The sequence below is a fragment of the Acinetobacter nosocomialis NIPH 2119 genome (genome assembly GCF_000368085.1).
In the GTDB taxonomy this organism is placed as follows: domain Bacteria; phylum Pseudomonadota; class Gammaproteobacteria; order Pseudomonadales; family Moraxellaceae; genus Acinetobacter; species Acinetobacter nosocomialis.
The window spans coordinates 3,230,072-3,287,742 of sequence record NZ_KB849239.1 but is presented as its reverse complement, the minus strand read 5'-3'; the positions used below and the strand labels follow the sequence as shown (position 1 = coordinate 3,287,742).

At 39.3% G+C, this 57,671-nt stretch carries 53 protein-coding genes and 1 riboswitch (2 of these 54 running past the window's edge); of the genes, 17 read left to right on the top strand and 36 right to left on the bottom strand.

Going from position 1 to position 57,671, the window contains the following annotated elements:
- The 11 genes from recJ to F984_RS19125 all read right to left on the bottom strand — a co-directional run.
- On the bottom strand, positions 1 to 1,646 hold the 5' portion of the coding sequence (gene recJ / locus F984_RS19170; RefSeq protein ID WP_004711499.1) for a single-stranded-DNA-specific exonuclease RecJ. It extends 55 nt beyond the left edge of the window; only the first 1,646 of its 1,701 coding nucleotides appear in the window; it begins with the start codon at positions 1,644 to 1,646; its stop codon lies beyond the left edge, outside the window.
- A complete protein-coding gene (gene pdxH / locus F984_RS19165) occupies positions 1,647 to 2,303 on the bottom strand; it encodes a pyridoxamine 5'-phosphate oxidase (RefSeq protein WP_001286115.1) in 657 nt (218 codons plus the stop codon).
- 10 nt (positions 2,304 to 2,313) lie between these two features.
- Positions 2,314 to 3,651: a phosphoglucosamine mutase gene (glmM, locus tag F984_RS19160; protein ID WP_002053874.1), complete on the bottom strand. Its 1,338-nt coding sequence runs from the start codon at positions 3,649 to 3,651 to the stop codon at positions 2,314 to 2,316.
- 148 nt (positions 3,652 to 3,799) lie between these two features.
- Positions 3,800 to 5,266 (bottom strand): IMP dehydrogenase, encoded by a 1,467-nt coding sequence (gene guaB / locus F984_RS19155; protein WP_002053986.1) that lies wholly within the window; start codon positions 5,264 to 5,266, stop codon positions 3,800 to 3,802.
- A 135-nt stretch (positions 5,267 to 5,401) separates the two neighbouring features.
- The gene (locus F984_RS0104090) at positions 5,402 to 5,767 is read right to left on the bottom strand and encodes a YkgJ family cysteine cluster protein (protein WP_002053785.1); all 366 of its coding nucleotides are present in this window, start codon (positions 5,765 to 5,767) and stop codon (positions 5,402 to 5,404) included.
- A gap of 92 nt (positions 5,768 to 5,859) precedes the next feature.
- The gene (locus F984_RS19150) at positions 5,860 to 6,657 is read right to left on the bottom strand and encodes an oxygen-binding di-iron domain-containing protein (protein WP_004711495.1); all 798 of its coding nucleotides are present in this window, start codon (positions 6,655 to 6,657) and stop codon (positions 5,860 to 5,862) included.
- 269 nt (positions 6,658 to 6,926) lie between these two features.
- Positions 6,927 to 7,502 carry a TMEM165/GDT1 family protein gene (locus F984_RS19145; RefSeq protein ID WP_004711493.1) on the bottom strand — a complete coding sequence of 192 codons (576 nt, stop codon included), beginning with the start codon at positions 7,500 to 7,502 and terminating at the stop codon, positions 6,927 to 6,929.
- 15 nt (positions 7,503 to 7,517) lie between these two features.
- Positions 7,518 to 7,714, bottom strand: a riboswitch (yybP-ykoY riboswitch).
- Between the two features lie 36 nt (positions 7,715 to 7,750).
- Entirely contained in the window at positions 7,751 to 8,023 is a 273-nt protein-coding gene (locus F984_RS19140) for a hypothetical protein (protein ID WP_002054071.1), read from the bottom strand.
- A gap of 149 nt (positions 8,024 to 8,172) precedes the next feature.
- Entirely contained in the window at positions 8,173 to 10,155 is a 1,983-nt protein-coding gene (locus F984_RS19135) for a 2-oxo acid dehydrogenase subunit E2 (RefSeq protein ID WP_004711491.1), read from the bottom strand.
- 2 nt (positions 10,156 to 10,157) lie between these two features.
- Positions 10,158 to 12,875: a pyruvate dehydrogenase (acetyl-transferring), homodimeric type gene (gene aceE / locus F984_RS19130; protein ID WP_002053926.1), complete on the bottom strand. Its 2,718-nt coding sequence runs from the start codon at positions 12,873 to 12,875 to the stop codon at positions 10,158 to 10,160.
- 250 nt (positions 12,876 to 13,125) lie between these two features.
- Complete coding sequence (locus tag F984_RS19125) at positions 13,126 to 13,818, bottom strand: M23 family metallopeptidase (RefSeq protein WP_002053809.1); 693 nt, start codon at positions 13,816 to 13,818, stop codon at positions 13,126 to 13,128.
- 107 nt (positions 13,819 to 13,925) lie between these two features.
- Here F984_RS19125 and F984_RS19120 point away from each other — a divergent pair, with 107 nt between their 5' ends.
- Complete coding sequence (locus F984_RS19120) at positions 13,926 to 14,366, top strand: DciA family protein (protein WP_004711488.1); 441 nt, start codon at positions 13,926 to 13,928, stop codon at positions 14,364 to 14,366.
- A 97-nt stretch (positions 14,367 to 14,463) separates the two neighbouring features.
- On the opposite strand, the gene lpxC is transcribed toward F984_RS19120, so the two are convergent.
- The 8 genes from lpxC to gshB all read right to left on the bottom strand — a co-directional run bounded on the left by lpxC (position 14,464) and on the right by gshB (position 23,700).
- Positions 14,464 to 15,366 carry a UDP-3-O-acyl-N-acetylglucosamine deacetylase gene (lpxC, locus tag F984_RS19115; protein ID WP_004711487.1) on the bottom strand — a complete coding sequence of 301 codons (903 nt, stop codon included), beginning with the start codon at positions 15,364 to 15,366 and terminating at the stop codon, positions 14,464 to 14,466.
- A 110-nt stretch (positions 15,367 to 15,476) separates the two neighbouring features.
- Positions 15,477 to 16,652: a cell division protein FtsZ gene (gene ftsZ, locus F984_RS19110; RefSeq protein WP_002053783.1), complete on the bottom strand. Its 1,176-nt coding sequence runs from the start codon at positions 16,650 to 16,652 to the stop codon at positions 15,477 to 15,479.
- 164 nt (positions 16,653 to 16,816) lie between these two features.
- Entirely contained in the window at positions 16,817 to 18,079 is a 1,263-nt protein-coding gene (gene ftsA, locus F984_RS19105; protein ID WP_002053865.1) for a cell division protein FtsA, read from the bottom strand.
- A gap of 60 nt (positions 18,080 to 18,139) precedes the next feature.
- Positions 18,140 to 18,994, bottom strand: coding sequence for a cell division protein FtsQ/DivIB (locus tag F984_RS19100; protein WP_004711484.1), 855 nt, complete (start codon positions 18,992 to 18,994; stop codon positions 18,140 to 18,142).
- Positions 18,995 to 18,996: 2 nt separating this feature from the next.
- Positions 18,997 to 19,923: a D-alanine--D-alanine ligase gene (locus F984_RS19095; RefSeq protein WP_000063661.1), complete on the bottom strand. Its 927-nt coding sequence runs from the start codon at positions 19,921 to 19,923 to the stop codon at positions 18,997 to 18,999.
- A 37-nt stretch (positions 19,924 to 19,960) separates the two neighbouring features.
- Positions 19,961 to 21,409, bottom strand: a complete 1,449-nt coding sequence (gene murC / locus F984_RS19090) for a UDP-N-acetylmuramate--L-alanine ligase (protein ID WP_004711481.1) — start codon at positions 21,407 to 21,409, stop codon at positions 19,961 to 19,963.
- 11 nt (positions 21,410 to 21,420) lie between these two features.
- Positions 21,421 to 22,518 carry an undecaprenyldiphospho-muramoylpentapeptide beta-N-acetylglucosaminyltransferase gene (murG, locus tag F984_RS19085; protein ID WP_000132437.1) on the bottom strand — a complete coding sequence of 366 codons (1,098 nt, stop codon included), beginning with the start codon at positions 22,516 to 22,518 and terminating at the stop codon, positions 21,421 to 21,423.
- Between the two features lie 234 nt (positions 22,519 to 22,752).
- Complete coding sequence (gshB, locus tag F984_RS19080; RefSeq protein WP_004711479.1) at positions 22,753 to 23,700, bottom strand: glutathione synthase; 948 nt, start codon at positions 23,698 to 23,700, stop codon at positions 22,753 to 22,755.
- Positions 23,701 to 23,861: 161 nt separating this feature from the next.
- Here gshB and F984_RS19075 point away from each other — a divergent pair, with 161 nt between their 5' ends.
- Complete coding sequence (locus tag F984_RS19075) at positions 23,862 to 24,074, top strand: DUF1737 domain-containing protein (protein WP_004711478.1); 213 nt, start codon at positions 23,862 to 23,864, stop codon at positions 24,072 to 24,074.
- Positions 24,075 to 24,300: 226 nt separating this feature from the next.
- A complete protein-coding gene (locus F984_RS19070) occupies positions 24,301 to 26,493 on the top strand; it encodes a TonB-dependent receptor (protein WP_004711475.1) in 2,193 nt (730 codons plus the stop codon).
- Between the two features lie 52 nt (positions 26,494 to 26,545).
- On the opposite strand, the gene pyrE is transcribed toward F984_RS19070, so the two are convergent.
- A complete protein-coding gene (pyrE, locus tag F984_RS19065) occupies positions 26,546 to 27,196 on the bottom strand; it encodes an orotate phosphoribosyltransferase (RefSeq protein WP_000211303.1) in 651 nt (216 codons plus the stop codon).
- A 38-nt stretch (positions 27,197 to 27,234) separates the two neighbouring features.
- Between pyrE and F984_RS19060 the strand changes: the two genes are divergently transcribed.
- Together F984_RS19060 and F984_RS19055 are read left to right on the top strand one after the other, a co-directional pair.
- Positions 27,235 to 28,059 carry an exodeoxyribonuclease III gene (locus F984_RS19060; protein WP_004711474.1) on the top strand — a complete coding sequence of 275 codons (825 nt, stop codon included), beginning with the start codon at positions 27,235 to 27,237 and terminating at the stop codon, positions 28,057 to 28,059.
- Positions 28,060 to 28,515: 456 nt separating this feature from the next.
- On the top strand, positions 28,516 to 28,866 hold the full coding sequence (locus tag F984_RS19055; protein ID WP_002053925.1) for an arsenate reductase: 351 nt from the start codon (positions 28,516 to 28,518) through the stop codon (positions 28,864 to 28,866).
- 38 nt (positions 28,867 to 28,904) lie between these two features.
- On the opposite strand, the gene F984_RS19050 is transcribed toward F984_RS19055, so the two are convergent.
- Positions 28,905 to 29,342, bottom strand: coding sequence for a DUF2147 domain-containing protein (locus F984_RS19050; RefSeq protein WP_002053814.1), 438 nt, complete (start codon positions 29,340 to 29,342; stop codon positions 28,905 to 28,907).
- 149 nt (positions 29,343 to 29,491) lie between these two features.
- On the opposite strand from F984_RS19050, the gene F984_RS19045 reads away from it, so the two are divergent.
- Both F984_RS19045 and F984_RS19040 read left to right on the top strand, forming a co-directional pair.
- Positions 29,492 to 30,403: an alpha/beta hydrolase gene (locus F984_RS19045; protein WP_004711471.1), complete on the top strand. Its 912-nt coding sequence runs from the start codon at positions 29,492 to 29,494 to the stop codon at positions 30,401 to 30,403.
- Positions 30,404 to 30,581: 178 nt separating this feature from the next.
- The gene (locus F984_RS19040) at positions 30,582 to 31,775 is read left to right on the top strand and encodes a GGDEF domain-containing protein (protein WP_004711470.1); all 1,194 of its coding nucleotides are present in this window, start codon (positions 30,582 to 30,584) and stop codon (positions 31,773 to 31,775) included.
- On the opposite strand, the gene dsbD is transcribed toward F984_RS19040, so the two are convergent.
- The 4 genes from dsbD to F984_RS19020 form a co-directional block, all read right to left on the bottom strand.
- A complete protein-coding gene (gene dsbD, locus F984_RS19035) occupies positions 31,776 to 33,584 on the bottom strand; it encodes a protein-disulfide reductase DsbD (protein WP_004711468.1) in 1,809 nt (602 codons plus the stop codon).
- A gap of 18 nt (positions 33,585 to 33,602) precedes the next feature.
- Positions 33,603 to 34,370 carry a transporter gene (locus F984_RS19030; protein WP_002053755.1) on the bottom strand — a complete coding sequence of 256 codons (768 nt, stop codon included), beginning with the start codon at positions 34,368 to 34,370 and terminating at the stop codon, positions 33,603 to 33,605.
- 12 nt (positions 34,371 to 34,382) lie between these two features.
- Complete coding sequence (locus tag F984_RS19025) at positions 34,383 to 34,928, bottom strand: ankyrin repeat domain-containing protein (protein WP_004711466.1); 546 nt, start codon at positions 34,926 to 34,928, stop codon at positions 34,383 to 34,385.
- A gap of 158 nt (positions 34,929 to 35,086) precedes the next feature.
- Positions 35,087 to 35,437, bottom strand: coding sequence for an HPF/RaiA family ribosome-associated protein (locus F984_RS19020; RefSeq protein WP_002053923.1), 351 nt, complete (start codon positions 35,435 to 35,437; stop codon positions 35,087 to 35,089).
- Positions 35,438 to 35,689: 252 nt separating this feature from the next.
- On the opposite strand from F984_RS19020, the gene puuE reads away from it, so the two are divergent.
- The 5 genes from puuE to F984_RS18995 all read left to right on the top strand — a co-directional run bounded on the left by puuE (position 35,690) and on the right by F984_RS18995 (position 39,816).
- Entirely contained in the window at positions 35,690 to 36,655 is a 966-nt protein-coding gene (gene puuE, locus F984_RS19015; RefSeq protein WP_004711462.1) for an allantoinase PuuE, read from the top strand.
- A 99-nt stretch (positions 36,656 to 36,754) separates the two neighbouring features.
- The gene (uraD, locus tag F984_RS19010; RefSeq protein ID WP_004711460.1) at positions 36,755 to 37,258 is read left to right on the top strand and encodes a 2-oxo-4-hydroxy-4-carboxy-5-ureidoimidazoline decarboxylase; all 504 of its coding nucleotides are present in this window, start codon (positions 36,755 to 36,757) and stop codon (positions 37,256 to 37,258) included.
- Positions 37,255 to 37,578 (top strand): hydroxyisourate hydrolase, encoded by a 324-nt coding sequence (gene uraH / locus F984_RS19005; protein ID WP_004711459.1) that lies wholly within the window; start codon positions 37,255 to 37,257, stop codon positions 37,576 to 37,578. Before uraD ends, uraH begins: the two co-directional genes overlap by 4 nt.
- A 24-nt stretch (positions 37,579 to 37,602) precedes the next feature.
- Positions 37,603 to 38,970: a nucleobase:cation symporter-2 family protein gene (locus F984_RS19000; protein WP_004711456.1), complete on the top strand. Its 1,368-nt coding sequence runs from the start codon at positions 37,603 to 37,605 to the stop codon at positions 38,968 to 38,970.
- Positions 38,971 to 39,090: 120 nt separating this feature from the next.
- Positions 39,091 to 39,816: an outer membrane protein OmpK gene (locus tag F984_RS18995; protein ID WP_002053945.1), complete on the top strand. Its 726-nt coding sequence runs from the start codon at positions 39,091 to 39,093 to the stop codon at positions 39,814 to 39,816.
- A gap of 54 nt (positions 39,817 to 39,870) precedes the next feature.
- Here the strand turns inward: F984_RS18995 and hpxO are convergent, their stop codons facing one another.
- Positions 39,871 to 41,028 carry an FAD-dependent urate hydroxylase HpxO gene (gene hpxO / locus F984_RS18990; RefSeq protein WP_004711454.1) on the bottom strand — a complete coding sequence of 386 codons (1,158 nt, stop codon included), beginning with the start codon at positions 41,026 to 41,028 and terminating at the stop codon, positions 39,871 to 39,873.
- A 199-nt stretch (positions 41,029 to 41,227) separates the two neighbouring features.
- Between hpxO and alc the strand changes: the two genes are divergently transcribed.
- Positions 41,228 to 42,238 carry an allantoicase gene (alc, locus tag F984_RS18985; protein ID WP_004711451.1) on the top strand — a complete coding sequence of 337 codons (1,011 nt, stop codon included), beginning with the start codon at positions 41,228 to 41,230 and terminating at the stop codon, positions 42,236 to 42,238.
- A complete protein-coding gene (locus tag F984_RS18980) occupies positions 42,235 to 42,738 on the top strand; it encodes an ureidoglycolate lyase (protein WP_004711450.1) in 504 nt (167 codons plus the stop codon). The genes alc and F984_RS18980 overlap by 4 nt, the downstream gene beginning before the upstream one ends.
- A gap of 122 nt (positions 42,739 to 42,860) precedes the next feature.
- Here F984_RS18980 and parE read toward each other — a convergent pair whose 3' ends face one another.
- On the bottom strand, positions 42,861 to 44,744 hold the full coding sequence (gene parE, locus F984_RS18975; protein ID WP_000195970.1) for a DNA topoisomerase IV subunit B: 1,884 nt from the start codon (positions 44,742 to 44,744) through the stop codon (positions 42,861 to 42,863).
- 14 nt (positions 44,745 to 44,758) lie between these two features.
- The gene (locus tag F984_RS18970; RefSeq protein ID WP_004711447.1) at positions 44,759 to 45,340 is read right to left on the bottom strand and encodes a YqiA/YcfP family alpha/beta fold hydrolase; all 582 of its coding nucleotides are present in this window, start codon (positions 45,338 to 45,340) and stop codon (positions 44,759 to 44,761) included.
- A 211-nt stretch (positions 45,341 to 45,551) separates the two neighbouring features.
- On the opposite strand from F984_RS18970, the gene F984_RS18965 reads away from it, so the two are divergent.
- Complete coding sequence (locus F984_RS18965; RefSeq protein WP_004711445.1) at positions 45,552 to 46,895, top strand: alpha/beta fold hydrolase; 1,344 nt, start codon at positions 45,552 to 45,554, stop codon at positions 46,893 to 46,895.
- A 63-nt stretch (positions 46,896 to 46,958) separates the two neighbouring features.
- Here F984_RS18965 and F984_RS18960 read toward each other — a convergent pair whose 3' ends face one another.
- From F984_RS18960 to gshA, 8 genes are all read right to left on the bottom strand, one after another.
- A complete protein-coding gene (locus F984_RS18960) occupies positions 46,959 to 47,684 on the bottom strand; it encodes an SH3 domain-containing protein (protein WP_004711443.1) in 726 nt (241 codons plus the stop codon).
- A gap of 405 nt (positions 47,685 to 48,089) precedes the next feature.
- On the bottom strand, positions 48,090 to 48,443 hold the full coding sequence (locus F984_RS18955; RefSeq protein ID WP_004711441.1) for a hypothetical protein: 354 nt from the start codon (positions 48,441 to 48,443) through the stop codon (positions 48,090 to 48,092).
- A gap of 140 nt (positions 48,444 to 48,583) precedes the next feature.
- On the bottom strand, positions 48,584 to 48,940 hold the full coding sequence (locus F984_RS18950) for a hypothetical protein (RefSeq protein ID WP_004711439.1): 357 nt from the start codon (positions 48,938 to 48,940) through the stop codon (positions 48,584 to 48,586).
- 1 nt (position 48,941) lies between these two features.
- Positions 48,942 to 49,400, bottom strand: coding sequence for a hypothetical protein (locus tag F984_RS18945; protein WP_004711436.1), 459 nt, complete (start codon positions 49,398 to 49,400; stop codon positions 48,942 to 48,944).
- 21 nt (positions 49,401 to 49,421) lie between these two features.
- A complete protein-coding gene (locus tag F984_RS18940) occupies positions 49,422 to 51,173 on the bottom strand; it encodes a muramidase family protein (protein ID WP_004711435.1) in 1,752 nt (583 codons plus the stop codon).
- A gap of 11 nt (positions 51,174 to 51,184) precedes the next feature.
- Positions 51,185 to 54,490, bottom strand: coding sequence for a type VI secretion system Vgr family protein (locus tag F984_RS18935; RefSeq protein ID WP_004711433.1), 3,306 nt, complete (start codon positions 54,488 to 54,490; stop codon positions 51,185 to 51,187).
- A 167-nt stretch (positions 54,491 to 54,657) separates the two neighbouring features.
- A complete protein-coding gene (locus F984_RS18930) occupies positions 54,658 to 55,173 on the bottom strand; it encodes a disulfide bond formation protein B (protein ID WP_002053747.1) in 516 nt (171 codons plus the stop codon).
- A 14-nt stretch (positions 55,174 to 55,187) separates the two neighbouring features.
- The gene (gshA, locus tag F984_RS18925; protein ID WP_004711431.1) at positions 55,188 to 56,765 is read right to left on the bottom strand and encodes a glutamate--cysteine ligase; all 1,578 of its coding nucleotides are present in this window, start codon (positions 56,763 to 56,765) and stop codon (positions 55,188 to 55,190) included.
- 168 nt (positions 56,766 to 56,933) lie between these two features.
- Here gshA and F984_RS18920 point away from each other — a divergent pair, with 168 nt between their 5' ends.
- Positions 56,934 to 57,473 carry a DUF924 family protein gene (locus F984_RS18920; RefSeq protein WP_004711430.1) on the top strand — a complete coding sequence of 180 codons (540 nt, stop codon included), beginning with the start codon at positions 56,934 to 56,936 and terminating at the stop codon, positions 57,471 to 57,473.
- A gap of 58 nt (positions 57,474 to 57,531) precedes the next feature.
- Positions 57,532 to 57,671, top strand: the start of a protein-coding gene (locus F984_RS18915) for a CC0125/CC1285 family lipoprotein (RefSeq protein ID WP_004711428.1). Its footprint extends 424 nt past the window's final position; the window shows 140 of its 564 coding nt (coding positions 1-140); its start codon is at positions 57,532 to 57,534; the stop codon falls past the right edge of the window.

Sequence of the window (57,671 nt, the reverse complement as noted above, 5' to 3'; positions counted from 1 at the left end):
TTACGGTCTATTTCATAAACTAAATGTACATAGTCACGCATTGGATCAAACTCGAAGCGGCCGGCTGCGTTAAAAGCAATCGCATCGAAAGTGTATTGATCTATCGCTAGTCTAAGTTTCAGGTGTGTCTCTTTGAGCCAACGGAAATCAATAACTTTAAAATGTCCCTCAAATTGAGGCAGTGGAAATTTTTGTCCCCATGGCCCTAACTGCTCAATCCAGTTCAAGGTATCTAACTGCAAAGCAGAGACAGGTAACTCACCATCAGTCCATAATGTCGCTTGAAAGATTGATTCATCCATCGCAGCGACACAATCATTAAATACTGTCTTAAAAGCTTCAAAGTTTTCTTTACGAATCGTAAGGCCGGCTGCCGCAGCATGTCCACCAAAATGGCTGACCAACTCAGGATATTGTTCAGCAACTTGCTCAATAGTATCTCGAATGTGAACACCATCGATTGAACGTGCTGAGCCCTTAATATGAACGCCATCCTCATCGGCTGCAAAAACAATCGTTGGCCGATGAAATTGCTCTTTCAAACGCCCCGCGACAATCCCGATGACACCTTGGTGCCAGTTTTCTTCAAATAGAACAAGCGCTGCTGGGATATCTTGCTGTGAAAGCTGCAAATTATCTAAAGCCGATAAAGCTTGTTGCTTCATCTCCCCTTCAACTTGACGGCGATCTATATTTAGTTGATTTAATTGTTGAGCAATTGGATAAGCAGTTTCCATCGAATCTGCTAATAAACACTCGATCCCAATGCGCATGCTCTCCATACGTCCAGCAGCATTAATGCGTGGTCCAAGCACAAAACCTAAGTCTTGCGCACGTATTGAAGTTGCTTCCCGACCAGCAATATCGAGTAAAGCTAAAATCCCTACTCGACACTGATATTGCTGAATACGTTTTACACCGGCATCAACCAAAATACGGTTGTTATAATCCAAAACAGCAACATCGGCATAAGTTCCCAAAGCGACTAAATCTAAATATTGAGTCACCTTACTTGTACTTTTACCCTGTCTATTGCGTAGACTCGCCAAATTGGCAAGTACATAAAAAGCAACGCCAACACCGGCAAGTGCCTTACTTGGAAACTCACATCCTAATTGGTTTGGGTTTACCACCGCCTCAGCAAGTGGGGTTTCTTTGGTCGTTAGATGATGGTCGGTAATAATCACTTGCATGCCTAAGGCATGTGCTGCATCAACACCAGCATGGCTGGAAATTCCATTATCTACTGTAATTAATAGATCGGGTTTATAAGTTTGATAAGCAAGCTCAGCAATGGCTGGAGTAAGACCATAACCATATTTGAAACGATCTGGTACCAGATAATCGACTTGTGCGCCCATATCGCGAAGCACGAGCATCATTAAAGCAGTGCTAGTTGCCCCATCAGCATCATAGTCCCCCACAATAACTATTTTTTTCTGCTCATCGATGGCTTGGTCCATTAATCCGACAGCAGCATCCAAGCCTTTGAGCTCTGGAGCAAGCAGGTTCTTAAGTTTTAGCTCTAATTCTTGTTCAGATTGCACCCCACGTCTTGCCAAAATCTCGGCAATAAACGGAGGCACGCCCTGAAACTGTTCAGGGCGCGTCAATAAAGGTCTTTGTTTAATTCGTATTTTTGTCATTTAAGGCATCAGTCGGTGCAATGTCCATTGACCGTCGATTTTTTCATAACTCAAGCGGTCATGTAAACGATTTGGTCGTCCTTGCCAGAATTCATAATAGTCCGGTTGCAGACGATATCCGCCCCAAAACTCTGGCTTATCGAGTACTTCACGGCTTTGAACTTGTTGTTGCAAGTCTTGAAAACGCTGTTGCAACAACTCTCGGCTTTCTATCTTACCGCTTTGAGGTGTACTGATATGAGCTGCAATCTGGCTATCACGTGGACGCTTATGGTAATAGTCGGTAGATTCCTGTTCAGGAATTTTGACGACATGACCACCCACTCGTACCTGACGCTCTAGACTTGGCCAATAAAATAACAGTTCAGCATATGGATTTTCTGCCAAATCTATACCTTTCTGGCTGTCATAGTTGGTATAAAAATCATAACCTGCTTCTGTCGCACCGCGTAACAATACAGTTCTAACATGCGGACGACCGCTAGCGCTCGCAGTTGCTAAAGACATCGCATATGGTTCGTGCAAGTTGGCGGCTAAGGCATGATTAAACCAACCTAAGAATTGTTCATGCGGATTACTCGCGACTTGTGTTTCGTACAATTCACCTTGTTCATAGCTTAAACGTAATTCGCTTAAGTCTTTAATGACGTCACTCATGCCATATACCTTATGCAACTTGCGCTTGTGAACGGACTGCATTTGCTAAATGTTCAGCCAAAGCATTCACTTCTTGTTCGTCATCACCTTCAACCATGACACGAATGACTGGCTCAGTTCCAGACTTACGAACTAAAATACGTCCACGTCCTTTAAGCTGTTCTTCTGCTTTATTGAACTCAGTCACTAATGCTGGAATGGAGTATGGATCAAGCATTTGTTCTAAACGTATATTTACAAGCACTTGTGGGAATAATTTAAAGTCCTGAACCAATTCATGGAGCGCTTTATTTTGCTCAACCATTACAGTTAACACTTGAAGTGCTGCAATAATCGCATCACCTGTTGTGCTCTTATCTAACGTTAAAATATGTCCAGATGGTTCTCCACCTGTAACCCATCCATTTTCATCTAATGCTTGTAATACATAGCGGTCACCAACTTTTGCACGAACAAAGCCAACGTTTGCTTTTTCAAGTGCAATTTCAAGCGCCATATTACTCATAACAGTACCAACAATACCTACTGGCTTGTTTTTCGCTTGAGTCGCCAAAATATATAAGATGTGGTCACCATCAATTAAGTTCCCAAACTTATCAACCATCACGACACGGTCGGCATCGCCATCAAAGGCAATTCCTAGATCAGCTTCTTGCTCAACTACTGCTTTTTGTAAACTTTCTGGGTGAGTCGAACCACAGTTTTCATTAATATTTAAACCATCTGGTTCGTTATACAGAGCAACAACTTTGGCACCTAACTCACGGAAAACTGATGGACCAACGCTATAAGCTGCACCATGTGCACAATCCACAACAATTTTTAAATTATTTAAATCGAAGTGATATGGAAATGTAGACTTACAAAATTCAATGTAACGACCATTTGCATCATTTACACGAACACTTTTACCTAAGTTCGCAGTGTCATCAATAAATAACTCTTTTTCTAATTCTTTATTAATTTCTTCCTGTAATGAATCTGGTAATTTTTTACCTTCACTTGAGAAAAATTTAATTCCATTATCAAAATAAGGATTATGTGATGCAGAAATAACAATACCTGCATGCGCATGTAAGGCACGGGTAAGATGTGCAATAGCCGGTGTCGGCAATGGTCCAAGTAAGTGAACATATACGCCAGCAGCGTTTAATCCCGCCTGCAAAGCAGACTCTAAAATATAGCCAGATAAACGTGTATCTTTTCCTAATACCACAAGCGGTTTATTTTTTGGACTCGTTCGTTTTAATACCTTCCCTGCGGCGAACCCGAGTTTTAAAGCAAACTCTGGTGTAATCGGCATTTGCCCAAATTTTCCACGAATACCATCCGTTCCAAAATAACTCATAGCTTATCTCATTTTACGCCACTTCAGCCGTGGCTCATTTCATATATGGCTATTCTGCCATATCTATTTTCATCAGATTTACTTTACACCAAAAACAAAAAGCCGTCAGTGTACTGACGGCTTTCTTATTTGATTTGGTTACTAAAATCTAACCAACACGATAGTTCGGAGCTTCTTTAGTAATCGTTACATCATGAACATGTGACTCAGACATGCCCGCTGAAGTAATTTTCACAAATTTCGCATTTTGGCGAAGGTCTTCAATTACTGATGAACCTGTATAGCCCATAGATGAACGTAAACCACCCATCATTTGATGAACGATGTTACCCATTGGGCCTTTATATGGAACACGACCTTCAATTCCTTCTGGTACTAACTTTTCAGCACCTGCTTTTGAATCCTGGAAGTAGCGGTCAGCAGAACCTGTCGCTCCAGCCATTGCACCTAATGAGCCCATACCACGATATGCTTTGTAGTAACGGCCTTGGAAGAATTCAACCTCACCAGGCGCTTCTTCAGTACCCGCTAGAAGTGAACCAACCATGATTGTGCTTGCACCTGCACCGATCGCTTTTGCCATATCGCCAGAGAAACGGATACCGCCATCTGCAATTAGAGGAATTTGATCTTTCAGTGCATTAGCAACGCTGTCAATCGCAGAAATTTGCGGCATACCAATACCTGCCACAATACGTGTCGTACAGATAGAACCAGGACCAATACCTACTTTTACAGCATCTGCACCTGCATCTAATAATGCCAATGCAGCATCACCAGTTGCGATATTACCGCCAATCACTTGGACTTGAGGGAAGTTTTGTTTTACCCAACGTACACGTTCAATAACTCCAGCAGAGTGGCCGTGTGCTGTATCAACAACAATGACGTCAACACCAGCTTCAACCAATGCTTCTACACGACTTGGTGTTTCAACACCTGTACCTACCGCAGCACCAACACGTAAACGACCAAGATCATCTTTACAACTATTTGGATAACTCTCAGCTTTACGGAAGTCAGTTACCGTAATTAAACCTTTAAGTTCGTTGTTTTCGCCAACGACCAAAACTTTTTCAATGCGATGCTTTTGCAATAATGCTTGAATATTTTCTTTAGACTCGCCTTCACGCACAGTCACCAAACGATCTTGGCCTGTCATGATGTTGCTAACAGGTTGTTCCAAGTTAGTTTCAAAACGTGTATCACGGCCTGTCACAATACCAACAACCTTGCCGTCTTTAACAACAGGTACACCGCTAATGTTATTAGCGCTGGTAATTGCAATCAGTTCACGTACTGTGGTTTCTGGGGTTACAGTGATTGGATCTTTCACCATACCCGCTTCGAATTTTTTCACACGGCGTACTTCTGCAGCTTGAGCAGCAATATCCATGTTTTTGTGCAAAATCCCGATACCACCATTTTGCGCCATTGCAATCGCCATACGTGACTCAGTCACCGTATCCATTGCAGCTGAAACTAATGGGATATTTAAATGAATGCCGCGAGTTAAACGTGTCTTTAAAGAGACATCTTTTGGGAGAACAGTAGAGTAGGCAGGAAGTAATAAGACATCATCGAAGGTTAGCGCTTCTTGAACGATGGTCAGCATAACAATCTCACTGGTAAATTCCGTGAGCTATTATAAACAAATTTCAATGCAATTTTCATATTATCTTTGCCTTTTTCAGCAATAGATATTTACCTACTCTAAATATTTCTCACTTATTATCGTGTTAGCTCATATTTAACTCACCTGATCATAATCATGATCATTTTCTGAATCTGCTGGGCTTACCTCAATCAAAGGAATCAATTGGTGCGCCAAGCGTGCTTTATTACACTGTTCATCTGCAATCTGTACTTCTTTACAGGTAGAACTACGCACAGCATAAATAGAACAACCTACCTCTTTACCAATTTCACCTGTTAAAGCCTGACATCGTGGCTGAGCTTGATTGGTTCCACGCATACACGAATAAACGGGTGTTAAAGGTTCAACGAGATGTTCATCCATTAACTCGGCCTCAGCCCAATAAAATGAAACCCGAAAATGTGCACAACACGCCCCACAGCGTAGGCACTCATCTGGAGTCGCAACTTGAGATAACATTTTTATTCAAATTCTCGTCATCAAAAATTTTTTCTATGGCGCAAAATCCTAAAAAAATTTCAAATTGGACTCAAGATATTGAAGATAACTTTTTATGTCGGACAGCTAAAAATTTGCTCAGTCATTAAATCTACGCCGCATGGTAAGGTCTCAATCCAGTCTAAAAACTGATTAATCATTTCTTTACCAATAAATGGAGTACCATGCTGAGGTACAATCATCTCAATATCCATTTGACGGACCATGTTGACCCATAAACGAATAACTTTATTGGAGCACATATAGCGCTGATGAAAAGCCTTCATTTTCATCACATGGGCATCAAAATCTTTGAGAGGCTGACTTGCATCCTCCACAATAGAAGCCCCCATATCACCAGAAAATAAAATCTTGGCAACTGGATCATAAAACTGAAAATTACCTACCGAATGTAGGAAATGGGCCGGAACCATGACAAGCTTTGATTCGCCTAGTTGAATCACTTGACCACGATCTGGTAGCTCAATCAGACGATCTTCCCAATTTCCTTTCATACGCTCACTCATAAATGATGAATTTAAGTGAGGTAAAAATCGTGCCCACAATTTAGAGGCCACCACCTTAGCATCGGTATAAACCAGCCAACGAGGCATTGAAGTAATAATATCTGGGTCCTGATGTGAAGCGATTACATAGTCCAAATTTTTAAGACGAGTATATTTATTAAGTTCCATCGTCAATGGAACGTAGGTCAAGTCACCACCTGGGTCAATAACGGCTGCTCGTTCATGATCAATAATTAAAAATTGATTGGCTTGTATGCCTTCCCCTTTGACCAAACTGGTAAAACTAATACATTTATGTACGCCATTATCAAATAATATCTGTGATGTTGTTTTTTCAAACCCCATACAATTCCCCAAAAAAAATTTTAAATATTAGATATTTTTATATCCCTACTAAAATAAAGGGATTCTAAAATGCTTGCAATGAATTAATTGATATTTCTCATAATATTTTAAAATAGATTTTACTTTTCTTATTCTAGAAATGAATCATCAAGAAATTGAGTAATCCTCTAACATTTTCTTAAATAAGCTATATCGTAAAGTTTAACTTCTTCAAAGCTCAAAAAAAACGCACTCTTCATGAATGCGTTTTTATACAAATTGAAAATAACTTAGAAGAAATAATGTTGTACTAGCGTAGAAACACCTACAATGAAGAAAATAGCTGCACCAATTTTATGAATCAGTGAGATAGAGAGACGTTCAGCTAATTTATTACCAATAAATACAGCTGGTGCATTGGCAATCATCATACCTAATGTTGTACCTAGCATCACCCAGAAAATACTGTCATAGCGTGCAGCTAAAGCGACTGTCGCAATTTGGGTTTTATCACCAATTTCTGCTAAGAAAAATAAAATAAAGGTTGCCCCAAAAACACCAAATTTTTGCCATTTATTAATGCTATCGGTTTCATCATCGAGCTTATCCGGAATAAGCATCCAGAATGCCATACCAATGAAACCAACAGCGAGTACCCAGACTAAAATTTCAGGGCTTAGAACTGTGGTAATCCATTGCCCAAGCACAGCAGAAATACCATGATTAATAAGTGTTGCTAAAAGAATCGCAATTAAAATAGGAATTGGCTTACGGAAACGCGCAGATAGTAAAAGTGCCAACAATTGAGTTTTATCGCCCATTTCAGCGAGGGCAACAATCGAGGTAGAAATCAGAAATTCTTGCATGTCGGTTCTCTGGCTAGCATAAATGCCTATGACCTACCCCTCCTGCTAGCCAAATATCATAAAATGATTGCAGAGTGGTAAATCAAAGGTCTTGCCAACTCAGAAACGATGAGACGTTTAAGCTATGATGACCATGTTCTGTTGAACAATTATGTTGACCATCACCTATTCACCTTTGCTGTGAATAGCGGCTACTCCCCAATGAAGTATGCGTTTATTATATTCAAGTCACTCGATTTTTCAAACTTTCAAGTAACAAATTTTATCCACGCCCACACGACTAATCGTGCAATACCTAATATCACTGCAAAATAAGCACTTATATGAATAAAACCAATAGGGCTACTGCTCGTTCCAGCCTGATATTCAAAGGGCAAAATCAAAGTAGCAACAAACACCTCAAAACCCATCACCACATAAGTCATCCATTCCCACGGGAAGTGTAAAATACTGACCCATATTCCCATCAATAAAAACACAATCAATAGTAAGGGCAACATAATTTTCAGAAAACCTAACATTTACTACTTCTCCTTTATGTAATAACGAGAAATTTCTCCTCACTCTCGATAAATCCTGCTTAATCTGTAGATTAACCTAAAAATTAAGTCAAATAGACATTAAAACAAAACCCCGCCGAAGCGAGGTTTTAGTATGATCTTTCAAAGCATTAGATTAATAAAGTACGAATATCTTTAAGAAGTTTCGTAAGTTTATTTGTAAAGCGAGCTGCATCCGCACCATTAATTACGCGGTGGTCATAAGACAATGACAACGGCAACATTAAGCGTGGATCAAAGTCTTTACCATTCCATACAGGCTGCATCGTTGCAGGTGAAATACCCAAAATTGCAACTTGTGGCCAGTTAACTAGTGGGGTAAATGCTGTACCGCCAATTGAACCTAAGCTTGTAATCGTGAAGTTAGCACCTTGTAAATCTTTCGGTGTTAATTTCTTATCACGCGCTTTTTTACTGAGCTCACCCAATTCAACAGCAATTTGCTTAATTGATTTTTGGTCAGGATTACGTAGTACAGGTACTGTCAAACCATCTGGAGTTGCAACCGCAATACCCATATGGATTTCATTACGGAGCAATACAGATTTCTGATCATCTGCTAAGTGACCCGCGAAATAAGGCTCTTCTTTCAACAAGTGTGCTACAGCTTTTGCAATAAATGCCAAAATTGTTAGGCTCACACCTTGTTTCTTAAAGCCGTCTTTCAACTCACCACGCCAAGCTTCTAACTCAGTAATATCCGCAAGGTCAAACTGAGTTACTTGTGGAATGTAGTTGTTTAAAGACAACTGCGGAATTGATACTTGCTGCAAACGCGTCAGTACTTTTTCTTCCACGCCACCAAATGCAGTAAAGTCAGGAAGCTTTGGTAAACCCGAAACTGCTGGTGCAGTCGCAGCAACTGGTGCCGCTTGTGGTGCAGTTAAACGACTCTTCACATAAGCAAAGATATCTTCTTTAACTACACGGCCATGCTCACCAGAAGTTTTAACTTGTGACAAAATCACGCCAAGTTCACGAGCAAGCTTACGAACAGCAGGACCTGCATATACTTTAGCGTTTTCTGCTTCTTGCTCTTTCGTTAACTTATCAGTACCAGATGTAGGCGCCGCAGGTGCAGACTGTGTTGTAGCAGGAGCAGCTGCTTTAGGTGCTGCTGCCTGTGGAGCTGGGGCTACTTCTGCTTTTGCCGCTGGTGCAGCAGCAGGTGCTTGGCCTTCAGCTTCAATTGTTGCAAGCAACACGCCTTGTGAAACTTGTTGGCCTGCTTGCAAGTGAATTGCTTTTACAACACCCGCAACAGTACTTGGAACTTCCACAGTTGCTTTATCTGACTCAACTACAACAAGGCTTTGGTCTACATCAACTTTATCGCCAACTTGCACTAAGATTTCAGCAACAACTGCTTTATCTACGCCCAAGTCAGGAACATTGATATCAACTGGACCAGATTGAGTAGCAGCTGCCGCAACAGTTTCTTGCTTTGCAGCAACCGGTTCAGCTGCCGCAGCTGGAGCTGGTGTAGTAGCAGGAGCTTCTGCTTGCGCATTAGACGCAGCTGCTGTTTTCACTTGAATAAGAACAACACCTTCTTTAACGGTATCGCCTTCTTTCACTTGAATACTTTCTACAGTACCAGCAACGCTACTTGGAACTTCCACAGTTGCTTTATCTGACTCTACAACAACAATACTTTGTTCAACATCGATCTGGTCACCCACTTTAACGAGGATTTCACCAACTAATGCTTTTTCAACGCCAATGTCAGGTACAGTCACTTCAACAGTAGAAGTTGATGTAGAGGCAGCAGGTTGAGCTGAAGCTTGAGTTTGCTGTGCAGGTGCTGGAGCAGCTGGCTTTTCAGCCGCAGGAGCTGGTGTTGGTTCCGGAGCTGCTTGTGCCGTACCTTCTGCTTCGATCTCAATCAAAGCAACACCTTCAGTCACAACATCACCTTGATTAATCAAGATACTTTTTACGACACCTGCTGAAGTGCTAGGCACTTCAACAGTTGCTTTATCAGACTCAAGCACAACGATACTGTCGTCAACTTCAACACGGTCGCCAACTTTTACTAAAATTTCAGCGACGTTTGCTTTATCTACACCAATATCAGGGGTCTTAATTTGCATGCTTAGTTCCCCTCACCTGTTTGCGTTTCATTGTATTCAGCAACTGGCTGAACTTCCGGATGTGCTTGTGGAGCCCATGCAACCGGACGGTCAGTATCTAACTCAAAGTTAGAAATTGCATCTTTCACTAAACGTGCGTCTACTTCACCTTCGTCAGCTAATTTTTTCAAAGTAGCAACAACAATGTGTGCAGCATCAACACCAAAGAAACTACGTAAGTTCGCGCGTGTATCTGAACGGCCGTAACCATCTGTACCTAATGCAACAAATGGGCGACCATCTGGAAGATACGCACGGATTTGTTCGCTATAAGCACGCATATGGTCGGTAGCAGAAACTACGATACCTTCCGTACCACGTAATTGTTTAGATACCCAAGATTCTTTAACTTCTTCAGCAAGTGGGTGTAGGCGGTTGTATTCTTCACATGCCATACCATCACGTGCTAACTCATTGAAGCTTGTTACACTCCAAACGTTTGAATGGATTTGGTATTCATCACGTAAGATTTTCGCAGCTTTAATCACTTCGCGAAGGATTACACCTGAACCAAGTAACTGGACAGTTGCTTTTTCATCTTTCTCGAATAAATACATACCACGTTTAATGCCTTCTTCAACGCCCTCTGGCATTTCAGGATGCTCGTAGTTCTCATTCATTACTGTTAAGTAATAGAACACACGCTCTTGGTTCACATACATGCGTTGTAAACCATCATGTACGATTACCGCTAACTCATAACCAAAACATGGGTCATAAGACACGCAGTTTGGAATCGTGTTTGCCAAGATGTGCGAATGACCGTCTTGGTGCTGTAAACCCTCACCGTTCAATGTCGTACGGCCTGCAGTCGCGCCTAACAAGAAACCTTGAGCTTGTGCGTCACCCGCAGCCCATGCAATATCACCAATACGTTGGAAACCAAACATTGAGTAATACATGTACATTGGAATCATTGGCAAATTATTAGTTGAATAACTTGTCGCTAACGCAGCCCATGCACTCATCGCACCTGCTTCGTTAATCCCTTCTTGTAACATGTGACCGTCTTTTGCTTCACGGTAATGCATTAACTGTTCTTGGTCTTCTGGCGTGTATTTTTGGCCGTGAGCAGCATAAATACCAAGCTGACGGAACATACCTTCTAAACCAAAAGTACGTGCTTCATCTGGAACGATTGGCACTACGCGGTCTTTAATCGCTTTTTCTTTAAGTAAAGCAGCAATTAAACGAACCATCACCATAGTAGTTGATTGCTCTTTGCCACCCGAACCTTTCAACACTGCATCAAATACAGATAATTCAGGAATCGCTAAAGATTCACTCTCACGACGACGTGCAGGCAGGTATCCACCTAAAGCTTCACGACGCGCTTTCATATATTTCATTTCTGGAGAGTTTTCACTTGGGCGATAGAATGGAAGCTCTTCTAATTGCTCATCTGAAAATGGAAGATTGAAACGGTCACGTACATATCTTAAAGAGTCAATTTGCATCTTTTTGATTTGGTGAGTTTTGTTTACCGCTTCAATTTCTTCAGACAAACCATAACCTTTAATGGTTTTCGCCAAGATCACTGTTGGTTGGCCTTTCGCTTTCATCGCTTCTGCATATGCAGCAAAAACTTTGTAAGGGTCATGACCACCACGGTTTAACGCATCAATATCTTCATCGCTTAAATCTTTTACAAGTTCCGCAGCTTCTGGGTACTTACCAAAGAATTTTTCACGTGTATACGCGCCACCTTTTACTTGATAACGCTGATAGTCACCATCAACAGCTTCTTCCATACGTGCTTTTAATGCACCGCTTGTATCTTTAGCAAGTAGTGGATCCCAATGACGGCCCCATACTACTTTAATGACACGCCAGCCTGCGCCACGGAAGATCGATTCAAGTTCTTGAATAATTTTACCGTTACCACGTACAGGACCATCTAGACGCTGTAAGTTACAGTTAACTACCCAAATTAAGTTATCAAGCTTCTCACGACCAGCAAGTGAGATCGCACCTAAGCTTTCTGGCTCATCCATCTCGCCATCGCCGAGGTATGCCCAAACTTTACGATCTTCTTCTTTGATCAGGCCACGGTTCATCAAATATTTTTGAATGTGCGCTTGATAAATCGACATGATTGGACCAAGACCCATTGATACAGTTGGGAACTGCCAATAGTCCGGCATTAAATACGGATGTGGATAGCTTGGTAAACCGTTACCGCCAACTTCACGGCGGAAATTACTTAACTGTTCTTCAGTTAAACGTCCTTCAAGGAATGAACGTGCATAAATACCAGGAGCACAGTGTCCTTGGTAATAAATCATATCTCCGCCAAAGTTATCGCTGTTTGCGCGGAAGAAATGGTTAAAACCTACGTCATATAATGTTGCACTTGATGCGAAGCTCGCCAAGTGACCACCTAAATCATCACCTGTTTTATTCGCGCGAAGTACCATTGCTAAGGCATTCCAACGAATCAATGCACGAATACGGCGTTCCATATCTTGGTCGCCTGGCATTGCAGGTTGTTCTTCAACAGAAATTGTATTTAAGTAAGGTGTATTGAGACGTTGAATTGGAACATGCTTAGCAATTGCTTGTTGGTAAAGTTTTTCCAACAAGAATGCCGCTCGCTCAGTTCCCATATGTTGTAAAACTGAATCGAATGCATCTTGCCATTCTTGGGTTTCTTGTGCGTCGGAGTCACCGTAAAACGCCATAATTCACCTGTTCCTTGTTCTCTAATCTACTTTGTATTTTTACCACGTTTTGCCCCTCTCAAGTTATTGCCACGGGTGAATGTGAGGGGGCTCTATTATTTTCTGAATGAATAGTCATTGACCGAGCAGTAAACAAAATAACAAAAAAACGCCAATATTGGCGTTTTTTTATACGATCATTGCGTTAAGAAAGGTTTATGTTCATTTCAGATTCATAAATTTAATAACCTTGAACTTTTATGAAACTCTATTAAGGCAACATTGCTAAGTAAGTTGATGGATTCTTACGTTGACCATCTTTAACTACTTCATAATGTAAATGCGGTCCTGTACAACGACCTGTACAGCCCACGTTAGCAATATGATCACCAGCAGAAACCTGGTCACCTACACGAACTAATAAACGTGAAGCGTGTGCATAGCGTGTTAAATAACCATTACCGTGGTTGATTTCAACATATTGTCCATAACCTGTACCCCAACCTGATTTAGTTACAATACCAGGACCAGTTGCATAGATCGGTGTACCACTTGGTGCCGACATGTCTAAACCACCATGATGCTCTGCACGACCACCCATGGTACGGCCACCAAAGTTAGAAGAAACACGTACGCTATCTGGAAGAGGATGAGAAACTAACCAAGAATAAGGATTTGAAGAAGAGGCATTAAAAGAATTTTTTGCAGTCGTATGACCATATTTTTTGGCCAGTGAGTCATTATTGAGCTCAACTGTTTTAGGACGTAAAGTGACTGAAACTTTAGCACTCGCCGGAAGATCTAAATCATCAGGATGTGTATATGAACCTTGAGATAATGTTTTTGATAACTGTTCCAATCGATCTGAATCAGTAGATTGGTTAATATTTTGATAATCTGCAAAAGCAACCGATGCAGCCGAAGCGGCAAGTGAAAACGCTAATAAAATACGACGCGTGTGCATAAAAACCTCTTGAAACTGTTCTTACTCAAGTTCCTTATGATCTCTTCCTTGATATCAGTTGAAATGAACGCTTAAGATTAGGACAAGAAACCATTCGAGAACGATCAATGTCTAAACCCGATAACGTTTTTCAACAATCCGGAAAACACATAAAAACAGGAAACCTTACGTTTCTAACAACGCAAGTCGCGCAATGGCAAAGACTTACGAAAATAATCCAACCCTTATTGCCCCAACCGGAACAATGGCAGGTTGTGTGTTATCAAAATGGCACTTTAATTATTACTGGTGAAAATCAGGCAATGATTAGTCAACTCAGCTATTTACAGAGCCAATATATATCTAAATTATCTCAACTCGAAGGACTAAAAGACCTACAAAGAATTCAAGTTCGCTTAAGAAATAAAACTATTCCTACAGCGCCCCCATCTGAGCCTTCTAAATCCATCCCCCCGGAAACACAAGAAATGTTACGTAGTGCTGCCGACTTCGTGAGCGACCCTAAGCTTAGCCAAGCTTTACTACGTTTGGCAAGCAATAAAAAATGATGAGCTTTCTATTCCTTAATTAGAATCGTTCTTATTATGTGATTAAAATCACAGTTTTTATTGTTACATTATAACATAGCCAAATAAAGACAATGACTTATGTCACACTCACGTATGGAATTGGACAGTCTTTCTCGTCATTAAATGTTACAATTTCATAATTACTCGGATCACTTTGAACATTGCGTAATAGCTGATTATTTAAAGCATGTCCTGATTTATAGCCATCGAACTTGGCAATAATTTGATGACCAAGTAAATACAAATCACCTACTGCATCTAAAATTTTGTGACGAACAAACTCATCGGCAAATCGTAGGCCTTCTTCGTTCACAACACCTGTATCATCTACACCAATGGCATTGTCTAGACTTGCCCCTAAAGCTAAATTATTTGCTTTGAGGTAATCTAAATCCTTCATAAAACCAAAAGTACGTGCCTCACTGACTTCATACACAAAGGTTTCAGTAGAAAAATCGATAGTCGCAGATTGATATTCTTTTGCAAAGGCAGGATGATCAAAATCAATCGTAAAGTTGAGTTGAAAACCATTATGTGGTCTAAAAATCGCTTTTTTATCATCAATTAAAGCTTCAACTGGCTTTAATATTCTTATAAATTTTTTCGGGGCATCTTGTTCACGCAAGCCACCTTGCATTAATAAATAAATAAATGGTCCAGCACTACCATCCATAATGGGGACTTCAGATGCTGACACTTCTACAATTAAATTATCAATTCCTAAACCGGCAATCGCACTCATGACATGCTCAATTGTCCCTACCTTAATATCACCAGTGACAAGGTTTGAACACATAAATGCTTCTTGAATGAGCAATGCATTGGCAGGAATATCGACAGGTGGATCCAAATCGATACGGCGAAATACAATACCTCCATCCACGGTATGTGGAATGAAATTGATCATCACTTTTTGACCGCTATGAAGACCTATTCCACTCGCTTTTACCACACGACTGAGAGTACGCTGTTTCACCATGCTTTGTAACTTCTTTTTTAAAACCGCTATACGTTAGCATATTTAGTCATTGATCAAAAATAAAAAAAGGCAGTGTTTATACACTGCCTTTTAATAGATTGAACGCTATATTACTTACGTTGCTGATTTTTCAAGTAATCTTGAATGCTCATTGGAGAAGAACGCGGTGATGAACTTGGTGCATTATTCACATCATTTTCAGCATTTTGACGCTTATTAATTGCTGGAACATCATCTTCATCTACAGATTGTGCAGATTGAGTTGCTGTATGACTTACAGTATTACGCTTTCTTGGTTCTGCATCAGCTGCATTACGTGTTAAACCAGTTGCAATCACAGTTACACGTAATTCATCACGCGCATCTGGATCAAATACTGTACCGTAGAAAATCTCGCCTTCATCAAGGTCAACAATTTGGTTAACCACATCAGTAATGATTTCAGTTTCACGTAACGTGATGTCATCACCACCTGTAATATTAATTAACACGCCTTTTGCATTAATAATATTCACATTATCAAGTAGTGGACTACGGATGGCTTGTTCAGCAGCTTGACGAGCACGGTCTTCACCACGTCCTAAACCAGCACCCATCATTGCATAACCGCGAGTACTCATTGCAGTTTTCAAATCGGCGAAGTCAAGGTTAATGTGACCGCGGTTAACCACAAGGTCAAAGATACTACGTACAGCGTTTAACAATACATCATCTGCCTTTTTATAGGCATCTTTCATTGAAATATCACCATACACGCTTAATAAGCGTTGGTTAGGAATAATAATCAATGAATCAACATGTGCTTCAAGCGCTTCAATACCACGCTCAGCAGATTTTTGACGACGACGACCTTCAAAGTTAAATGGCGTTGTTACAACACCAACAGTCAAAATCCCCATTTCTTTAGCAACTTCGGCAACAACCGGAGCTGCACCAGTACCTGTACCACCACCCATACCAGCGGTTACAAATACCATGTCAGTTCCTTCAAGGTGCTGACGAATAATTTCACGGCTTTCTTCTGCGGCAACCTGACCTACTTCAGGGTTAGCACCAGCACCTAGACCACGTGTACTTTGCTCACCTAACTGAATTTTGAAAGGGGCATTCATACAGTCAAGTGCTTGTTTATCTGTATTGGCACAAACGAATTTAACACCCTGAATATCAGACTGTACCATGTGCTGAACGGCATTACCGCCACCGCCACCTACACCAAATACAGTGAAACGGGCTTGACCGTTGCCATCGTTTAGTTCATCTTCTATAAATTCAAATGAGGCCATGACCTTTAGGGTTCCTAATACATTATGGCAGTCACTTCAGCCCGTATACTGCCTTGATTTTCAAAAATAACTAATTTTAAGAATGCTGTGCAATACAAACCTTGTCAAGTACAGTGGTTTTCTCTTACAACTTCCTAACAATTCTACCAATAAATCCATACATCCTAAAAAATGGCTTTAAGTTTGCTATTAAACGCATTCCAGCCATTCACCATTCGTTCCCATACCGAACGGTCATTCCCCTCTTCAGGTTCCTCAACAGCTTCTTGTAATTCGCTTTGGCTAAACATAAGCAAACCCGCTGCTGTCGCATACATTGATCGGCGTAATGCAGCCTGATGCTGATCATCAGCATACACCTGTAATGGTGGATTACCTAAATGAGCAGACACACCCAGCATACGACGAGCCAAACTCACCATACCTTCGATTTGACAAGCATCGCCTGTCAACACTACACCATGATACAGGCCATGGATTGCACCGCTTTGTTCGAGTTCTTCGCGAATCTGGCTAAAAATCTCTTCATAACGCGCAATAATAATTTCTGATAACTCAATACGACTAATCGTTTGAGGGCCATCAATACCCTGAACTTGAATCATATGGTCAGGCTTAACAGCACTTAGATCAACACAGCCATGCAGAATTTTAATGCGTTCAGCTTCTTCAGTAGTTGTTTGCAACACAGCAGCAATGTCACGTGTCACATGCTCACCACCACGTTGTAATGTACGTGCTAAAGCCAAACGGCCATCTAAATAAACTGCCAGGTTGGTAATACCTGCACCAATATCAACTAAACAAACGCCATATTCTTTTTCATCTTTCAGCAAACTTGCTTCAGCCGTAGCCAAGCAAGAGACCACCATTTTCTCTACACCAATGTTCGCACCTTTCATAGCACGATCAAGGTTTTGCATAGTGGCAATCGGCATCATCATGAGCTGATAATGACCAGTCATGCTGTGAGCAGTCATATTGATTGGGTTTTGGACCCATTCTGCAGAATCACCTAACTCGAACCCGAGTGGCACTGCACTCGCTAGATAGTAGTCTGAAGTCACATGACTTGCTTTTGCTAACTCTAATGCACGGACAACTTCATTGGTTGTAATCACATGTGCTGGGTTAGCAACAGGTGTGCGTCCAGAAGCATAGAAACTTTGCAACTCGGTACTCGGAATAGAGACCCACGCACTATGAATGCGACATTCGGCCATATTTTCCGCTTCAGCAACGGCGTTTTTAATCGCAGCAATGACTTTATCGAGACTTACAATTTTTCCTTTGTTCATGCCTCGATTGCGAGCAGTTGCCATACCGATAACCTGAATGTTATCCGGCGCATGAATTTTTCCAATCAAAACTGAAACTTTATGCGTCCCAATGTCAATCGCAACAACTGAGGGAACAGCTTCACTCATCACTCATACCATTTCTTTGTTGTCTAATACCAGGCAAATTGCCTATTTTAAAGCCACGTATTATGGCTTTGCTTTTGCACCACCTGCAATGCTTGTGTCATCACTCGTTACAACAAACTGACCATTCACAATTTTAGGTGGGGTTGCATTCTTCCATTGAATAGATAATCCATTACGATATCGCAAATCAATGGCTGAGATTTTCGTCCACACAGGTTTTAGGTCAGATTGTGCCAAATGACTTAAACGTTGCAATTTATTCATTGTTTGATCTTGGTCAACAATAATTCGTAAACCAGAATCAAACTGCATAAACCAAGTCATTCGCTCTGTTAGATATAACTCTTTTAAACGCAAATTAACAGGATGGAATAACTGATTAATTTCATTATAGCGTCGCATCATCATTTTAGACTGGCTTACCGGACCATGTAACAGCGGAAGCTCAGAATGAAGTCTCGGTTCTGCCTCACTAAATACCTCACCACCATCGCTTAATAAGCGACCTGTTCCCCAACGGGCGATCGCATGTCGAGGCATCACACGAACACGAATACCATTTGGCCAGGCACGAGATACGACAACTCGGTCTACCCATGAAATTTCTAATGCTTTATCACGAATCTGCTCTAAGTCAGACGTAAAGTAATTATCTTTTACAATCGGCTGCACATATCGCATCACTTGCTGATTCTCAACCGGAGTTGTTGAACCTACCACCTCAAGCTTTGCGACAGTTGCATCAGTAATAACTTTATATAGACCGTAAATTCCGACCGCCAAGACTAAAAAGGCAATAACCAACAGCACCCATCCGCCAGCATTGGCAAGTTTTTGCTTGCGCGTAGGCGGTTTTTCATGAATGGAGGTAATCGCCGCACGTTTACGGCGCATGGAAGCCGGAAGTTGTGCCATATTTAAGCCGTACCTTCCAATGTTTGCTCAAGAATTGCAACACACAATTCATCAAAGCTATAGCCCACGGCTTTAGCAGCTTTTGGCACAAGTGAATGGCTGGTCATACCCGGCACAGTATTTACTTCTAGAAGCCAGAAATTACCTTGCTCATCCTGCATTGCATCAATACGGCCCCAACCTTCTGCACCTACAGCCTGAAAAGCGCGTAAGCATAAGGCTTGTAGTTTTTTCTCTTCGGTTTCGCTAAGACCGCAAGGAATGCCATATTCGACATCATTGCGTTGATATTTTGCTTCATAATCATAAAAAGCAACATCTGCTGGTGGCTGCAAACGAATAACAGGTAACGGCTGGCCATTTAAGAATGAAATCGTAAATTCGCGTCCCGTAATCCATTTTTCTGCCATGACAACAGCGTCGTGCTGAGTTGCCTTTTCAATTGCTGCTGCAAAGTCTTCAGCTTTTTCAACCTTACTCATGCCTACACTTGAACCTTCATGTACAGGCTTGATAATGACAGGTAAACCTAATTCAGCAATGACTGAGTCTAGATCTGTTTCTTTAGTAATAATGCGATACGGTGCTGTTGGTAAGTCACTACCTTGCCAGATTTGCTTGGTTTTGACCTTATCCATGCCTATTGCAGAACCTTGTACACCCGTTCCTGTATAAGGGATGTTTAACCACTCAAGCACACCTTGGATTTGACCGTCTTCGCCACCACGACCATGCAATACAATAAATGCACGGTCATAGTTTACAAGTTCAGTCACGCTACGGTCTTGCGGATCAAATGCCTCAGCCTGAACACCTGAACGTAACAAAGCGTCCAGAACTGCCTGACCACTATCTAAAGACACAGCACGCTCAGCCGATTTTCCACCAAGTAACACAGCAACTTTGCCGAATTTTGTAGCATTTGACACGTTTAAATCCTTAACCCGATAATTCAATACTTTTTGTTTATTTCACATACAAATGGTGCTGTGCAAGTTCTACTGAAATTGCTCCCACGTTACCTGCACCTTGCGTTAATAACAAGTCATTTGGTTGTAACACATTTTGCATGATGTTTTGCAAATTACCTTCAACCGGATCAATTAAAATCGGCTCAACCTGACCACGCAAGCGAATACTACGCGCCAAAGTACGGCTATCTGCGCCAACAATTGGTTTTTCTCCAGCCGGATAAACTTCTAGTAATAATAATTGGTCGACTTGAGATAAAACTTCAATAAAGTCATCAAAACAATCGCGAGTACGAGAGTAACGGTGTGGTTGGAAAAGCATCACTAAACGACGGTCAGGATGACTTTGACGAGCAGCTTTAATCGTAGCTTCCACTTCTTTAGGGTGATGTCCATAGTCATCGACTAATTTCACATTACCTTCACCAAGCTCAAATTCACCTTGTACTTGGAAGCGACGTCCAACACCACTAAAGCCTTTTAATGCACGGCTAATTGCTTCATCGGAAACACCTTCATCAGTTGCAACACCAATCGCAGCCAACGCATTTAAAACATTATGTAAACCAGGCTGATTAATGGTTAAACGCAACGGCTCACGGCCTTTACGCAATACCGTAAAGTGCGAACGCATGCCATCTTGTTCTACATCAATTGCACGGATGTCATTATCATCGTTAAAACCATAAGTAATAACTGGACGGCCTACACGCGGCAAAATCTCACGAATATTTGCGTCATCACCACAAACTACAGCTAAGCCATAGAATGGCAAGTTATGAAGGAACTGTACGAAAGTATCTTTTAATTTATCAAAACTGCCTTCATAAGTGTCCATATGGTCAGCATCGATGTTGGTCACAATCGCTGCCATTGGCTGCAAATAAAGGAAAGATGCATCCGATTCGTCAGCTTCAGCAACAATAAAACGGCTTTCACCAAGTGCCGCATTTACGCCTGTACTGTTAAGTAAACCACCGATCACATAAGTTGGATCAAGATTTTCTTCAGCCAACATTGTAGTTAACAAACTCGTTGTCGTGGTTTTACCGTGTGTGCCTGCTACCGCAATACCATGACGGTAACGCATAAGCTCACCGAGCATTTCTGCACGGCGTACGATTGGGGTACGTTGCTCAATTGCGGCCTTCACTTCCGGGTTTTCTGGATCAATAGCCGTTGACACAACAAGCACATTGGCGTTTTTAATATTTTCTGCTTCGTGTCCAATATAGACCTTAATGCCATTTCCTTCTAATTGTTGCGTGGTTTTTGAAGCTTTAATATCTGAACCGGAAATTTTATATCCTTGGTTAGCTAACACCTCAGCAATACCACACATACCTGCACCGCCAATACCCACAAAATGAATGTGTTTGATACGGCGCATTTCAGGCACTTTAATCAATTTTTTTGCTTGGTTTGCAGCTGTTGTTGGAGACATAGTAAATCCGATTACATTTTTTGAATAAGATCAACCACATGCTGAGTTGCATTTGGTTGGGCATGTTGACGCGCTTTCACTGCCATTTCTGTAAGCAATTGGCGGTTCATCAACGTAGTAAACAATTGATTTAAAACTTCTGGTGTCATGGTCGATTGCTGGCAAATTTTTGCAGCTCCGACATCGGCCAGAAATTTGGCATTTGCAGTTTGGTGGTCATCTACCGCGATTGGAAGCGGCACAAAAACTGCTGCAACTCCAGCGGTAGCAACTTCTGTCACAGTTAAAGCGCCCGCACGGCAAATAATTAGGTCTGCTTCGCTATAGGCTTTTGCCATATCTTCAATAAAAGGCAAAACCTGTACAGTTAAATTTGCTGGCGCATCTGCGTACAAAGCTTGAGTCGCCTCAACCTGTTGCTGACCACATTGATGGAAAATATTCAGTGGCACTTGAAGTTGTTTTAATGCCGGCGGTAAACGTTCATTAAGTGCTTTTGCACCTAATGACCCACCCACAATTAAAATATTTAACGGCTTACCCGCTTGCTCACGCTCATCGTAGCGCCATTTGGGGCTTAAAATATCTGTAATTTCGCGGCGTACCGGATTTCCGGTAGTGACCACTTTTTCGCTCGCAGGAAAAGTATTTGGAAATGCTTCGCATACTACTTTAGCTACACGTGACAACTGTGCATTGGTAAAACCGGCAACTGCATTTTGCTCATGAATGAGAACAGGAATACCTAATAAGCGAGCAGCCAGACCACCCGGTCCTGCAACATAGCCACCAAAGCCAGCTACTGCATCAACTTTAAGCTGTTTCATATAGCGCATCGCGCTAAAAGTTGCTTTTAAAATTTTAAAAGGCGCAGCAAGTTTACGGATGACTCCGTTGCCACGTACGCCTTGAATATCAATTTGATATATTGGAATATTTTGATCTTTTAATAACCGATTTTCCATACCTGTTGGCGTGGCTAACCATGAAACTTGACAACCTTGCTGTTGAAGTTGTTTGGCTACGGCGAGGGCTGGAAAAACATGTCCACCAGTACCGGCAGCCATCATCATGACATGTTTAGGTTTGCTTTGCTGTGAATCTGTCACGGTCTAATTCTTCAACTCAAAAAACAATGGAAATTGTCATCTATTTTTGTAGCCGTTTATTTTAATCCTAAAGCTTCATTAACGAAAAGCGAATTTCACTCGTTTATAACAGAAAGATGTGCTTTTTTGAAAATATGCCTACAAAGCGCTAGCGTATTTCATATTATGGTTTTATTAATTGATATATTTTTAGGTGATTTCCCAGCATTCGCTTAGGAAATCACTCAAACTGGATTATTGAGCAGGACGACCCGCTTCTAATACGTCGAATAGATCATCGGCAATTGATGTACCAAATTGAGCATCAATTTCACGAATACAGGTTGGGCTAGTCACATTAATTTCAGTCACATAATTACCAATCACATCAAGCCCAACAAATACCAATCCTTTTTCACGTAAGAAAGGCCCGATTTTCGCTGCAATGAATTTGTCATTTTCAGTAAGTGGACGCGCTTGGCCTAAACCACCTGCTGCCAAGTTACCGCGCACTTCACCATTTTGTGGAATACGAGCTAGACAGTACGGAACAGGTTCACCATTCACCATTAGAATTCGTTTATCCCCTTCTACAATTTCAGGAATATAACGCTGAGCCATAATTGGACGAGTGCCTAATTCTGTCAACATTTCCAATGTAGAACCAATATTTACACCGTCTTGGTATAAACGGAAAATACCCATCCCGCCCATACCATCAAGTGGCTTAACAATCACATCGCCATGTTCTTTAATAAATTCACGAATCAGGCTCTGCTGTGATGTCACAAGTGTAGGCACTTGTAGCTCTGGAAACTGCGTAGCAAAAAGTTTTTCATTGCAATCACGCAGTGATTGAGGCTTGTTAACAATCCATGCGCCTTCACGCTCAGCTTGCTCAAGCACATAAGTCGTGTAGACAAAGTTCATGTCAAAAGGCGGATCTTTACGCATGAGTACAACATCATAAGCCGCGATTGATTCTTTTTTCTTTTCGCCTAACTCATAATAATGGCTGTAATCTTCAAAAACTTTTAACGGAGAGATGAGACCGTAAGCCTTACCTTGATCGATATATAAATCTTGCTGTAATGCATAACCTAATTCATGTCCACGACGGCTCGCCGCCCACAACATTGCCATGGTTGAATCCTTTTTCAGATTTACGGTTTCAATCGGATCCATGACGACAAGTACACGCATGCTCAAGCTCTTCTTAAAATTTAAATTAGTATGAGTATAACTGAGATTTTTCACTCGTTTTTCTTAATTTCAGTAAAACCTTATCTGTTATTTCTTTATCTTGAATTCAGATAAACTCAGTTAAACTAAGGTCATAAAATATTATTTTTTAAAGGCTAAAGATGAAACTTTATCGCTATTTAACAGGCCCTGATGACTCTGCTTTTTGCGCACGAGTGACTAAAGCGCTCAATCATGGCTGGGAATTATATGAAGCACCCACCATGACCTTTAATGGTACTCAAGTGATTGTGGGCCAAGCAATTTGCAAAACGATTGATGAAAACTATGATCCAGAAATGGATATTGTAGATGTGCTCAAAAACAATGCTTAACTCTAAGGGTGTTTTTTAATAATGAAGCACCCTCTTCAAACCTCTATTCATAAATAAAACTAATCATTTCAATCAAGCAATTATTCATCACATGAATTATTTTTTTAAAATCAACAATTAAAAATCTATCACGATAATTTTATAAGCAATAGTTCTTTTATTCTAAACAATTAAATGATTATAATTATCATTTATACTTTTATTTTTGTTAATTGACTTTATTTTTATGTTAAAAATTTCTATATCATCTCCCCAAATTAAAAGCTCGTTCCCACTTAGCCTACTCAGTTTAATGATCTTGAATATTCAAGGTGCCTACGCAGAGGAATTAGCGGACTCATCTTCAAAAGTTGCAGCAGTCATGCCAACTATAAAAATTGAAGCGATGAGTGAACTCGATCCCATCAAAAGTTATATCGACTATGACAAAGCCAATGTCACACGTAATGGTTTAGACAAAAAAGATATTCCGCAAACTATTGATACTATTGATGTTCAAAAATATAAAATTTATGGATCAAATGACTTAAGCGTCATGCTGCAAGGTACACCAGGCGTATCAACCAGTTACGATATGCGCGGCGATGGGATCACGATTCGTGGTTTTGGTGCAGACACAGGCGATATTTACCGCGATGGTATACGTGAAAGTGGACAAGTACGCCGCAGTACAGCCAATATCGAACGTATTGAAATTTTAAAAGGCCCTGCTTCGGTTTTGTATGGTCGTAGCGCTGGTGGTGGGGTTGTAAATATGGTGAGTAAGTTTGCCAATTTTGACTCTAAAAGTTCAGTTGGCGCATATGCGGGTTCATACGATAATTACGGAACAACGGCTGACATCAACCAAGTACTTAACGACAATTTAGCAGTACGTTTGACTGGAGAATATGGCGAGGCAGGCAGCTTCCGCTCAGGTATTAAAAATAAAATTGAGATGCTCTCTCCAAGCTTTACCTATAAAAATGACGATGGAACACTCACTTGGACCACACAATATACCTATGACAAATTAGGTCGAGTTCCTGACCGTGGGCCAACGCGTGAAAATCTACCTGCAGGTACATCCATCAAAACAGGATTTGCCCAAGATGGCGATTATGTTGATGATATTTTGCAAGTGGTCCGCACCGATGTAAATTATGAATATGCACCTGACTGGAACTTCCACTGGGCAGCGAGTTACCGTCAAGCAGAACAGAACTTTGACCACTTTTATTTTGGGACTTATTGTGGGTTAGATGGCAAAGATTTAAAAGGCAAAACCTGTACAACAAAAAAAGGCTATATCAATCAAATTTACTATTGGCAACAAACTAGCAATAAGACCACAACCAATACCTTTGATATTAAGGGCAAATTCAAAACAGGCTCGCTTGAGCACCAAATTATGGTCGGTACAGACTGGACCTATGAGCAACGAGAACCACGTCTAGCCAATAAGACTCAAAACGGTTCAGCCATTTATGGTTACGTTAATCCGCTCACTGGTGAACGTGAATATAGTCGTGGCAATGGCCCTCTTTTAATTAGCCAACATAACTACAATGAAGGTACCACTTATGGTGTATTTGTTCAGGATTTAATTGGTCTAAATGACCAACTTAAACTCATGATGGGCCTACGTTATGATTACTTTGACTTTTCAACTACCAATAAACTTAATAATGATCATCGTAATGTAAAAGACAGTAGTCTTAGTCCAAATGTGGGTTTAGTCTGGCAACCCGTTCCAGAACATAGTTTTTATACGTCTTACTCTAAGAGTTTTGCACCATTTGGCGGACAAATGGGTGTTAACCAAGTTACTGGGAGCACCGATGTCACAAAAATGGATAAAGAGCCTCAATATAATGAGCAATACGAAGTGGGTGTAAAAAGTGAATGGTTAGATAATCGGTTAAATACTCAATTTTCTGTCTTTGATATTCGTAAAAATAATATTCGCTATAAACCAAACCCAGACAGTGAGCCAGATGTATGGGCAACTGCGGGTCAGCATCAATCTCGTGGTCTCGAATTTAGCTTTATTGGGCGTGTACTTGATAATGTCTTTGTTCGCGGTGGGTATGGCTATACCGATGCAAAAGTAAAAGAAGACAAGCAAAATCCTGATCGTGAAGGCAACTATTTAGCCAACACATCTAAGAACACAGGTAATTTATTTGTTCGTTATTTACCAACCGAGCAGTGGTATACCGAAGTGGGCGTGACTTATGTCGGGTCGTATTATCCAAATATTAATAATCAGGTAAAAATGGAAGGCTTTAACCGTGTCGATGCAGCGATTGGCTATAGTGCAGCCCCATGGAATGTCACACTTGCGGTGAACAATTTAACTAATAAAGAATACTGGCGTTCGGACAGCATGCCAGGCACACCACGTAATGTGTTATTGCGTTTGAATTATCAGTTCTAAGTAAAAATATTAAAAAGGCATACTCCTATTTTAGAGGTATGCCTTTTTATTTTTAGATGCCGTATTTTTCACGGTAAGCTTGCATATTAGCTAGCGCTTCTTTTTCGCCTTTCGCTTCTAAATAATCCATTAAGTCCTTCATAGTAATCAGTGCATGCACAGGAATTTCTAATTCTTTTTGAACTTCCTGAATTGCAGAAAGTTCACCTTGACCACGTTCTTGACGATCTAGCGCAACTAAAACACCCGCAATAGTTGCACCGGCATTTTTCAAAATCGTTACCACTTCGCGAATCGCTGTACCTGCGGTAATCACGTCATCAATAATCCAGACTTTTTTACCTTCAACCGCAGCACCAACTAAAACACCACCTTCGCCATGATCTTTCGCTTCTTTACGGTTAAAACCCCATGGCACGCTCTTGTTATGTGTTTGCGACAAAGCAACAGCAGTCGCAGCTACAAATGGAATACCTTTGTAAGCTGGGCCAAAAATCACATCAACATTTTCGCATTGTGTTAATTTATCGGCATAGCCTTGTGCTAAAAGAGATAAAGCTTCACCATCGTTGAGTAGGCCTGCATTAAAAAAATAAGGACTCACGCGTCCAGATTTTAAAGTAAACTCACCAAATTTAAGCACACCGCGTGATAATGCGAGTTCGATAAATGCTTGCGGGTGAAATGACACAGGCGTTGTCATGAGGTGCTCCAAATTCACAATTGAGGTTAAATTTTCGCATGATACCAAAGGATCAGTATCCAAGTGATGTAAAAATTCTTCGAGTCGTTTCCATTAACGTAAATGGCTTACGTTCTTCAGTGACGAAAGGCTTACTTGAATGGTTAGAACAATCCGATGCCGATGTCGTATGCATGCAGGAAAGCCGCATTACCCATGAACAATGGACTGAAAAGTTTAGACCCGAGGGATGGCATACCCATCTCTTTCCAGCAGAGCGTGCAGGTTACGCAGGTACTGCAATTTATAGCCGCTTACCCTTTGTCTCTATTAAAGATGGTTTAGGGTTTGAATTGGCCGATAGTCAAGGCCGCTTCATTTCTGCCGAATTCGATTTAGGTTTGTCACATCCCGTACATATTGCATCATTATACTTACCTTCGGGCTCAAGTGGTGAAGAAGCGCAGGCACGTAAAGATTTATTTTTGGGTGAATACGCAAAAATCTTAAAACAATGGCGTGATGAGAATAAGTCCATCATTATTTGTGGCGATTACAACATCGTTCATAAACGGATTGATATTAAAAACTGGTCGGGCAACCAAAAGTCGTCTGGCTGTTTACCTCATGAACGTGCTTGGCTTGATCATATTTATGATGAACTTGGCTATGTAGACACCTTCCGTGTGGTAAGAACAGAAGCCGAATTGTACTCATGGTGGTCAAATCGCGGACAAGCTCGTGCGAAAAACGTAGGGTGGCGTATTGACTACCAAGCATGTTCACCAGACTGGAAAACACGCACAGTAAATGCATGGGTTTATAAAGATCAATGGTTTAGCGATCATGCTCCAGTTATCATCGACTATAAAATTCAAGATTAGGTGAACAAGTGTTCACTTACATTGTCGTTTTTGCTTACAACACATGTCGTTTTTGAGTATTTTTCTTACACACGTTTAACGGCATTATAGCCCCACGGCACAGGGAAGCAGTCAGGATGACGCAAAAGGATAGGACGCCGTAGGAAGATAAAATAAACTTAAGATAAGTTTATTTGCAAGGATGTGACAATGGACGTTGAAATGAGACCCGCATGATCAGGATGATTAAATGCGGGTTTTCTCTTTTCTATCTCTTATTTTTTGCGCTAAGTTCTTTTAGTTTTCTAGATTCTTCTTATTGAGTTCATTATTACCTTGTCTTATGACAATAACATGACATTCTTTATTGTTTTAATCATTATTTTTCATTTGTTTTAAAAGTATCGGTATAAAGTAGTGCCCAAATGCATTTTGGGTTAGGCTGTGTGTTCTTTCTTTTTGACATGGTCCGATAAAATGTTAAAAATTTATGGTATTAAAAACTGTAATTCAATGAAAAAAGCATTTGATGCCTTACAAGCAAAAGGTTTGAGTTACGAATTTCACGACTATAAGAAACAAGGGATTGATGCCGATACCTTGAAAATCTGGTTAAAAGAAATTGGACAAGATACCGTTCTCAACAAGAAAGGTACTACGTGGAAAAAACTATCTGAAGATGAACAAACTCGTGCTTTAAGCAGCGAAGATCATCTTATTGAAGCACTTATTGCTCAGCCAAGCTTAATTAAACGACCAGTTCTACAGACCTCTAAAGGTTTTCTGGTGGGTTTTGATGAAACTGCCTATCAAAACTTAAATGCATAAAAAAACGAGCCAAATGGCTCGTTTTTTTATTCACAGATTTAGTTGGCACGAATCCACGTTTGGTTACGGCCCAATGCTGAAACACCAATATAGCCGCGTAATTTAAGCTTTTTACCACCCTCAGCCAACTCACCTTTTAATTTGTAAGTTTTGCCAGATTTAGGGTCTAAAATTGTACCGTTTTCATAACTGGTACCACCTACATTTTTTAGATTATGTACAATGGTCACACCTTTAAGCGGTTTGTTTTTATACGGACCTTCACATTTTGTACAAGAGTTTTCTTCACCTGGTGTCAAAATGCTTTGAATGGTTGCAGTTAAGGTTCCATCCTTCTGTTCCGTAAACTTTACTACGGCTTTGGGCTTATTGGTTTGGTCATCAATCGTTTTCCATACCGTTCCGTTTAGTGGGTCAGCCGCATTGGCAAATGCAGCCATACCAACAAGTCCTAAAGCTAAAGCAATCTTTTTCATTTTTGTAATATCCTTGGGTCTTTCAAGACTTCAGTATTCAAAACTCGCAACGATATTGCAATTTTTGAATGTGACTGTTTCGTGTAACCTTGTAACCTTGAAAAATAAAATTTATAGGGAAACAAGTTATTAACATAAGCGGATACTATATGAATATACCAAACGTTTTAAAATATTATTTAACAGAAACATTTCTTAAAACAGCAATTCGCAAACCAAGTCAGTTGAATTTACCTCCAACTGCTTTACGCCCTATGCTTGAACAACTTTGCCGAGCATTTCCAAAACAAGAAAATGTAACTGTTCGTCCGATCCGACTTGCTGGTGTAAAAGGTGAGGAAATTAAAGCTCAGGATTCAGCAACCCAGCTTATTTTTCATATTCACGGCGGCGCTTTTTTTCTGGGCAGTGTAAAAACCCATCATGCATTTATGACGGATTTAGCTGCCCGCACCCAAATGCAAATCATTCATGTGGACTATCCACTTGCACCGGAACATCCATATCCTGAAGCGATCGAAGCATTATATGACGTATATCAATCATTATTAGTTCAAGGTATTCAGCCCAAAGATATTATTTTATCGGGCGATTCATGCGGGGCTAATTTAGCTTTGGCACTTTGCTTGCGTTTAAAAGAACAACCCGAACTCATGCCAAGCGGTCTAATTTTATTGTCACCTTTCTTAGATTTAACCTTAACCAGTGAATCTTTAAGATTTAACCAAAAACATGATGCCTTGCTTTCTCTTGAAGCTCTGCAAATAGGTATTCAACATTATATTGGCAACCATATTGCAGCAGATGACCCACGTGTTTCGCCTATTTTTGATAACTTAGAAGGTTTACCACCGACTTTAGTACAGGTGGGTTCTAAAGAAATTTTATTAGACGATGCAAAACGCTTTAGAGAAAAAGCTGAAGAAGCAGGTGTCAAAGTACATTTTAAACTTTATACAGGCATGTGGCATAACTTCCAGATGTTTAATGCTTGGTTCGACGAAGCAAAACATGCGATGGCAGATATTGCCGAATTTGCTCATGAACTTGATAAAACTTAATTAAAATGAATGAAGTGATGAGTTTGAAATACCTCTCACTTCATCTTATTTATAAAAACTTTAATCTTAAGGTTTAATGAGTGAATCATGGTATGTTTAGGTTATGAATCATTCAAACTCCCCCATTTTAGGATGATCTGAAGAAGAGATATCACTATTTAGGAGTTCCTTTATTATTATGAAAATTCGTTTAATCACTCATCCTATAAATAAAATAAAACAGGTGATTCTCGAATTCATCCATAACAATCATATTATTAACTGGACCCCGTTACAAAAAAGTGCACTGATGCTGACCCTCGCCTGTGCAATGAATTTCAGTTGGATTTTATGGAAAGGCTATATCTTAATAACGCCTAGTGTCTGGCAATGGTCAAATTTACCTTTAGTCGAATCACAGCTCTGGCTCAACTTATTGACCTTATTTTTATTAGCTTTGCTGATTATTCCGTGTTACCGCTATAAAGACCAAGACTGGGCTCAAAAAATTGTTCCTCTTATTAGCGTGCAAGCCTTTATGCTCATGCTGTGTCACGATGGTTATTTAATAGGAAGTATCAGCCCAGCCACAATGGTCGGTTATGTAGGTACGATTGGCGTAGGTTTAGTTTTATTTGAAAGAAAAATTGTTTATAGCGCTTTTATACCAGCAACAATTATTTTAGCTGTATGTACTTATTTAAGTATGAATGGGGTTATACCCTACGCTCCACTATTTAACTTCACGGCTATCCGACATGCTCAAACCAATCCATTTTGGTTAGGGAGTATGCTGTTTTTTATTATGCCGATTTTAGTGGCGTGCTTTATTTTATTTGAAATTCTACTAACTCAATGGCGCCAAAGAGAAACTTATATTCAACGCTTAAGCCAGATCGACCCATTAACTAATGTATTAAATAGACGCAGTTTAAATGCGCATCTTGAAACACTGCACGAACAAAAATTCGATTATGCTTTAGTCCTTCTCGACATAGACCATTTTAAAAAAATTAATGATGTATATGGACATCATCAGGGCGATCAGGTCCTGATTAAAATTGCTCAATGTCTTTCTGAAAATTTACGTAATGAAGACATCATTGGTCGATTTGGTGGAGAAGAATTTATTTTATTACTCCCTCATACCGACATTATTCAAGCGGAAAAAATTGCGGAACGTTGCCGACTTGCCTTACAAGGGTTATCTATTTTCAATAATCAGAATATTCAGATTCATGTAAGTGCAAGCTTTGGAATTAGTAGCTCTGCTTTTGCAAACGATCCCTACGTTGTGATTCGACAGGCCGATGAAGCACTTTATGCGGTAAAGGCTTCAGGGCGTAATCAGGTCCGCACTTTTCAACAAATACCACATATAAAATCAATTTGACTATTTAGCTTTCGATAAACTTGCAAGCTGTTGCAAAAGCTCTTGCTGACTAAAGGCACCTGTTAAACGCAAAGAACGAATTTCTTGTTGTTGCTTATTTAAAAAGAGATACGTTGGTGGCCCAAGAATATTCCACTGCTTGAGTAGAGCTTCATGTGACTGATCATAATGACTCAAATCAAGCTTAATGAGGTAGTAAGGCGCAAGAGCTGACTGAACTTCTGGTGCTTTTAAAATACGATGTTCAATAGGCTGACAAGCCACACACCAGTCTGCATAGACATCAACGACAATAGCCCGATCAGCAGGCGCTGCTGCTAAAATTTTCTGAAAGTCTGCGGCTGTAGTTGCAACATGCCATTCAGCCATATGGTCGGAACTTTGCAAACTTCGATTTTGAAAATGCTGATACTGGTTATAAGCAACAAATGGCGTTACCAATAAAAGTAGTAAGGCATATAGCCACTGTAACTGCCCTTTTTTCCAAAAGAACTGATACAGCGCATAAATAATAAAAGCCAGCCCTAGCAATAAACTAAGCACTTGCATGCCCCAATCTGGCAATAAAGGGCGAATAAAATAAAGACTTAATCCTAACATCAGAAAAGCAAAAATTACTTTAATCTGATGCATCCAGTCACCTGCTTTAGGTAAGAACTTTGCACCTAAAACACTGGCAATGAGTAAAGGAATTCCCATCCCAAAACCTAGACAGAATAAAAGCAAAGCACCTTGCCATTGGTTCTGGGTTTGAGAAATAAATAATAAGGTTCCAGCTAAAGGTGCAGTCATACATGGACCAACCAAGAGCGCAGAAACTACGCCCATGACCCCGGCACCAACCAAAGTACCACCTTGTTGCATAGACTGAATACGATCAAGCCGATTTAACCACGTTTGCGGTAAACGAAGCTCAAACAATCCAAATAGATTCAGCGCAAAAACTACAAACAGTAAACTAAACGCGATAAGCGTAGCAGGCTGTTGTAACCAGCGTTGGAAATTTAGCCCTGCTGAAGAAGCAATTAAACCTAGACCTGCATAAACCAATGCCATACTACACACAAAGGTAAGTGCAATGGTCCAAGCCTTTAAACCCTTATGTTCTCGAATAATCAGTGAGGTTAAAATTGGCAACATTGGTAAAGAACATGGCGTAAATGCAAGCAGCATGCCTAAACCTAAAAACAATAAAACACCATACCAAAGTGAGTGTTCAATTAATTTAGCTGACCAAATCTGGTCTTGTGCAATTTGGGGAGCGGCCGCTTCAGCTTTATTTTCTGAACTTGTCGGATCTTCTAAAGGTTCTTGAGATACTGGTTTATTTGCCAAATCTAATAAGCGTTTCTGTGCTGTTCCTGCTTGATTTTGTACACCAACCAGACCATCTGCATCGGTTTGAAACTCAATAGTTTGTGGTGGATAACAAATACGGTCTTTGGCACAGCCTTGCCAAGTTACAGTGTAGTGCTCTGAAGGTTTAGTCTTAATCTGGAAGTTGACTTGATGGTAATAAACCTGACTTTGCCCATAGTTCTCATCATATTGAGAAACGGCTTTAGGCAAATTTAAAGCTAAAGGTTGATTACCCTGCTGGACAGTAAATTTATGCTGATACAAATAATAATTTGGCTGAATCTGCCACGCTAACTTTGCGGTATGCGATTGTGGCGATTCAACCGAAAATGAAAAAGCCTGTTCGGGTGAAAGTAGCTTATCTTCTGCAAAAACAAACTGGCTCAATACAAAACTAGCAGCTGCTAGAAAATAAATAATTCCCTGAGAAATAAGCTTTTTCATTAACATCAATTCAAGTTGGTTTTATCAAAATAAGAATGCCATGCCCAAGCCACCATGGTAGCCTTTATCTTGACCCTCTAAATCGACACCTACACTTGCATCAAGTTGAGTACGTTTATTAACTGCATACACTAAACCTGTACCTAAACCATATTGGTAGTCTTGGCTTTCAGCTTTACGGTAAACAAATTCAGAATAGCCAGAAAGTTTGCCAGCAATTTTATAATTGATTGTTGGAATGGCTGTTACAGCCCAGTTGCTGTTTTGCACTTCGTAACGCATCGTAATTGCAGTATTGATTAAATCATTATACTGATAAGCCACTGCCGAACTTAAACTATAAATATCGTCATGTTCAGTAAACTCATCATTACCCGTTGCAATAAGCGCTTGAGCCAATACAGCCATTGTTAAATTTTCATCATTTAAATCAATCGCTTTTTTTAAGCCGATGCTTACATCACCTAAACCAGAAGTATCTGTCTTTTTACCAGCGCGCTTGGTTTGAGTCCAACCTGGACCTTGCCAACCCAATTGTAATTCTAAGTCTTTCGCCAAACCTGTACGGAATAACATATCACCATGTACAGTTACGGTTTTTTCTTTCACGCCATCAACAGTTGCTTCTGTATAAGTTGCACTTGGCAAACCTTGTTCCCAAGCTAACTGCCCCACTGGAGTGATACCTGTTCCGAAGCCCGAACCTGGACGGTCAAACGAGAACTCTGCGGCAAAACTACTTCCTGCGGCAACAGTGGTCAGAGCAAAAGTTAAAATTTGAAATGTTCTCATTCTATATTCCAATCAAGTAGTTAGTTCTTTTGACATTTTTGCTCCATGATGGCGCAATAACTCTAGTGTTTCACGCTCTTCTTGAAGCGCTTCTGACCAATCTATTTCATCAAAATCACAATCAAAGAACAACTGACTGATTGAAGATAAAATGGTAAGTCCTTCTTCATCACGTGTGTTTGGATCAACTTTTTCATCAAGTAAACGTTGAACCGCTGGTGCGCATGCCGAACTTGCTGCATCCCATAGTGGACCATAAAATTCTTCTGCATCCCAAAGATGAACATTTGCCTTTGCCTGAATTAAGGCTTCAAGGATATCGAGATAAACTTGTAATGCTTGATCTTTTTCTTCTTTTGATAAGGGAGTGCCTGCTTCATACGCTTCCGAGACATCTTCCCACCATTTAAAAATTCCATCACAAATAATTGATACAGGTGGCCCTTGTTCCGGATCAATGAAATTCGGATCAAGCCCCTCAGCAAGTAATTTTTGTACTTGCGTAAGTTCTAATTCTTCTATGGCTTTAATTAAAGCCTGCTGCTGGGTGGTTAACATGACCATCTCTCAAAAATATATTAGGGCTATTATGCCTAATCTCTGATGAAGATTTTAGAGGTCAATGCTATTGCATTGCAAACCAAAAGTTGTGAAGAGTTTTTATCCGTCTTTTTTATTTTTCATAAAAAAAGCCCCGAAGGGCTTTTTAGCAATTTTTAAACTTCATCATCAATGAATTCTGGTTGACCACCTCTCGGGTGTTCCTTTTTCTCAAAAGTATGTTCAAGGCTACGTTTTAGTTTTTCAATCGCACCGTGAATTGAGGCATCAATATTTCCTGCTTTATGGTGCACTGCCACTGGTTTCAAGCCAGCAGGACGTGCTTCGATCATACAGTGGATATCTTTATCGCCACCTTTGTCCCCATTTTCATCACTAAAATGAACCGAGAAATGTGTAATACGTTCGCTATGACGTTGGAATTCTTGAGTAAGTTCTGCACGTACATAAGTAATTAAACGTTCACTATTATGGATGTTTTTATCTGTGCGGATTTCAATATTCATAAATACCATCCTCTCTTTCTTACTGTGGATCTTTTCTATGCAAAACTTTTTTATGTTGGCATGTTTTAAGCATGCATGAACTGACTTTAATTGTACATTTTGATGGTGTAATGGTTTGTTATCTCCTGACTTAAACGTACTGCTTTTAATTTATTTTGAAGATCTTCATACCTTCAATATCAGTCCATCTATAAAAATATGCAAGCTGATTTTTTAAATTTTTATGAAAAATTGAACAAAAGGAGAGCAATTGTGACCGAATCTTATCTATCTGGAGCAGAACTCATTGAGCAGATTCAAAAGTCTCCTTATTCACGTGATTTAATCGGTTATCACGGACAGCCTCCAGAGGTGAAATGGCCCAATAATGCTAAGATTGCCGTGCAATTTGTGTTGAATTATGAAGAAGGTGGCGAAAAGCATATTGAACACGGCGACGAAGGTTCGGAGCAGTTTTTATCAGAAATTATTGGTGCTGCAAGCTATCCAGCTAAGCATATGTCGATGGACTCTATGTACGAATATGGTTCACGTGCTGGTTTTTGGCGCATCCATAGTGAGTTCCAACGGCGCAAGCTTCCAATGACTATCTTCGGCGTTGCCATGGCGCTGGCCCGTAACCCTTATATTGTCGAAGCAATTAAAGAAGCTGATTATGATGTCGTTTCTCATGGCTACCGCTGGCTTCACTATCAAGATACCGACATTGAAGTCGAAAAACAGCACATGGAACAAGCCTTATCAGTTTTAGAAAACTTGTTTGGAAATAAGAGTATAGGTTGGTATACCGGACGTGATAGTCCTAATACCCGTCAGTTACTCGCAGAGTTTCCGCAAATACAATACGACTCTGATTATTATGGTGATGATCTGCCTTTTTGGACCACACTAACCGATACGGCTGGTGCATCACGTCCTCATCTCATTATTCCTTATACGCTCGAATGTAACGACATGAAGTTCTGCTCACCGGGCGGATTTAATAGCTCAGAGCAGTTTTTCCAATATTTAAAAGATAGTTTTGATGTGCTGTATGCAGAAGGTGAAACTGCACCAAAAATGATGTCTATTGGAATGCACTGCCGTATTTTAGGGCGTCCGGGTCGCTTTAAAGCCTTACAAAGATTCCTCGACTATATTCAAATGCACGATCGTGTCTGGGTATGTCGTCGTCAGGATATTGCAGAATATTGGTTTAAAAATCACATAACTCGTTAGTTGATTATTAATTTTCCAAATTCATTAGTGAAAGATTAACCACTCTTGGCACTGTTATTGCTAAAACTCTATATCATGATAACGAGTTTAGGAATAACAGTGTTTTTAGCCGAGTTTAATCAAGCCCCATCCGAGCAACTCAAGACTCTGTTAAACAACTGCGTCCATATTCCTGCTTGGGCCGAAAAAATTATTTCAGAACGTCCCTACTCTTCAACATCAGTTCTTTTAGGGTATGCAGAACAATTAAGCCACACATGGTCATGGCAAGAAATTCAGGCCGCTTTAGCAACCCATCCAAAAATTGGGGAACGACAGGCAAAAAAACAACTCAATGCAAAAGAGCAAGATTTTTCAGCTAAAGAACAAGCTGGTATCTCGTTGGATGAGCAAACACAACAAGCTCTGCTGCAAGGTAATCTTGAGTATGAACAGAAGTTTGGTTTTATTTTTTTAATTAAAGCAGCCGGCCTCAGTAGCGAAGATATTTTAAAAAAACTCCATCAACGTCTTCAAAACAACTTAGCTATAGAAAAAGTCATTGTACATGAGCAACTCGCAGCAATTGCTCTATTACGTCTATCACAGGAAGTACAAACATGATCAGCACTCATATTTTAGATACGAATTTAGGTAAACCGGCTGCACAGGTCGAAGTGAAATTGTTTCATGCAGCAACCCACGAACTAATTGCGACCGCAACCACTAACCAAGATGGGCGAGTGAGTGATTTTGAAATAAACGACTTGAGTGAAGGTGCTTATCAACTTGAATTTGAAATTGCTCCTTATTTTGCCTCCCAAGAAGTCAAAACTTTTTTCCCACGTGTTTGTATTCAATTTTTTATAGAAGATATCAATCAGCATTATCACATTCCATTACTAATCAGCCCGTATGCCTACTCCACTTATCGCGGCAGCTAATTCAAATATAAATAGGAGAAAAATATGAATCATCGACAAAAGAATGCGATTTCTCCAGAGCATGAGTATTTAGGAATTTCGAAAAGTTTTGCTTATGGCTTACAGCATGTACTTACCATGTATGGCGGCATTGTAGCGCCGCCCCTCATTATTGGAATGGCAGCTGGTTTAAGCTCGGCACAAGTCGGCATGCTCATTGCAGCAGCCCTATTTGTAGGCGGATTGGCAACTCTCATACAAACCATGGGAACAAAATATCTAGGCGCAAAACTACCTTTAGTTCAGGGGGTGTCTTTTGCAGGTGTGGCGACCATGGTTGCCATTATCACCACAGGCGGTGGTCTACCTGCAGTTTACGGGGCAGTCATTGTAGCCTCTCTAGTTGGGCTTTGCCTTGCGCCCTACTTTTCAAAAATCATTCGTTTTTTCCCACCTGTTGTAACCGGATGCGTCATCACGATTATTGGGCTATCTCTATTACCTGTTGCAATTCGTTGGATGATGGGTGGTAACGAGAAAGCACCCAACTGGGGAAGCGTAGAAAATATTTCTTTGGCACTACTGACCTTAGGTATTGTGATTATTCTGAATATGCTACCTCAAGCCGGTATTCGTCGCTTATCCATATTATTGGCGATCATGGCTGGTAGTATATTGGCCTACTTCATGGGTTTTGGTGATTTTAGTCACGTGAGCTCAGGTGCATGGCTGCAATTCCCTCATCTATTTGCATTTGGTTTACCGACTTTTGAGCTCAGTGCGATCTTATCGATGCTGATTGTCACCTTAGTAATTATGACGGAAACCACTGCTGACATTATTGCTGTCGGAGACATTGTAGGAACTGAAGTCGATTCAAAACGTATTGCCAATGGCGTTCGTGCAGATATGTTCTCGAGTGCTATTGCACCTATTTTTGGTTCATTCATGCAAAGTGCTTTTGCCCAAAATGTTGGACTGGTGGCAATTACAGGTATCAAAAGCCGCTTTGTAGTAGCGGCTGGTGGGGTTATTCTCATCATTTTAGGTCTATTGCCTGTTATGGGTCGCCTTATTGCAGCAATTCCTATGCCTGTACTTGGTGGTGCAGGTCTGGTCTTGTTTGGATCAGTTGCAGCGAGCGGAATCCGTACTTTGGCAAAAATTAATTATAACGATCAGAAAAATTTGATTATTGTCGCGACTGCTTTATCAGCAGGGATGATTCCTATTATTAACCATGAATTCTATGCTCACTTTCCAGTTTGGGTACAAACTTTGTTCCATTCGGGTATTAGTTCAACTTGTATCTTTGCTATCTTATTGAATTTGTTATTTAATCATTTACCTTCATTTCGTAGCTCATCTGCCCCTCAATTGAGCCAAACCATAAATACGCGAAATACACATTAATGAATACGTTTTTAGCGCCCCACTTCGGTGGGCTTTTTTTAACCGTTGATCAAATTTGGCTTCATTTTTGCTTAAGACCCTGTATCCTTAGCGTGCTTTATTTGGGGGGAGATCATTTAAATGCAATTAAAGCAACTTGCGGCTACTTGTGCCTTGTTATCTGCAACAGCCATGGTTCAGGCAAAACCAATTTGGCAAGATTTTAGCGTGACTGGTCTTTATGGTGAAAACTATGAAGTTGTAGACGCAAAAGAAACCACCATCACTTTGGAATATGCAGCAAAAGTTAAATATGCTGATGTGTTCTTCTTCATGGACCGTATGCGCGGTGAAGATGATCATAAAAGTACATATTTTGAGTTATCACCACGTTTAAGCTTAGGTGAAATATCTGGCAAAAAATTGGCTTATGGCCCAATTAAAGATGTGCTCATTAGTACCACTTGGGAAAGTAATAGCGAAAACGGCAACAATTTCGATAACTTCTTATATGGTTTTGCTGTTGATTTAGATATTCCGTATTTTAAATATGCGAATTTAAATTTCTACCGTGCAAACAACGAGAAAACTGATGACGATTATCAAATGACATTCGTCTATGGAATTCCATTTAATATTGCATCTGAAGAATTTTTGGTTGATGGTTTCCTAGATTGGTCAACTGCTGAAGGTGACCATGCCAGTGAGTTGAACTGGACAACTCAATGGAAATGGAATGTAGGTAAACACATTTCTCCTGACACGCGCCTGTACCTAGGTATTGAGCACTCTGTGTGGAATAATAAATTTGGTCTACAAGGCCGAGACGAAAATAACGTCAGTGCTTTGGTTAAATACCACTTCTAAAATTTTTATTTAGAAGCATAAAACAGCAAGGAAAAATTCCTTGCTGTTTTTGTTTTAGTCGAGTGGATTACCGACAATATTACTAATAATACCCTGCATAATATGTCCGCCTTGTTCACGGCGTAATTCTGCATACCAAGCTTGGGTAATCGTTTCATCTTTCATATGGGTTACATCACAACGTTTGCGTGCACGAAGCACCAATTCATTGGCACGTTCATTACGTTTGTTTTGATAGCGGCGTAAAGCATCTTCTAGTCCCAAAGTATTAATTTGCAAAGAGCGCGCTAAATAAATCGCATCTTCCATGGCTTGGCAGCCACCTTGCCCAATATCAGGTGTGGTGCTATGAGCGGCATCACCTAAAATCACCACGCGACCTTTATAAAATTGGGTAAACGGTTCAATATCATGTATTTCTACCCGATTGGTCTTTTGCGGGTCTAAGCGTTCAATGAGCTGCTGTACAGGCTGGCACCAATCAGCAAAATATTGTTTTAAAAGTTTTTTATATTCATCCCGATTATTCTCTAAGCCTGCTGGCAAAGGTACATCTAAAAAGAAATAAAAACGTCCATCCGCAACTGGCATCAGAGATGCACGTTTACCCTCTCCTACATAAGTCGTCCATTGTTGAGCTGGCGCTAAATCTTCAGAGATTTCAACCAAACCATTCCAGTTCACATAACCTGCATAACGGCGCTGTACCTGCTGACCTAACACATAGGCACGAGTCATTGAATGCGTACCATCAGCCCCAATCAGTAAGTCGGCTTGTGTTGAACTACCATCTGCAAAATGCACTTCGACATAATCAGTTTTATCTTCAAGGCTGACCATTTTTTTGCCTAAATAAATCTGATCTCGACCAAACTCATCCATCAGCATATTTTGTAAATCGGCACGTGCGACCGGATAAGGGCGTTGTCCCACTTCTTCAATTAATGGCCGTAAACTGAATTGTGTCATCACATCTCCAGTTAAACCATCTACATAGGCCAAGTCATCCATTTGCCCACCAAGTTTGGCGATTTTCTCGGTTAATCCCAGATAATTTAGACATTTCACACCATTCGACCACAGCGAAATTGCAGCGCCGACTGGAAGAATCTTTTCAGTTTGCTCAAAAATACGAACTTGGTGACCAAATTTCTTTAATGCAATGCCTGTGGTTAGACCTCCCATTCCCGCACCAATAATCACCACATTCATAACACGCTCCTATAGATATTCACCTATAGGGTGCTTATGCTAAAAACATGCCATCGTTCAAAATTTATTGAGCTTTTCCACCAAACTGGCATGCACCATGCTTATATATTTAAGTATAGAACTGGTCTCAACACGCTCAGTGTGAGTGCAGTTTTAAATGAAAAATCATGTTTTTAACAAGAAATACGGATACTCCATTATGGCAACATTGCACGCTCCAGCTTTTGAACTTCCTGAGATTTTGAATACTAAAACTAATTTGGCGGATGCCCGAATTGGTGCACAAGTGATTGAGTGTTCAGATGATTTCTTTGCAGAAGCAAAACGTATGCTGCAATTTGAAGCACCTATTTTTGTTGAAGATAAATTCGATGATAACGGCAAATGGATGGACGGTTGGGAGACCCGCCGTAAGCGTCATGCGGGCTATGACTGGTGTATTGTGAAGCTAGGAGTGAGTGGAAAAATCAGTGCACTTGATATCGACACCACGTTTTTCACAGGAAATTATCCTGCATCTGCCTCATTAGAAGCATGTTATGCACCAAATGGTGACCTTACAGGGGCAAAATGGCAGAGTATTTTGGAAAATACCGAGCTAGGGCCGAGTCAACATCATATTTTTATGGTCAATAATGATGCAATTTTCACGCATATACGCCTCAATATTTTCCCAGATGGTGGTATTGCCCGTTTACGCGTTTATGGTGATGTTCATATTCAAGTGTCTGATACAGAGCAGACTCTCGATTTATTGGCCTTAGAAAATGGCGGTCGTGTAATTGCTTATAGCGATGCGCACTTTGGACATCCACGTAATTTGATTAACCCAGGCCGTGGCGTCAACATGGGAGATGGGTGGGAAACCAAACGCCGCCGCGCACCAGGTTATGACTGGTGTATTCTTGCATTGGGTAAAAGCGGAAAAATTGAAAAAATTGAAATTGATACGGCGCATTTTAAAGGTAACTTTCCTGCTGAAGTTTCTATTCAGGCGGTCTACCTTGAAAATGCAACCGATGCACAGCTGATTCCACAAAGTATGTTTTGGTCTTACTTACTTGAAGCCCAACCTATGCAAATGGACCATATTCATGAATATGTGAATGAAATTTTACAGCATGAAAAAGTCTCGCATATCCGTATTAATATGATTCCGGATGGTGGTATTAGCCGTGTCCGTTTATGGGGAAAAATTGCCAAGTCATGATCATGAAGAAAGTTCAAATTCAGCCTTTAACCATTGAGAACTTTCAGCCCTTCGGAGAAGTTATTTGTTGTGACGGGCATGATTTTTTTCATATTAATGATGCACACACCGAACGCTACCATGCGCTCGTTGAAACTGAAATTGAGGGCGAAGCAAAGGCAGGAATCAGTATATTCCGAAATATTAAGGCCAGTGTGTTACCTATGGAAATTTCAATGCTAGAGCGCCATCCGAAAGGCTCTCAAGCATTCATTTCATTACAGCAACAAAAGTTTTTAATTATTGTAGCCCCTGCTTTAGACGAAAATACTCCCGATATTTCCAAGCTCTGTGCTTTCATCTCGAATGGTAAGCAAAGTATCAATTATCGAGCAGGTACTTGGCATCACCCTTTGCTTACCTTTGAAGCGCCGAGTGATTTTGCAGTGGTGGATCGAATTGGAGGCGGTGCAAATTGCGATGTTTTTCAATTTCCCCATCCGATAAAAATTACTTTTTAAATTAAAATATACAGATCTGTCTATTTTTTAATTTAATAGTAGAACCCGTTGTGGTGATTTCCAACAATTTAAGTTTACTTAAAAAATCCCCGCCAATTGAGCGGGGATTTTTTCATTCATTTTTAAACCGTAATATCAGCTAAGTTACCCTTCTGCTCAAGCCATTGCTTACGGTCTGCTGCACGTTTTTTCGCAAGGAGCTTGTCGAGTAAACCTGCTGTTAAATGTGCATCATCTAGATCGAGCTGAACCAAACGACGAGTGTTTGGATCCATGGTTGTTTCACGTAGTTGAATTGCATTCATCTCGCCCAATCCTTTGAATCGGGTAATTTGCGGATTCTTATTACCTTTAACATTTTTTAAAATGGTTTCAAGCTCTTCATCATCTAGCGCGTAATGAACATCTTTACCAATGTCGATACGGAACAATGGTGGCATTGCTACAAATAAATGGCCTTCTTCAACCAATGCTGGAAAGTGTTTAACGAATAAAGCACATAGCAGAGTCGCAATGTGTAAACCATCCGAGTCTGCATCGGCCAAAATACAGATTTTGCCATAACGCAGCTCTGATAAATCATCACTGCCAGGGTCTACACCAATGGCAATCGCAATATCGTGAACTTCCTGAGAAGCCAACACTTCATCTGAAGAGACCTCCCATGTATTTAAGATTTTTCCACGAATTGGCATGATGGCCTGAAAGTTTTTATCACGCGCCTGCTTGGCACTACCACCCGCCGAGTCGCCCTCGACAATGAATAGCTCACTTTCTTCACGCGTTTGACCGACACAGTCTGCCAACTTACCCGGTAAAGCTGGGCCAGAAACAATCTTTTTACGCTCAACTTTTTTCGCAGCTTTTAAACGTCGACCTGCTTTAGAAATTGCCATTTCGGCAAGTTGCATAGCAATTTCAGCATGTTGGTTGAGCCAGAGCGCAAACGCATCCTTAGCAATATTTAAAACAATATTGGCGGCTTCACGACTCGAAAGACGCTCTTTAGTTTGACCAGAAAATTGTGGCTCTTGGAACTTAAGCGATAAAATATAGTTCACGCCATCCCAAACATCTTCAGCCGAAAGTTTAAGATTACGTGGTAATAAATTACGCAACTCACAGAATTCACGTAGCGCTTCGGTCACCCCCGAACGTAATCCATTTACATGTGTACCACCTTGTGCAGTTGGAATCAGGTTGACGTAGCTTTCTTGAACCTGCTCACCACCTTCTACATTCCAGCAAATCGCAAACTCACACGCGGCACGGTCTGCTTGCCCACTGCTTACAAATGCAGGGTTTGGCAAAATTTCACGATCTTGTAATTCATCCATCAAATAATCGACAAGACCATTTTCAAATTGCCATTCGATTTTTTCATCATTAATTTGATCGATATAAGTAATTTTTAAACCAGCTGCTAAAACAGCTTTGGCTTTTAAATTATGTTTGAGTGCTTTTAACGCAAATTTTGGACTATCAAAATATTTAGCTTCAGGCCAGAAACGTACCGTCGTTCCTGTCGCACGTTTTGGTGCTTTACCTTCTAACACCGCTAAAGGAGCAACAGGTTCACCTTGCTCAAATGCCATCTGGTATAAATTACCCTGACGCTGAACTTCTACCTCAACACGTGTAGATAAGGCGTTTACAACTGAAATCCCCACACCATGTAAACCACCTGAAAACTGATAGTTATCAGTACTAAACTTACCACCAGCATGCAGCTTGGTTAAAATGATTTCGATACCACTTTGGCCATATTCAGGGTGAATATCGACTGGCATACCACGACCATTATCTTCAACCGACAATGAACCATCTTTATAAACCGTGACACAGATTTTGTCGGCATGACCGGCTAATGCTTCATCGACAGCATTATCAATAACTTCTTGGGCTAAATGGTTAGGACGAGAAGTATCGGTATACATCCCCGGACGACGACGAACAGGGTCTAAACCGGAAAGAACTTCAAGCGATTGAGCCGTATATTGTGTCACGTTGTACGTTTTCCTTATTTGATGGTGTGCGCAAAGAATTCGATCACTAAGGGTAATTTTTCTTCAAAATCTTCCATGGCATGATTGCCATGAGCATCCGTCAAAATCAATGAGGATGGTGTTGCAGCACTATAATAGCGTTGTGCTTGACGATAATCCAAAATTTCGTCGCCTTGTTGCAATAAGACGAGTATTTTGTCAGCATTTTCAGGTTGTTTCAGTTCCAGTTGTTCTAACTGTCGTAACTGAACATGATCAATTGACCATAGATCATTCACCTTATAAGGCATGCTTTCAACTTGAAATAACTCATCAAACAGCTTCCATGGTTGCATAGCAGGGTTAATCAGTACAGCCGGAACATTATATTTCGCGACAAAATATGTCGCAAAAAATCCACCAAGACTACTGCCGACTAAAGCTACCTTTTCTAAAGACTGAATCATTTCTGAAACTTGTGCTACGACCTGTTCCGGAGATCTATTTAAATCTGGCAAATGCACATTTATGCCCAATTCGCTACAATATTGCTTAAGGCTCAGCCCTTTAATCGAAGAAGAGCTGCTATTAAAGCCATGGAGGTAGATAATATTCATATATTTCCCTCTTAAATTGAGAATAAACTCACATTTTTGTTCTCAGTTTGTATATAAAAACCCTATTGTCAGACAAGAAAAACGTCTCAACTTACCATTCATCAGTATTTTAAAAACATGTGTTATTTAAACTACTAAGATGGAAACGTTAGCTGCCGTTCATAAAAAGTACAGCTTAAAACGTCGGTTATAACGTAAATGGGGAAAAGATATGCCGAGCTTAACACCGTTACATGAAACTTATTGTAAATGGGATCGTACGCCACCAAGTCAGGCCGACGTACTAGAGGGTTTAGCTCAACTGTTCAGCACCAGCTTAAATGGTGTACATGAATTAATACAAGTCATTAATATTGAAGTGTTAAAAAATGCTTTTGGTATTAGTGCTCAAAATGCTAATAATTTTCAAAAACGCCCATCTGTGCAAAAGGTCTACCAGTTTTCCTATGGTGCCTTACAAAAATATGGTCGTTATTTTTTAGCGCCGGGTTTACGTCGTATTATTGAAAAGTTTCCGACCCTTCATGAAAAGCCATTAACACCCACACTTCATTTTTTGGTGGGTATTTTAAATGGTATTTTTGGAGACTATTTACTTAAACAACATAGTCCCCTTGCCTTACCCATGGTGCTATATGATCACTACGGTGCAATACAACAAGGCGAACTTGCAGGGCGTATCGTAATTTTAGTTCATGGTTTGTGTATGAACCATCTTACTTGGTCAAATGCACACTATGGCGGCATTGGTGAGCGTCTGTTAGCACAGCGCGACCATAACACCATGCTATATTTAAATTACAACACAGGTCGCCGCATTTCAGCCAATGGGCGCAGTTTTTCAAACTTATTAGAAGATTTAGTACAGCGCAATCCAAGAATTACTAGCATTGATTTAATTGGTCACAGTATGGGTGGCTTAGTTTCCCGTAGCGCGCTGTTTTACGGTAAACAAAATATGTATCAATGGATTCATATGGTCGAAAACCTCGTCTGTATTGGTTCTCCACACCATGGTGCAGTACTTGAGCGTTTTGGATTTGCTATACAAGATAAGCTCGGAGCTTTCCCATTTGTTGGGTTACTGGGTCAGCTAGTTAATATCCGTAGTAATGGCATTTTAGACTTACGCCATGGTAGTGTTCGTGATGATGACTGGGAATATATGGATGCCCGTATCGGCATGATGGATGACAACCGTGCTCCGGCTCCACTACCCTCCCATATCAATACCTTTTTAGTGGCAGGAACACTCGAATTTGAAAAAGTGCGTAATAAAGCGCTTACCGTGATTGGTGATTACTTAGTGAGTGTGAAAAGCGCACTTGGCGAACATCCAAATCCACGCTTTCAGCTTAAAGTTCCAGACTCACATAAAGCGGTGTTTTATGGCTTAAATCACTTTGAAATTCAGTATCACTCAAGTGTTGCCGAACAGATTACTCGCTGGCTATATCCTCATGTGAATGATTATGTGCAAGACGGTATTCAAACCCATATTATTGATATGCCGAACTATACGCTTGAAGATTTGGAAGGGATTGTAGAGACGTAAATAGAGCCCAACTTTTGTTGGGCTTCTTTAACAAACTAGCTTTTGTAGAAGAAAGATAATATTTTAAATTTCAACCATCCAAGCTTTATTGGCAATTACTTTTCCATTTTTTATATTTAAAACAATATTGTAAGCTGCTGCACCACCATTATTAAAAGTATTTAAAATATAAATATTATTATTTAAATAATATATTTTAAAATCAGCAAGCTCGTTCTTATCACCATCTATACCATTTTTAGGAAAAAAGTATTGTTCTATATCATTTTTACCAATTTCAATTTTCTTATCTTTATCCTTAATTATGATTTTATCAAGTTGTAAAAAATCATTATTAGGTAAAGTACCATCAGTACCAAAGAATTGTTTATTCTTAAAATACTTATATTCACCTTTAAAAGTTTTATAAAGTTTAGGATCTAAAATAGCTTTTTTTGCATACACTTCTACTATTATGTTTTTATCATTATAAACAGCTTTTTCTCTAGAATATTGAGATAGTTTAATAGAAGTGTACCCACTAAAATTATTTATTCTATTTTTATAGATAAATCCAGTTACACCATTGCTTGCATTAACTAAACAAAAATTATTAGTCTCTTCATCCATCACACAAGAAACAATTTCATTATTATTTAATTTGATTGTAACTTTCGAACTTAAACTTGAATTTTCCCTTACATTCACATACCCATCTTTATCTTGAATAAAACCAAAATCAGCATATGAAATCTCAATAAATCCAATCATGAAAGAAGTAAAAACTATAAATTTAAGATATTTTTTCATTTAAGCTAAGCTCATTATTTAATTTGAATGATCTCTTTTATAATAATATCATTTTTCAAAATGATATTATTATAAAATATAATCAAAATTTTAAAAATTCATAGTTATTCTTTATCATCATGACAATTATTTTCATATTTCTACCAAGCTGTAATTTATATACTGCATCGACATAATCACTACATAAAAAATATTATTGCTGCAAGATCTTAATCAAATTGGTATTATTATTTTATATTCTTAATAACCTTGCACTCTCCTTACCTTCTATCAAAAAATCAATAAATTTACCATGTGCAGGCATATTAAAATTATTATCTGTATAAGCAGAACTAATATTAAAATATACAATTATTAATAAAATTATTTTCTTAATCACAAACATATTCACAAAAATTTAATTAATTAAAGACATTTTCTTATATAATCTTTTTTATCCAAAAGATTCATTGGAATATTATTTTCTTCATCATATGTAATGTCATATAATTTATTATACTTCCTATCAATTCTTATCCAACCAAAAGTCACACCACCATTAACTCCACTTTTACTGTTAACAAAAATTTTTATAAAATCTTTTTCAGAAAAATCAAAAATTATATCATCCTTATTAATCTTATTAAAATCAAAATTCTTAGATGCTATTAACATCAGATCATTCTTACATTGCTTTTTTTGATCATAAGCAATTTTAGAAATTTCTGCATTACATCCCGAAATTAGAAATAATGTAAATAAAAAGCAACCAACTCTCACTATACAACCTCTATAAAATCAAGAAAATCACTATTATTATTTTAAATTTCTAATAAAATATTAAAATTAAATAAGCCCAAAAGTAAGTTAGGCTTATTTGATACAACTAAAAATATTTAATAAAGATCAAATAACAACCATTACTTATCCTTAAAGAAAAAGTTTTTTCTACCATCTATAACATAATGGGAATAAAGATAATAATTTCCTTTTCTAAAGATAATTTTTCCAAATTTCTCATGGCTATTAGCATCAAATATGTATAGAACATTATTTTTTTCTTCTACCTTACATGAATAAGTTTTATCCATTTGAAAACCAAAAATAGAGAAAACACAATTTTCTGATGTTAGTGTTAAAATCACCTCCCTAGTTGCAACATTATCTCCTAAAAGTTTTTCTGAGCCATAATAATGATAGGTACCATTCCATATATCTGTATTTGCAAATGTATGGTTAGCAAATAGTAAAATTAAGAATAATATTGAATATTTCATATTATTTCCGCAGCATTTTAATTAAATCACTTCCATCATCATATTTTATATTTCCTATTTTTTTACAAGAAGATTCTTTATTAATAACAAAGTTAATAAATTCTGAGTATTGATGATATTCAACTTTAACTGTTACTAAATTATCCGTATCCTGTAATATCTTATATTTATTGGGTGTATCTTGAGAATGAATTAAAATATTAAAATCAATATTACAAACCCCATTATTTCTTTTACTACATTCTTGATCTTTTATAAGTAAATTTGTAAGATTTTTATCAAAAAAATTACTTAAGGTTTTTCTATTTTTATTTTCAACAACCTCATCGCCATTAATAGGAAATTTATCATATAAATCTGTAATTAGAGCTTTTGAAGTATTGTAACATTCAGCTTCTTTTGCGGAAACACAACCAGATAAAAGGCTTAAACATAAAAGTTCTAAAATTAAAATTTTCATTAAAATCTCCTATTTAACACATTATATTCTAAAATATCTGTAGTTAACATGATCGCTATAAATCCTATGACTTTTTTGTTTAAAATCAGAAATCCATTGGCTACCATCATAGCCTGCAATATGGCCATATTTATGCTTATCCGTTTTTGTGATGATATAAATATCACCTAATTGGGGCTTACTAAACTCTTCAGGTATTTCTTTATAACCTATTTTTTTGAGAGTTGGCCCCCAATCTGATGCAGGGACAGGATGTCCTGAAGTATCTGCTCCCCCTGCCTCTAATGCAATTCTTACATATTTTGCGCATTCATGTTGGCTTTCTTTTTTAGCCCTCTTTCTTAAAATTTCAGCAAATTTTTCCAAATTAATTTTCTGATTATTTTTTATCTCAGCATTATTTATGTATGCACAGGTATAATTTTTCTCTAAATTTTGACTTTTTATACCTTCGGTTAAATGTTTTTTAATTTCTTGTTCAACCTCCCAAACTTTAGTTGAACCATTTTTAAATCCTTGTCTAATAACTTTTTTGCCATCCCGTTTATATTCATCATTCTCTTTCATAAAACTAGGATTTTGATGATATGGGCTTTCTAAAAATTTTTTAGAAGTTACTTCTGCATCTTTGGGTGCTGCATACACAATATCTTCATCTTCTAATCGATTTTCTTTGACATTTTTAGGATAATTAACCCATAAATATAATCCAGTTAGAGTTTTAATCTTTGTATGAGCAGAGTTTAGTTTATAGTATTTTTCCACATAATCTAATTGTTGTACGGCTGACATTTTTGCTAAATCAGATCTTTTAACTTTTAAATCAATTGAAGCAAATTTTCCGAATTGGATAAGACCAACATAACCACCTTTAGCATCATCTGTTAATTTTTTGCTGACAAAAGTTCCAATTTTTGGGCTAAAAGTTCCGGCAGACTCTAAATGCATAACAGCCATTAATTGGCTTGCCATATTCTCTGAGTCATTAGGCCACAAATTTTGTGCTATTTTTATAACTCTTTTCCTAAATTCACAACTAACTTTAGATCCCCAAGCCAAATTATATTGTTTACAAATACATGGAGACGTTGCATTAGTAGCAACTTTCATTGGTTTTCCTGACTCTTTTGTATATTCATCAGTTATATCTTTTGACTCTATTCTTTTTTGTGGTTTATCTGAAGTATTTTTATTATTATTATTTTCATGTGAATTTACTTTCTGAGGAGAAGATGATTTATTACTTTCATGCTTAGATTGATTGTTATCATGATTTTTTTTAGTATTACTCGACGCACTTTTATATGGAACTTTAATAATTTGTCCAATATCTATATGATCAGGATTTTTTAATTTATTTAAATGTACAATTTCATTAATTTTACAATTAAATTGATGAGAAATTGAAGATAAACTTTCTCCTTTTTTTACTTTATGCGTTAAATATCTATAATTACCAGGTTTATTCGTTGATTTTGCTAAGGTAATATTATCTAATAAGATTTTTGATGATGTTACTCTTACTATCTCTTTTTTATAAACAACAGTGTGTCTAACTTTTTCTTTCAAATCTCCTGTTATAATATTTTTTAAATATACATAAAGAGTATCACCTACATCTCTACTTATCATTACTGTTAAGCCATTACTATTCGTCATTCCGGAAGCAATAGTTGTGCCCTTTTCATTCTTAATAACATGATATAAATTAGGTATATTATTACCAGTAAATAATTCAACAAACCTAAACTGAATTAAACCTTTCTTATTCATTTTCTTTCCCCTTAATTAGAATTATTATTTAAATTAGAATCATTATGGGTTTCATAGTCTTCAAAATCCTCAAACTCTTCTGTTTCTTTATGCCATTTATCAGCACTATATCCCACTAAAACCTTCATTTTGTCAGGGGTACTACTCTTGAATCTTTCTGTTCTTCCTAATTCATCTAAATTACCTTGCGTAACTCTTTGATTTTCAAAAATTGCACTATATTTAACATTTTCGAAATCACTCCATTGAAACATCTTATATAAATCAATTCTATTACTATAATCAAAAGAACTAGGCATCTTAGGAACCTCATAAGAAACCTTAGCTCCACTCGTAAACAAATGCTGCCCAGCTTTACTTTCAAACTTACCACCTGTTGTTGAAAATACACCATTGGCATTAATTTTGAGCTGTGACCCACCTGCGGTTAATACAATTTCTTTTGGACTGGTAAGCTCGATTTTATCTTCAGTAGAAATTAGCTTAATCACCTTCTTCGCAATTGCTTCAATAGCATCATCTTGTGCTTGTAGTTCGAGCTTTCCTTTTGCTGCATAAGCACGCAAACCTTTTTGAGCAGCAAACAAACTGATTTTGTCTTGTGCATGCCCAATAATATTTTTCTGTGCACTTAAATTAATTGAACCGCTGGCACTTTCAGCAATATCTTGCGATGCTTGCAGGATAATATTTTCAGGTGTGGTCAAGGCAATGCCATTTGGTGAAGCTAATAGCATTAAGGCTTGTCTAAAGATTTTGCCTTGTTCTTGCTGTTTAGTATCGGAACTGCTTTCTAAACCTTGGGTATAACCCTCCATAAAGCCTTGTAAAGAACTCAATGCTTTAGAAGGTGACACTTCCAATTTACTGCCTTTACTAAAAGTGCCACATACACTCATCATGTCAAAGTCTTTAGTCTCAACATTGGCTAAGACCTTTCCAACCTCTTTAATACTCTCAAATGGATTTTTATGAATACGATCTTTAATGCTTGCAAGTTTACCTTTAACGAGGTCGGCACCATGTTCTTCAACATTTTCGATGAATGCTTTTAAGTTTTCCACCGCATCTTTGGCATCGCTAAAGAAAGCATTAAATTCATCTACAACGCCTTTTGCATTACCGCCTAGAGCACCAATATCCTCAATAAAGCCGCCACAGCTTTTGAGTGCATGTATAGGGTCGTTATTAATGCCTTCCTTAAACAGATTTACCGTACTATTTAATGCTTGTCCTGTGGTTTTTAGCTCAAGCGACTGGATGAATTTGGGTAAGCGATTAATCACGTTTAAAGCATCAGTTTGTTGCTTGGCTGCAACTTCACTGAGCATTTTCATACTTTCATAGCCTTGTGAAAGTAAAGATTGTGCTTGTGCAGCCTCTAAATGGTCGGCAATCGCCTGCTCTTGTGCATAGGTACTAATGAGCATGCCTTTACCCGCACGCACAGCTCCCCAAGCATCTGTTCTGAGCTCAAAGCCTTCACCACGGCCTTGGCTCGTCTCTTGTTCTTTTGGATGACTTAAATTACCTAAATTCAGCTGTGTTGCTGCATGACTACTTTGGAGTTGGGTACTGATTTGCCCGGTTGTGTCATCAAAACGTAATTGGTTAAAGCCACTGCCATTGATTTCCTGACTGCGAATCCCGCTCAGTTTTTTAGTTGCAGGAAGTTGCCCTTTTACATCGAACTTAGTGGGTGAACGCTGCGCTTCATGGATGCGCCCAGTCACAAATGGACGGTCAATATTGCCGTCAAAGAAGTCAATGACAACCACTTCACCAATACGCGGCAAGAAACGTGCCCCATAGCCTTCTCCTGCCCAAGGAGTCAGTACATCCACCCATGCCGAGTCGGTATCATTGTCATTGCTTCCAGCACCACCGTCATGGCCATGATCATCACTACGGGTAAATAGAAAACGTACTTTAATGCGTCCCCATTCATCGACATGAATGGTTTCTCCCTCTGGTCCCACGACTTTTGCTCTTTGTGGGTAGGCAATTGGGCGATGCTGTTCTGGATTATATTCAGGCGCAGTTTTGATTTGACGGCGTATTAGAGTCAGCTCATTACCTTGACGTTCGATATCATCGTAACCATGTTGATCCCAACGACTTTGGGTTAATAACTGGCTAACCTGCTGGTGTAAATCTTTAGGTAAGTTATTTTGATTATAGAAGTTTTTAGCAATGATCAAGAACTCTTGATCTGCCCCTTCATGCTGATCAATTTCAGGGTGCTCGCGTAGATTAAACCAATACCCGACTTGGCTATCGCGGACACTACTATAGGCTTTAAAGTATTTAGCCCGACTCGCATGCATGTCGGTGAAGTGCTGATTTAGTTTTTCTAATTGACTACTGCCTGAAGCCGTTGCCTGATCTTCCCCTTTTAAATCTTGCATCCAAGCAGGGCTTACGTGCCAAGCCTGCTCAAGACTTAAAGTGGCTGAGTCAAAGTTATCTGAATGTGTATGTGTAGTAACAACCGAACCATTACCCTCTTCTTGTGCAAGGGCATCGGGTTGCCAGCGCTGCACATGTACCGCGGTTGGTTGTAAACTCCGCACTGCAACAAAGCCAGTAATACTATCTTGATATTCGGTTGCGCTACTTCTGTGATAGCGAATACTACGACGCTCTAAAGCCTGATACTGGCTATTATCATCAATGAGTCTTAGTTTTTGAGTTTGTATTGGCGCAGTAAAATGCGGAACAAAAAGCTCTGTTTCATCAATGAGCCAACTAATACCTTCACTTCGCCATAAGCGTGTAAGAAAGTCATAGTCAGACTCATTATGCTGCATAGTAAAAGGTCGAATATCATAGTTTTGACCTAAGCCGCTCAAGTCAAGACTTAAACTCGCAGCAAACAGTGGACTTTTTTCCTGCCACTCTTTAAATAAAACTTCGGTAATTTCTAAGATACTTTTATTCATAAAAACACGACTATTACGGCGTTTGTGCCATAAATTTGTCGCATCTTCTATAGTCAGCTTATAAAGTGTTAAAGCACCATCACTTTGTCCATAACTGGCTTCAGTCACAATACCTGTGGTTCGGAACAATTGGCCCGAATCTGTGACTTGATCAACAGCGACCTGAACACCAATAAATTGCTTCAATGCAATTTGAGCATTGGTTGAAAGGCAGATCAATTCCGCCATTAGGCCACCATTCAGCTGATGTTGGCCTTCTATACGTTGTAAGAATATTTGGTTATTGAGTAGTTCATTAGAAAATTGTACATGGATAGCACGTTTCTGAGCATTTAGCCCTATTTTTTCCAAGACACTAAATATATTAAAAACCATTTTTTTATAATCATTAGGATATATAAACGGCTGCACTTTATAAAAAACAGAACTATCTGTCTACAAAATTATGCGTTATTTCTATCAATTTTTCTTATATTTTCACTTGTTCGAATATGATTAAAAAAAGCCCAACTTAAGTTGGGTTTTTTTTAATCATATTAAATTCACTTTTTAGCAGTCTTAAATGCCGGATAAAAACGGAATAACTGCCATAAACAGACCAGTAAAAGTAAAAGGAAATAAACCAAAGACCATACTGGTAAAGACTGACCTAAAAAAGTCCAGTCAATTGCAGCACACTCACCTGAACCAGAAAGCACTTCTTGTAAAACTGCTTTCATGGGTAATGCATCGATTAAATAATTTAAACCTGGTCCACAACTTGGTACTTGGTCTGGTGGTAAATGCTGTAGCCAAACATGACGGCCTGCCACGCCCACTGACCATAAAATTGCAATGCCTGCTAAAAATGCATAGAAGCGTTTAATCGCATTAGAAACTGGGTTATGCAAAAATGCAATGAGCGCCACAAACCCCATTGCCATTAAGCCAACACGTTGAAAAATACAGAGCGGACATGGCTCTAACCCTTTTACATGTTCCAAATATAACGCAAAAGACATGCCGACAATGCTTGCCAGTACAAGCAGTCCACTCACCAAACGGTAACTTAATCGCATGTAAAACCTCATTTTTATCTATATTGTTCAAGATATTGATCAAAACTGATCTGACTATCTTGTTCAAGTTGTTCTTGCTGCTGTAAAGATTGTGCAGCCAATTGTTCAAAATATTGCAAAGTCTCTGCACTGATTTCATGCTTTTCATAACTTTCAGCATGCATCTGTGCCATATGACTACCAAAGCTCCAGGTTCCACCATGCTTTAACGTGTCATCAATCACATGCGCAGATAATGTTTCATCTACTTCATCAATACGTTCTTGCATCACGGCCAAAGCCGAGCTGTACAGATCTGTCGCATAGGTCTGATCGAGTAACTTGGCACAATCCTGCATATTAGAAATGTGCTGACGTGCCCAAACTTCAATATGGTAAGACCCGTTTAAATCAGTAATCGTCGCATTTGGCGCTCGGCCACGATTGACCACTTCTGTCTGGTTCTTCTCAATCAAATCTTGCTCGGGACATAACAACTCAGGGCTATCACTGAGTAAGCAATAAAGCGCCAGTGCCTCAAGGAAACCAGCCGTTGTTTCATTTACACCAATTGGCGAATATGGATTTACATCCACTGCACGAAGTTCAACATAACCCACTCCTCGATTTTGCAAGGCTTGAGAAGGTGTTTCTCCCGCGTGCGGGACCTGTTTTGGACGCACGAGACTGTAATATTCATTCTCGATCTGTAAAACATGATCATTAATTTGCAACGGTTCACCAGAGGCATCATTTAACCCTAAACGGCTAAATGGCGGGTAAGGAGAATGTACTGCTTTTTGTAAACCAGCCAGATAACCAGATAAGTTGTTGTAATGGATACCTAAACTCTTTTGTGCCGAGTTCTGGTAGCCTAAACGTCCCATCCGTAATGCTGTAGCATAAGGTAAATAGTATGACCCTTTGATTAAAGGCAACAAATGATGTTCATGTCCGGTCAAGAAACAACGACAAACCGATGGACTCGCCCCGACTAAGAACATAACCAGTGGGGTCAGACGAATAAAGTTACGAATAAGCCCAAAATAACGGTGGCTACGATAATCTTGCAGACTGAGTGCTTTTAATTTTTCGTCAGTTTCATGTTCCTGCAAGGCAGAAAAAAGAGAATCGGGAAAAGATAAATTATAGTGGACGCCTGAAATGGTCTGCATACGGCGACCATAACGGATACCCAAACCACGGCGATAAAGTGTCTTAAAACGACCAATATTAGAAGTACCGTATTGAGCTAATCGAATTCGTTCTTCGTTGTCATCTAGCATACATGGCATAGACAAGGGCCAAAGCTTTTCGCCATTTTCTAAATGACGATGCACAACGGCATGAATATCGGTGAGCTCATGTAGGGCATCCTCAATGGTTGGCTGTGGTGAGGTAATAAACTCCATCAACGCTTCAGAATAATCTGTGGTGATTTTCGGATGTGTTAAAGCTGAACCTAATGCCTTTGGATGTAACTCTTGTGATAAGAACCCATTACTTTGCATACGTAGGCTTTCACGTTCTATTCCACGTAACATGCCTTGTAGTAGCGACGAATCCACCCAAGCAGGAATAACTGATTGAGATGGTGTAGTGGGTTGACTCATGCATTTGCTCGCTTATAAAAGATCACTATATACAAAATCGTGACATGATATGGATATTGATATGATCACATCATTTCGGTTTGGCAATTTTTATCACAATCTTGTTATTTAAGACACGAAAGAATTGTGATTTTATTGAAGAATAATTGCTAAAGAGTTGTCAATATCATGAACGATCAAGACATTTTAAACTTCTGGTTTTCACCTGAACACCGTTCACTTTGGTTTGCAAAAAGTGATGATTTTGACAAAAAAATCCGTGATCAATTTGCAGATATTCATCAGCAGGCAACTCGAGCAGAACTTTGGTCTTGGCGGAAAACCCCAGAAGGTCGTCTTGCAGAGATTATTGTGCTAGATCAGTTTTCTCGCAACATTTATCGTGATCAACCTGAATCTTTTGCATATGACAGCCTCGCTTTAGCTCTGTCACAAGAAGCAATTAGCTTACAACTCGATGCACAGCTTAATCCTGACCAGCGCTCATTTTTGTATATGCCATTTATGCATAGTGAATCAAAATTGATCCATGAGTTTGCTTTAAAGTTATTTCAACGCCTCGGCAATGAAATTAATTTAAGCTTTGAGAAAAAGCATAAAGTGATTATTGATCGCTTTGGACGTTATCCTCATCGCAATGCCATCCTTGGACGTGCCTCAACACCAGAGGAAACTGAATTTTTACTAGAACCGAACAGTAGTTTTTAAGACTTCTCTTTTTTAATGCTGAGTCATCCATTCTTCCATGCTCAGCTGGGAGTTCACCATGAAATATCTCTCTCTTTGTTTAGCTTTAGGCACTGCCTTAACTCTAAGTGCTTGTTCAACTATACCGAGCAAACCAAAAACCTTCGATCAGCTTGGCCAGTTTTCAGCCTATCCGTTAAATGCTCAAACGTTTCGAAT

Coding starts and splice junctions, on each gene's coding strand:
- pdxH (WP_001286115.1), bottom strand. CDS start 2,303: ATGAGTGACGTCATTAAAGACTTAAGCGAATTACGTTTAAGCTATGAA.
- glmM (WP_002053874.1), bottom strand. CDS start 3,651: ATGAGTTATTTTGGAACGGATGGTATTCGTGGAAAATTTGGGCAAATG.
- guaB (WP_002053986.1), bottom strand. CDS start 5,266: ATGCTGACCATCGTTCAAGAAGCGCTAACCTTCGATGATGTCTTATTA.
- F984_RS0104090 (WP_002053785.1), bottom strand. CDS start 5,767: ATGTTATCTCAAGTTGCGACTCCAGATGAGTGCCTACGCTGTGGGGCG.
- F984_RS19150 (WP_004711495.1), bottom strand. CDS start 6,657: ATGGGGTTTGAAAAAACAACATCACAGATATTATTTGATAATGGCGTA.
- F984_RS19145 (WP_004711493.1), bottom strand. CDS start 7,502: ATGCAAGAATTTCTGATTTCTACCTCGATTGTTGCCCTCGCTGAAATG.
- F984_RS19140 (WP_002054071.1), bottom strand. CDS start 8,023: ATGTTAGGTTTTCTGAAAATTATGTTGCCCTTACTATTGATTGTGTTT.
- F984_RS19135 (WP_004711491.1), bottom strand. CDS start 10,155: ATGCAAATTAAGACCCCTGATATTGGTGTAGATAAAGCAAACGTCGCT.
- aceE (WP_002053926.1), bottom strand. CDS start 12,875: ATGGCGTTTTACGGTGACTCCGACGCACAAGAAACCCAAGAATGGCAA.
- F984_RS19125 (WP_002053809.1), bottom strand. CDS start 13,818: ATGCACACGCGTCGTATTTTATTAGCGTTTTCACTTGCCGCTTCGGCT.
- F984_RS19120 (WP_004711488.1), top strand. CDS start 13,926: ATGTCTAAACCCGATAACGTTTTTCAACAATCCGGAAAACACATAAAA.
- lpxC (WP_004711487.1), bottom strand. CDS start 15,366: ATGGTGAAACAGCGTACTCTCAGTCGTGTGGTAAAAGCGAGTGGAATA.
- ftsZ (WP_002053783.1), bottom strand. CDS start 16,652: ATGGCCTCATTTGAATTTATAGAAGATGAACTAAACGATGGCAACGGT.
- ftsA (WP_002053865.1), bottom strand. CDS start 18,079: ATGAGTGAAGCTGTTCCCTCAGTTGTTGCGATTGACATTGGGACGCAT.
- F984_RS19100 (WP_004711484.1), bottom strand. CDS start 18,994: ATGGCACAACTTCCGGCTTCCATGCGCCGTAAACGTGCGGCGATTACC.
- murC (WP_004711481.1), bottom strand. CDS start 21,409: ATGTCTCCAACAACAGCTGCAAACCAAGCAAAAAAATTGATTAAAGTG.
- gshB (WP_004711479.1), bottom strand. CDS start 23,700: ATGCGTGTACTTGTCGTCATGGATCCGATTGAAACCGTAAATCTGAAA.
- F984_RS19075 (WP_004711478.1), top strand. CDS start 23,862: ATGAAACTTTATCGCTATTTAACAGGCCCTGATGACTCTGCTTTTTGC.
- F984_RS19070 (WP_004711475.1), top strand. CDS start 24,301: ATGTTAAAAATTTCTATATCATCTCCCCAAATTAAAAGCTCGTTCCCA.
- pyrE (WP_000211303.1), bottom strand. CDS start 27,196: ATGACAACGCCTGTGTCATTTCACCCGCAAGCATTTATCGAACTCGCA.
- F984_RS19060 (WP_004711474.1), top strand. CDS start 27,235: ATGATACCAAAGGATCAGTATCCAAGTGATGTAAAAATTCTTCGAGTC.
- F984_RS19055 (WP_002053925.1), top strand. CDS start 28,516: ATGTTAAAAATTTATGGTATTAAAAACTGTAATTCAATGAAAAAAGCA.
- F984_RS19050 (WP_002053814.1), bottom strand. CDS start 29,342: ATGAAAAAGATTGCTTTAGCTTTAGGACTTGTTGGTATGGCTGCATTT.
- F984_RS19045 (WP_004711471.1), top strand. CDS start 29,492: ATGAATATACCAAACGTTTTAAAATATTATTTAACAGAAACATTTCTT.
- F984_RS19040 (WP_004711470.1), top strand. CDS start 30,582: ATGAAAATTCGTTTAATCACTCATCCTATAAATAAAATAAAACAGGTG.
- dsbD (WP_004711468.1), bottom strand. CDS start 33,584: ATGTTAATGAAAAAGCTTATTTCTCAGGGAATTATTTATTTTCTAGCA.
- F984_RS19030 (WP_002053755.1), bottom strand. CDS start 34,370: ATGAGAACATTTCAAATTTTAACTTTTGCTCTGACCACTGTTGCCGCA.
- F984_RS19025 (WP_004711466.1), bottom strand. CDS start 34,928: ATGTTAACCACCCAGCAGCAGGCTTTAATTAAAGCCATAGAAGAATTA.
- F984_RS19020 (WP_002053923.1), bottom strand. CDS start 35,437: ATGAATATTGAAATCCGCACAGATAAAAACATCCATAATAGTGAACGT.
- uraH (WP_004711459.1), top strand. CDS start 37,255: ATGATCAGCACTCATATTTTAGATACGAATTTAGGTAAACCGGCTGCA.
- F984_RS19000 (WP_004711456.1), top strand. CDS start 37,603: ATGAATCATCGACAAAAGAATGCGATTTCTCCAGAGCATGAGTATTTA.
- F984_RS18995 (WP_002053945.1), top strand. CDS start 39,091: ATGCAATTAAAGCAACTTGCGGCTACTTGTGCCTTGTTATCTGCAACA.
- hpxO (WP_004711454.1), bottom strand. CDS start 41,028: ATGAATGTGGTGATTATTGGTGCGGGAATGGGAGGTCTAACCACAGGC.
- alc (WP_004711451.1), top strand. CDS start 41,228: ATGGCAACATTGCACGCTCCAGCTTTTGAACTTCCTGAGATTTTGAAT.
- F984_RS18980 (WP_004711450.1), top strand. CDS start 42,235: ATGATCATGAAGAAAGTTCAAATTCAGCCTTTAACCATTGAGAACTTT.
- F984_RS18970 (WP_004711447.1), bottom strand. CDS start 45,340: ATGAATATTATCTACCTCCATGGCTTTAATAGCAGCTCTTCTTCGATT.
- F984_RS18965 (WP_004711445.1), top strand. CDS start 45,552: ATGCCGAGCTTAACACCGTTACATGAAACTTATTGTAAATGGGATCGT.
- F984_RS18960 (WP_004711443.1), bottom strand. CDS start 47,684: ATGAAAAAATATCTTAAATTTATAGTTTTTACTTCTTTCATGATTGGA.
- F984_RS18950 (WP_004711439.1), bottom strand. CDS start 48,940: ATGAAATATTCAATATTATTCTTAATTTTACTATTTGCTAACCATACA.
- F984_RS18945 (WP_004711436.1), bottom strand. CDS start 49,400: ATGAAAATTTTAATTTTAGAACTTTTATGTTTAAGCCTTTTATCTGGT.
- F984_RS18940 (WP_004711435.1), bottom strand. CDS start 51,173: ATGAATAAGAAAGGTTTAATTCAGTTTAGGTTTGTTGAATTATTTACT.
- F984_RS18935 (WP_004711433.1), bottom strand. CDS start 54,490: ATGGTTTTTAATATATTTAGTGTCTTGGAAAAAATAGGGCTAAATGCT.
- F984_RS18930 (WP_002053747.1), bottom strand. CDS start 55,173: ATGCGATTAAGTTACCGTTTGGTGAGTGGACTGCTTGTACTGGCAAGC.
- gshA (WP_004711431.1), bottom strand. CDS start 56,765: ATGAGTCAACCCACTACACCATCTCAATCAGTTATTCCTGCTTGGGTG.
- F984_RS18920 (WP_004711430.1), top strand. CDS start 56,934: ATGAACGATCAAGACATTTTAAACTTCTGGTTTTCACCTGAACACCGT.